This is a genomic window from Ruminococcus sp. YRD2003 (assembly GCA_900109435.1).
Classification (GTDB): Bacteria; Bacillota; Clostridia; order Oscillospirales; family Ruminococcaceae; genus Ruminococcus; species Ruminococcus flavefaciens_G.
The window spans coordinates 1-46,718 of the sequence record FNZT01000019.1 but is presented as its reverse complement, the minus strand read 5'-3'; the positions used below and the strand labels follow the sequence as shown (position 1 = coordinate 46,718).

49 protein-coding genes are annotated in these 46,718 nt (G+C 38.6%); 7 read left to right on the top strand and 42 right to left on the bottom strand.

Annotation, left to right across the window (positions count from 1 at the left end):
• The 27 genes from tnpA to BMX22_RS14225 form a co-directional block, all read right to left on the bottom strand.
• Nucleotides 1-264: IS200/IS605 family transposase (gene tnpA / locus BMX22_RS14345; protein ID WP_143055544.1), on the bottom strand; the 264-nt coding region annotated here is incomplete at its 3' end.
• Between the two features lie 270 nt (nt 265-534).
• Nucleotides 535-1,056, bottom strand: a complete 522-nt coding sequence (locus BMX22_RS14340; RefSeq protein ID WP_074743177.1) for a hypothetical protein — start codon at nt 1,054-1,056, stop codon at nt 535-537.
• A gap of 215 nt (nt 1,057-1,271) precedes the next feature.
• A complete protein-coding gene (locus tag BMX22_RS14335) occupies nt 1,272-2,447 on the bottom strand; it encodes a hypothetical protein (RefSeq protein ID WP_074743176.1) in 1,176 nt (391 codons plus the stop codon).
• Between the two features lie 115 nt (nt 2,448-2,562).
• On the bottom strand, nt 2,563-2,787 hold the full coding sequence (locus BMX22_RS14330; RefSeq protein WP_074743175.1) for a hypothetical protein: 225 nt from the start codon (nt 2,785-2,787) through the stop codon (nt 2,563-2,565).
• A gap of 15 nt (nt 2,788-2,802) precedes the next feature.
• Nucleotides 2,803-2,973: a hypothetical protein gene (locus tag BMX22_RS16600; RefSeq protein WP_173463809.1), complete on the bottom strand. Its 171-nt coding sequence runs from the start codon at nt 2,971-2,973 to the stop codon at nt 2,803-2,805.
• Nucleotides 2,970-3,407, bottom strand: coding sequence for a YaiI/YqxD family protein (locus BMX22_RS14325; protein WP_074743173.1), 438 nt, complete (start codon nt 3,405-3,407; stop codon nt 2,970-2,972). The genes BMX22_RS16600 and BMX22_RS14325 overlap by 4 nt, the downstream gene beginning before the upstream one ends.
• Nucleotides 3,408-3,422: 15 nt before the next feature.
• A complete protein-coding gene (gene crcB, locus BMX22_RS14320; protein ID WP_074743171.1) occupies nt 3,423-3,797 on the bottom strand; it encodes a fluoride efflux transporter CrcB in 375 nt (124 codons plus the stop codon).
• Nucleotides 3,798-4,267: 470 nt separating this feature from the next.
• Nucleotides 4,268-4,771, bottom strand: a complete 504-nt coding sequence (locus tag BMX22_RS14315; protein ID WP_074743169.1) for a hypothetical protein — start codon at nt 4,769-4,771, stop codon at nt 4,268-4,270.
• Nucleotides 4,768-5,361 (bottom strand): hypothetical protein, encoded by a 594-nt coding sequence (locus BMX22_RS14310; RefSeq protein WP_074743167.1) that lies wholly within the window; start codon nt 5,359-5,361, stop codon nt 4,768-4,770. The genes BMX22_RS14315 and BMX22_RS14310 overlap by 4 nt, the downstream gene beginning before the upstream one ends.
• Before the next feature lie 19 nt (nt 5,362-5,380).
• The gene (locus BMX22_RS16980) at nt 5,381-5,863 is read right to left on the bottom strand and encodes a hypothetical protein (protein WP_318259777.1); all 483 of its coding nucleotides are present in this window, start codon (nt 5,861-5,863) and stop codon (nt 5,381-5,383) included.
• Nucleotides 5,864-5,975: 112 nt separating this feature from the next.
• On the bottom strand, nt 5,976-6,257 hold the full coding sequence (locus tag BMX22_RS16975) for a hypothetical protein (protein WP_318259776.1): 282 nt from the start codon (nt 6,255-6,257) through the stop codon (nt 5,976-5,978).
• A 4-nt stretch (nt 6,258-6,261) separates the two neighbouring features.
• The gene (locus tag BMX22_RS14300; RefSeq protein ID WP_074743165.1) at nt 6,262-6,807 is read right to left on the bottom strand and encodes a prolyl-tRNA synthetase associated domain-containing protein; all 546 of its coding nucleotides are present in this window, start codon (nt 6,805-6,807) and stop codon (nt 6,262-6,264) included.
• 657 nt (nt 6,808-7,464) lie between these two features.
• On the bottom strand, nt 7,465-8,007 hold the full coding sequence (locus tag BMX22_RS14295) for a hypothetical protein (RefSeq protein ID WP_074743164.1): 543 nt from the start codon (nt 8,005-8,007) through the stop codon (nt 7,465-7,467).
• Between the two features lie 5 nt (nt 8,008-8,012).
• On the bottom strand, nt 8,013-8,558 hold the full coding sequence (locus BMX22_RS14290; protein ID WP_074743162.1) for a hypothetical protein: 546 nt from the start codon (nt 8,556-8,558) through the stop codon (nt 8,013-8,015).
• A complete protein-coding gene (locus BMX22_RS14285) occupies nt 8,548-9,000 on the bottom strand; it encodes a hypothetical protein (RefSeq protein WP_074743160.1) in 453 nt (150 codons plus the stop codon). The genes BMX22_RS14290 and BMX22_RS14285 overlap by 11 nt, the downstream gene beginning before the upstream one ends.
• A complete protein-coding gene (locus BMX22_RS14280; RefSeq protein WP_074743158.1) occupies nt 9,000-9,452 on the bottom strand; it encodes a LytTR family DNA-binding domain-containing protein in 453 nt (150 codons plus the stop codon). Before BMX22_RS14280 ends, BMX22_RS14285 begins: the two co-directional genes overlap by 1 nt.
• A 163-nt stretch (nt 9,453-9,615) precedes the next feature.
• Nucleotides 9,616-10,914 carry a hypothetical protein gene (locus tag BMX22_RS14275; protein WP_074743156.1) on the bottom strand — a complete coding sequence of 433 codons (1,299 nt, stop codon included), beginning with the start codon at nt 10,912-10,914 and terminating at the stop codon, nt 9,616-9,618.
• A complete protein-coding gene (locus BMX22_RS16595; RefSeq protein ID WP_081349235.1) occupies nt 10,898-13,183 on the bottom strand; it encodes an RNA 2'-phosphotransferase in 2,286 nt (761 codons plus the stop codon). The genes BMX22_RS14275 and BMX22_RS16595 overlap by 17 nt, the downstream gene beginning before the upstream one ends.
• Nucleotides 13,184-13,415: 232 nt before the next feature.
• Complete coding sequence (locus tag BMX22_RS16970) at nt 13,416-13,550, bottom strand: hypothetical protein (RefSeq protein WP_318259773.1); 135 nt, start codon at nt 13,548-13,550, stop codon at nt 13,416-13,418.
• A gap of 117 nt (nt 13,551-13,667) precedes the next feature.
• On the bottom strand, nt 13,668-14,507 hold the full coding sequence (locus BMX22_RS14260; protein ID WP_074743154.1) for a DUF6551 family protein: 840 nt from the start codon (nt 14,505-14,507) through the stop codon (nt 13,668-13,670).
• Nucleotides 14,507-15,439 carry a hypothetical protein gene (locus BMX22_RS14255; RefSeq protein ID WP_074743153.1) on the bottom strand — a complete coding sequence of 311 codons (933 nt, stop codon included), beginning with the start codon at nt 15,437-15,439 and terminating at the stop codon, nt 14,507-14,509. The genes BMX22_RS14260 and BMX22_RS14255 overlap by 1 nt, the downstream gene beginning before the upstream one ends.
• A gap of 1 nt (nt 15,440) precedes the next feature.
• Entirely contained in the window at nt 15,441-15,821 is a 381-nt protein-coding gene (locus BMX22_RS14250; RefSeq protein ID WP_143055543.1) for a hypothetical protein, read from the bottom strand.
• Entirely contained in the window at nt 15,814-16,530 is a 717-nt protein-coding gene (locus BMX22_RS14245; RefSeq protein ID WP_074743151.1) for a hypothetical protein, read from the bottom strand. The genes BMX22_RS14250 and BMX22_RS14245 overlap by 8 nt, the downstream gene beginning before the upstream one ends.
• Nucleotides 16,517-18,373: a recombinase family protein gene (locus BMX22_RS14240; RefSeq protein WP_081349234.1), complete on the bottom strand. Its 1,857-nt coding sequence runs from the start codon at nt 18,371-18,373 to the stop codon at nt 16,517-16,519. The genes BMX22_RS14245 and BMX22_RS14240 overlap by 14 nt, the downstream gene beginning before the upstream one ends.
• Nucleotides 18,366-19,073: a DNA recombinase gene (locus BMX22_RS14235; protein WP_143055542.1), complete on the bottom strand. Its 708-nt coding sequence runs from the start codon at nt 19,071-19,073 to the stop codon at nt 18,366-18,368. Before BMX22_RS14235 ends, BMX22_RS14240 begins: the two co-directional genes overlap by 8 nt.
• Before the next feature lie 31 nt (nt 19,074-19,104).
• Nucleotides 19,105-20,049: an AAA family ATPase gene (locus tag BMX22_RS14230; protein ID WP_074743148.1), complete on the bottom strand. Its 945-nt coding sequence runs from the start codon at nt 20,047-20,049 to the stop codon at nt 19,105-19,107.
• Between the two features lie 264 nt (nt 20,050-20,313).
• Nucleotides 20,314-21,417 carry a tyrosine-type recombinase/integrase gene (locus BMX22_RS14225; protein WP_074743146.1) on the bottom strand — a complete coding sequence of 368 codons (1,104 nt, stop codon included), beginning with the start codon at nt 21,415-21,417 and terminating at the stop codon, nt 20,314-20,316.
• Between the two features lie 451 nt (nt 21,418-21,868).
• Between BMX22_RS14225 and BMX22_RS14220 the strand changes: the two genes are divergently transcribed.
• Nucleotides 21,869-22,111, top strand: a complete 243-nt coding sequence (locus BMX22_RS14220) for a helix-turn-helix domain-containing protein (protein WP_074743144.1) — start codon at nt 21,869-21,871, stop codon at nt 22,109-22,111.
• Nucleotides 22,112-22,210: 99 nt separating this feature from the next.
• Here BMX22_RS14220 and BMX22_RS14215 read toward each other — a convergent pair whose 3' ends face one another.
• The 13 genes from BMX22_RS14215 to BMX22_RS15955 form a co-directional block, all read right to left on the bottom strand.
• Nucleotides 22,211-23,818 (bottom strand): recombinase family protein, encoded by a 1,608-nt coding sequence (locus BMX22_RS14215; protein ID WP_318259772.1) that lies wholly within the window; start codon nt 23,816-23,818, stop codon nt 22,211-22,213.
• Nucleotides 23,790-24,686 carry a recombinase family protein gene (locus BMX22_RS14210; protein WP_074743142.1) on the bottom strand — a complete coding sequence of 299 codons (897 nt, stop codon included), beginning with the start codon at nt 24,684-24,686 and terminating at the stop codon, nt 23,790-23,792. Before BMX22_RS14210 ends, BMX22_RS14215 begins: the two co-directional genes overlap by 29 nt.
• A gap of 105 nt (nt 24,687-24,791) precedes the next feature.
• Complete coding sequence (locus BMX22_RS14205; protein ID WP_074743140.1) at nt 24,792-26,333, bottom strand: recombinase family protein; 1,542 nt, start codon at nt 26,331-26,333, stop codon at nt 24,792-24,794.
• A gap of 106 nt (nt 26,334-26,439) precedes the next feature.
• Nucleotides 26,440-26,511, bottom strand: a complete 72-nt coding sequence (locus BMX22_RS14200; RefSeq protein WP_318259778.1) for a DUF3789 domain-containing protein — start codon at nt 26,509-26,511, stop codon at nt 26,440-26,442.
• A 20-nt stretch (nt 26,512-26,531) separates the two neighbouring features.
• Complete coding sequence (locus tag BMX22_RS14195; protein WP_074743136.1) at nt 26,532-26,711, bottom strand: hypothetical protein; 180 nt, start codon at nt 26,709-26,711, stop codon at nt 26,532-26,534.
• The gene (locus BMX22_RS14190) at nt 26,704-28,605 is read right to left on the bottom strand and encodes an ATP-dependent DNA helicase (protein ID WP_074743135.1); all 1,902 of its coding nucleotides are present in this window, start codon (nt 28,603-28,605) and stop codon (nt 26,704-26,706) included. The genes BMX22_RS14195 and BMX22_RS14190 overlap by 8 nt, the downstream gene beginning before the upstream one ends.
• On the bottom strand, nt 28,605-28,964 hold the full coding sequence (locus BMX22_RS14185) for a type II toxin-antitoxin system PemK/MazF family toxin (RefSeq protein ID WP_074743134.1): 360 nt from the start codon (nt 28,962-28,964) through the stop codon (nt 28,605-28,607). Before BMX22_RS14185 ends, BMX22_RS14190 begins: the two co-directional genes overlap by 1 nt.
• A 478-nt stretch (nt 28,965-29,442) precedes the next feature.
• A complete protein-coding gene (locus BMX22_RS14180; RefSeq protein WP_074743133.1) occupies nt 29,443-30,042 on the bottom strand; it encodes a sigma-70 family RNA polymerase sigma factor in 600 nt (199 codons plus the stop codon).
• A gap of 463 nt (nt 30,043-30,505) precedes the next feature.
• Complete coding sequence (locus tag BMX22_RS14175; protein WP_074743132.1) at nt 30,506-31,621, bottom strand: ADP-ribosylglycohydrolase family protein; 1,116 nt, start codon at nt 31,619-31,621, stop codon at nt 30,506-30,508.
• A 40-nt stretch (nt 31,622-31,661) separates the two neighbouring features.
• Complete coding sequence (locus tag BMX22_RS14170) at nt 31,662-32,054, bottom strand: HIRAN domain-containing protein (RefSeq protein WP_074743130.1); 393 nt, start codon at nt 32,052-32,054, stop codon at nt 31,662-31,664.
• 11 nt (nt 32,055-32,065) lie between these two features.
• Nucleotides 32,066-32,815, bottom strand: coding sequence for a hypothetical protein (locus BMX22_RS14165; protein ID WP_074743128.1), 750 nt, complete (start codon nt 32,813-32,815; stop codon nt 32,066-32,068).
• Nucleotides 32,815-33,711: a tetratricopeptide repeat protein gene (locus tag BMX22_RS14160; protein ID WP_074743126.1), complete on the bottom strand. Its 897-nt coding sequence runs from the start codon at nt 33,709-33,711 to the stop codon at nt 32,815-32,817. Before BMX22_RS14160 ends, BMX22_RS14165 begins: the two co-directional genes overlap by 1 nt.
• A gap of 377 nt (nt 33,712-34,088) precedes the next feature.
• Nucleotides 34,089-36,725, bottom strand: a complete 2,637-nt coding sequence (locus BMX22_RS15955; protein ID WP_081349232.1) for a TIR domain-containing protein — start codon at nt 36,723-36,725, stop codon at nt 34,089-34,091.
• Nucleotides 36,726-37,085: 360 nt separating this feature from the next.
• On the opposite strand from BMX22_RS15955, the gene BMX22_RS14145 reads away from it, so the two are divergent.
• The 6 genes from BMX22_RS14145 (at nt 37,086) to BMX22_RS14125 (ending at nt 42,907) form a co-directional block, all read left to right on the top strand.
• Nucleotides 37,086-38,372 carry a tyrosine/phenylalanine carboxypeptidase domain-containing protein gene (locus tag BMX22_RS14145; protein ID WP_074743124.1) on the top strand — a complete coding sequence of 429 codons (1,287 nt, stop codon included), beginning with the start codon at nt 37,086-37,088 and terminating at the stop codon, nt 38,370-38,372.
• A 535-nt stretch (nt 38,373-38,907) separates the two neighbouring features.
• Entirely contained in the window at nt 38,908-40,422 is a 1,515-nt protein-coding gene (locus BMX22_RS14140; RefSeq protein ID WP_074743122.1) for a DUF4878 domain-containing protein, read from the top strand.
• A gap of 151 nt (nt 40,423-40,573) precedes the next feature.
• Nucleotides 40,574-40,741 (top strand): hypothetical protein, encoded by a 168-nt coding sequence (locus BMX22_RS16590; protein WP_177173039.1) that lies wholly within the window; start codon nt 40,574-40,576, stop codon nt 40,739-40,741.
• A gap of 17 nt (nt 40,742-40,758) precedes the next feature.
• Nucleotides 40,759-41,292 (top strand): hypothetical protein, encoded by a 534-nt coding sequence (locus BMX22_RS14135; protein WP_074743120.1) that lies wholly within the window; start codon nt 40,759-40,761, stop codon nt 41,290-41,292.
• A 195-nt stretch (nt 41,293-41,487) separates the two neighbouring features.
• The gene (locus tag BMX22_RS14130; RefSeq protein ID WP_074743118.1) at nt 41,488-41,841 is read left to right on the top strand and encodes a hypothetical protein; all 354 of its coding nucleotides are present in this window, start codon (nt 41,488-41,490) and stop codon (nt 41,839-41,841) included.
• Nucleotides 41,842-41,857: 16 nt separating this feature from the next.
• Nucleotides 41,858-42,907, top strand: a complete 1,050-nt coding sequence (locus tag BMX22_RS14125) for a nuclease-related domain-containing protein (RefSeq protein WP_074743116.1) — start codon at nt 41,858-41,860, stop codon at nt 42,905-42,907.
• Nucleotides 42,908-42,976: 69 nt separating this feature from the next.
• On the opposite strand, the gene BMX22_RS14120 is transcribed toward BMX22_RS14125, so the two are convergent.
• On the bottom strand, nt 42,977-45,349 hold the full coding sequence (locus tag BMX22_RS14120) for a hypothetical protein (RefSeq protein ID WP_074743114.1): 2,373 nt from the start codon (nt 45,347-45,349) through the stop codon (nt 42,977-42,979).
• Between the two features lie 70 nt (nt 45,350-45,419).
• Nucleotides 45,420-46,460, bottom strand: coding sequence for an AAA domain-containing protein (locus BMX22_RS14115; RefSeq protein ID WP_081349236.1), 1,041 nt, complete (start codon nt 46,458-46,460; stop codon nt 45,420-45,422).
• Between the last annotated feature and the right edge of the window lie 258 nt (nt 46,461-46,718).

Below are 46,718 nucleotides of genomic sequence, written 5' to 3'. Positions count from 1 at the left end.
CATTATGCTGCTTTTTCCCTTCAAGTATCCCATAAATGATGATACAGCATGCTTCGGTGGAATCTCCACCAGTATATGAATATGATCCGGACATGCTTCTGCCTCAAGCAGATTTACTCCGTACCAGTTGCAGAGTTGCCTCAGCATCTGTCCTATCTCACACCTCTTTTCCCCGTAGAATACTTTCCTTCGATATTTCGGGGCAAACACTATATGATACTTGCAATTCCACTTTGAATGTGATAAACTATGTATGTCATTCACTTTGTGATGACCTCCTTTTGATTATTCTTTTGCAGTTGGTAGCCGCAAATATATTGTAATCAAAAGGAGTTTTTCTTTCAAGTCTTATAGCTATAAGCTCTTTTGAACCCCCGGCCTAGCCGGGGGTTTTCATAATACAAAAAATTCGCGGCTCAGAAAAACTGAACCGCGAATTTGCGCGCGCCCGCTTGGCGCTGGCAATAGTCTACAGAATAGATGACATATAATATGTGTATTCAGATCAAGCTTTTTCGGGTGATCTGCCAGTGCTTATTTTATAGTCTTACGCTCACCCAGTTCAGTATTTTTAACCGTTGTACGCTCGGTTTCTTTCTTGGCATTTTCCTCAGTCTTTACCGTGGAAGTGGTTTTCTGGTAGTTACCAAAAAGGTTCTGTCCTTTGTCGGCTGTTGCCTGCGATGCAAGAACACTTGGCTCTGTACGGTCAAGCATTGCCTTGAAACTCGGGTCCTTAAAGGTGCCTGCTTCATCTATCTTGTTGAACTGTTCCTCGGTAATGTGGTTGAACGTTCCCTTATTCTGAAGCATCTGTATCTTAGTGCAGGTTATTATCTTTGAAAGAGGCTTTGCCATATTCTCAACAGTCGCCTTGTCGCCGAGTGCGCTTATCTCATCCTGAGCCTTCTTGAGCTGTCCCTGAATGGTGAAGGGTTCTTCCTTCTTTTCCTCGGGAACGGGTTGCTCCTGCTTCGGAGCATCAATGTCAGCATACATATTCTTGTAGATTTTGTTGAAACTCTGCGGATCATTTACGGTCTTCGCAATAAACAATACCCCTGTTAAAGGGAAATAGGTGCATGATTTATAAATACCTCACAGTATTTTTTTGTCTTCCACTGTAAAAACCACTAAATAAATACCGATATGGAAATCTTCCTATATTTCTATTATACGATTATTCGCTCAAAAAGTCATTATTCAATGAAAAACCTACCCGAACGTGCATATTCGGGTAGGTTTGTTTGTATCATCAGGAAAAGCTTCTTCTATTCATAGGAAATACATTCATTGCTGCCGTCATATTTCCACTTATCACAAGCGAATGAAGCTAATGGTTTGCCGCTGCTGTCGGTAAGCTCATAGAACCGATAACCGATATTATGGCTGTTCTTGATGCTGCCATCGGAGTCTGTGCGGTATGTGCCGTTGGAGAGCTCGAGAAGCCATGAGCCGTCGCTTTCCTCAGTTGCATTGACTACTGTGTATTCCGCTATAGACCAATCATTCACTCCAAGTCCGAATTTGTTCTGAACATAGCTGTCGGTGATGGAAGATTTGCCATCAGTAACCGACGAATTAACAGGCTCTATGTGCTGAGTCGCGCCGTACCATATAAGCGCCAGTCCCACAATAACGAAAACCAAGGGAAAGAGAATGCCAATTATTGTCGGAGCCTTTCTTCTGTTCTCGTTCTGCTCAAATATCGCATAGGGATCCTTCGGGTCAACGTTAATGATCCTGTGCTCGCCTACTGCTATGGGCGGCGTGCCGATGTAGTTCTCATTTCCGATCGCCTGAAGGCGCTGACCTTCATAGTAATATTCGTAAACAGGAGATGTCACCAGTGTAGTGTGGTGATTTTTATTAGTGGTGTGGAAGCAGCGCACATAGCCTATACATTCGCCCTCAGTTTCATCTCCGAAACCCTTTGATGACTTGACCAGCCCCGCTATTTCAGAAATCACGAAAAAGCCTCCCGCAAGAGCAAAGCAGCCTCCTACCAATAAAACGATAATATTTCCTGTACTCAGCGAGGAATCATTTCTGCTGACGTAAAAGATGAGCAGCGGAGCTGACATTATCAGTACACCAAACAGCAGGACAAACAAAGCATTCTGCTTTGGTCTTAGGTTGTTCCTGTCGGCAGTGTATGTATCCTGCGTACCGGAAATCAGCATAACCACTCCCCCGATGAAGAACATCAGTCCGAAGATGAATGCAGCGATCAAGACATGACCTGTCGAGACTGCTGCAATGATTGCAACAAGGAAGACTGTGAAAAAAGCAGCGGCTGTAATGCTCTTCATCAGCGATGATCTATCACCGGCGATAGGCTTGAATGCGTTTGCCAGCAGCTGCTGCCGAAGCTGCGACTTCTCTTCCGCGGTAATTTCCTGCTCGGTGCTGAAAACATAATTCATTGCATTAGGGTCAAATTTCATATAATCCTCCGTTATTCAGCGGTATCCGCCCTTATTTCAGGAATATTATAACACAAGTACAGAAAAACAAATAATATCCTCCAAGGTGAAGCCGCTCCTCTTGTTGATCATAATGTCAAGCTCTGCGGTGTTCCTTCACATAATCTCGTATGCGTACGATCATCATCTGTAGTAATCTGAGCCAGATCAGCCCGTAAAAAAGCGTGAGAACAAGGAGACCCAGACGCCCAAACACTCCTTGACTAAAACTCCAAGCAAATTGTCCCCATATCATAAAACCAATTAGGGCCCCATTGGTGATCTCAATGAGTCCGAACATAAGAATTGCGATCAGTTTCATAGCTTTTCTCCATTGTCAATCATTTATATGGAGCGCAGCGTTATAGCTGTGGCTTCGTCTCTGGTTACGCTGCATCCATGTTTTTTCTTCTATTATCGGAAGCAAAACATCAGTATTCTTCTTTATGTTTGTTAATTCTCCATAACAAGCTTGAATATTAAAGCCATAGTAATTCAATATCTTCATATACCCGCCTCCATCAGCTTAATCAGAGCCTTTTCAAAGTCCTTATCCTGCTGAGCAGTACGTTTAGGCATTCCTTTTGTTCGTCCGCCACTTCTGCGTATTCTTGCAGATACTGCACGGAATTTGAGCAGGCCCGAAATATTTCCCTCGATGTATTGCTTGCCGTCCTGATTGAGAACTACTGCACGCTTGCTAAGACACATAGCCGCAAGTCCGTTATCCTGAGTAATGACGATATCTCCTGAACTTACAAGATTGACAAGCCGAAAATCTGCACTGTCCGCTCCTTTATCAACGATTATTGTTTCAGCACCGTCACGCTGAACAGAATGTGCTGAATCGCATATTATTGTACTTTCAAGTCCATATCGCTTTGCTGTACTAACTGCTATTTCAACTACGTGACAGCCATCTGCATCTATTAATATTTTCAATTCTTTCACCTGCACTCAGAACGCTTTTTCAACTATGTTCTGCGCTGCGAACAAAGCTGATATTCCAACTGCGATACTCAAAATGATATACGAGGCAGCAGTAATATATGAGCCTTTTTCCATCAGCCCGCTTGTTTCAAGAGCAAAGGACGAAAACGTTGTAAAGCCTCCGCAGATGCCGACTTTAAGGAAAAGCACGAGCTTAGGAGACGCTGAAAACTGTTTCAATGCGAGTGCAGCCACAAGACCAATCAGGAAACAGCCAAATACATTCACTATAAACGTTTTCATCGGAAATCCGTCACTGCTGCCTATAGGGAGCTTACCTATCAAGAATCGGCATACAGCGCCTATCGCTCCACCTGCTGCAACTATCAGACAATCCGTCATACCAACACCTACTCATCAAATCTGATGTTATCATTATACCACATTACAAAAGCATTTACAACACCTCTGAAAAATGTTATAATACCGCGAATGGAAGGATGGCTCCGGACTTTCTTATAGTGAAAACCTCAAAAAATAACATATATCATCAAACGGCACTGCGCTGAAATGGCGTAGTGCCGTTCTTTTTTACCCTTGCACCCAAGCTGGTAACACTTTCACCCAGCTTGGGTGCATTTTCGTGTATCCGTTAAATTGTATCAAAATAAACTACAGCGAAAAACACATTAATGTGCTTTTCTATGTAAAAACCAAACAGCTCTTGTCAGTTAAGACAGGAGCTGTTTATTTGCTCAATGTTCAGTTATGATTGTATCAAAGTGAGCAATAACTTCAATGCTTTACACATTCTTGGAATAGACTCAAACGAACTACTCTACCTTTTTGTTTTATTTTGATACTTATCTATACTAAGTGGTTGATATTATATTAATCAGCTTGCTAGAGTTGCCTTGAAATACAAAGTTGCCTTGAAATACAAAGATATAGTCTCCATAGTCTTCAAATAAATACTGACCACCAGGCTGTATTTCATCAGCACTTTCTTTTTTTATTATTTTCCAGTCATCAACAGAATATGAAATGTATTCGCCATCATAAAACGTAATAGCTTTGTCAGTATCGACATATAGAATCCGTTCCTGTTTACGCATTGCATAATCCTGTTCTATTGTCATAGAATTCGAATCAATAAACGCCAATGTATCAGAGATGTGATTTTTTAAGTTATTACGTTCCAACTCATCATCATGTGGATCATGTCTGGAATTAGATAAGATTCCAATTAGTTTATTATTATCCCATGAAAAGTCAACAAGTGACGCTTTGTACCCTCTTAAGTTTAGTTCTTCAATCTTATCATATTCTCTGAAGGAATACTTATCCAGATATGCGCCTTCCTGGGTAATTATCACAAAATCCTCATTAAAAAATGCAATTGAATGTGCATACATATTTCGGCAGTTGAATATGCACTTCCGTTTTCAAATACAAATTCACCGTATGAATTATCATGCTTTATTATGCTTTCAATAATATACATATCATCGATTTTTTTAAAAGAAAGACTTCCGTCGTCCAGAATTCTACAATCAGTAGGAATATCATATTCAATCATACTGCTCATATTATAAATATGGAGCTTTTTGCCCGTATCAAAAGTAATTATCTTATTATTTTCAACCGAAAAATTTATTAGATCGCCAACAGATTTATACTCTTGAATCTTTTTTAATTCTATGTCATAAGCAGTTATTGATTCATTTGAATACACATAAAGAATATCTTTATTAGCATAAATAATAGGTTCTTTTATCTTCTGCACAACATCTTTGTTTCCATACCTATAAACACCGTCAGGCATTGTGTAATAAAAGTCATTTCCAACTCGGCATATATGTTTTTGATTATAGTTTTTTGTAACACTTAAATAAGTATTGTCCCATTTATGTGCATTTTCATATTCTGGCGGACAGAGAGGGATTCGAACCTTCATCACGTTCATGATTTCTCATATACAATTACTATTTCTTTTTATGTTCGTTCTCATAAGACTTGATACCTGCCACTGTATCAGGTTTGAGGATAAAGTGCTTGAACAGCCAGTTGCCGCGTAAAATATCCTCACCATAGAATTGTATCTCTTTATACATTTTCTTAGGCTGAATATCGACCTCTGCATCGATAGCATCGGTGATATCCGTATTTATCGGTACAGATTCTGGAGCATATATCCTGCTCATGCCATTCATTCTGAAACCATATTTTTTCATCATTGCGCCCATTTTGCCAGGCATATATTCAAGCTCACCTATACTGTTCACATAGACAACAGGGACTCCGAATGCCTCAATATAAGCCATACAGCGCTTGTCATTTTCATTGCGTTCTTTATTTGGTTTATTCGGATCTGCAGGTGAACCATGCGGAAATAGTATCAGTGAAAGTTCGTCATTCCTGATGTTATCATAGAAGTGCTTGCGGCGTGAATCGTAGCATATACCCACACCAACATTTCCAATGGAGTATGAATAATACTGCCGAAGTCCCCGCGCTTGAAAACTGCTGATTCGCCCTCAGACTTGGTAACAACACCACATACACCGTCAGGACCTGCGATCATATAGCGGTTATAGTAGTCGCCGTTCTCCTTGTCGAGATAGCCTGCTCCGATATAGGTATTGTATTTTTTGCTATGCTTATAGTCCACTGGCTTGCGTCACGACCGCAGTCATCTGCAAGTTTCCATATCTTCTGACTTGCCATATAACTGCATATGGCAAGCTCGGGCAGAACTACGATATCAGGCTTCGGAAGTTTCTCAATAAGCCCCTCGATATATGCTTTTCTGCGTTCTATACCTTTGATGTCGTTATCAAGCTCCAATGCAAATATACGCATAATATCACTCCGTTGGAAGGTCAATGAATGTTGGTTCATGCTTAGCCGCACGGACATATTTGAGCATATCCTCTCGTAGGAGGCGGACTGTCGAAGTATTGATACCCGGATGTCCGCAAATGTATTCATCGCTCATAAGGTCGTTATCTATGACGAGCTGTATGTTGTTATCCGTGTCGAATATAAGCTCCAGTGCTGATACTGAGCCAGGGATAGTATGCAGATACTCCTGCATCTTATCAGCCTCCGCAAAGGATAGACGGGCACAGTTCAGCTGCGATGTCAGGAACTTGGTCTTGAATGGCTTATCACCTGGCATAAGGAGCATATAGAAGCTGGTCTTCTGGCGGTTGCAGAGAAACAGGTTCTTGCATATCTTAGCACCAAGTACCTTTTCGATAGCAAGACAATCCTCCATAGTATCTGCGTGGTCGTGGTCAGCACGCTTGTAATCTATACCAAGAGAATCAAGTATATCGTATATGGCCATTTCAACATCTGAACGCCGCTTGGCAGGTTTGCCAGTATAAAGTGTGTTATCAATATTCATTGTATCAACTCCTAAAGAAATATTTGCGCAAAAGATTTAACATTTTTCAAAAAATTATTTCCTTGCGCATAATAAAAAACAAGTATGATACCACCTTGGATTCGTGTGATTTTGTTGGAATTTCGTGTGACAAAATGCAGTTAAATCGTCACACGCGCAGTTGAAACTGCAAAAGAGATAAAAAACAAATGCCTGTATTTCGGCATTTCAGCGAAAAACAGGCATTTGAAATATGTAAGTTCATGACTAAAAAGATGACATACGACAAATGACTAATTTTCGGACTTTGTCAAAACAATCATATCACAAAAAATATGTAACTGTTTTTTTGCTTTGTAAATTCAGCTCCATGTGTGAATGGCACATGGAGTTATATTTTAGAAGCTAAAAGTCATATCAGGTGTTTTTATATTTGAGATTAAATTCACGTGCAGTTTCCTTGAGAGAGATGTCAATACGACTGTCGCAGAAACGTCTTATTTCTTCGGGAATATCCTTATAATATCCCCGCAAATGCGGGGACGATCTTTTAGCACACTTTCTTTGCTGATGAGCCTCAGCAGTTGTTAACAGTATATCACATATTTGTTGAAAAATCAAGGAAGACAGCCGAAAGATTATCTATTCCCTACACTAAAAAGGAGAGCAGTTAATTGACTACTCTCCTTCTGTACGTTCTGCGGTAACTGCTCTTATCACAGCTAGGAAAATGCCTTTCTTCACAAATAATACCGTCACGGCCATAATCAGCACAAGTGCCGCAAAGCTCACAAGTACAGGGCTTCCGTACCATGAGAAAACATTCAGGAACTTTGTTGCATCATCTGCCGCAGGTGCCTTGCTGTGAATGTACAATACAGGTATGAAAACCCATGCCAGTAATGATCCAATGGGAATCAGACACATATAAAGGCTTATCATGTGATACACTCTGCCAGCTTTCCTGCTGTTATAGAACAGCATACAGATGAAAGATACGAGCAGCGGAAACAGCGTACCGTTAGCATCACGCCACATGGCCATATAGTCCGTATAACATCCGCCTTCATATGAAACATGAGCCTGCATGATACTGAATTCTGTTATCCTTGAACCGGCCAGAAGCATAACCATTGCATGACCGCTTTCGTGTAGGATAATATACAATATGACCGCTGCCGGAAACAGACATAACACCATAAGGAGTTTCTTTCTTTTCATAACCATCACCTCAGTGTTATGATCCTGATCTCAAAGGTCTGACTTGTATCACAGTCTGCACCGGTAAATACAAAGCCGTCAAAGGTATTGCCGTTATCTATCTGAATCTTCTCGGCTGACTTGTCCATCTGCCATACCGCATCCTGAAACGCATAGGCGTCAGTATAGTATTCACTGCTTATGGTATAGATGCCTGTCTCCTTGAGATCAAATACCAGTTCCTGATCGGCCTTGTCACCTGTCACATAAGCAGCAACTCCTCCGTCCGGTTCAGTGATCTTTACAAGTGTCAGAAAGCTGTATTCCTCGCTTTCATCTCCCCATCTGATATTCATTCTGCATTTTGTTGCGCTCTCGTTCCTGAAGGTGACTCCGGAGCCCGTGGCCTCGGTTTTACCGTCGGAAATACGTATCCTGTCCGTATATCCAAGTGATATTCGATCACATATCTTCTCACCTGTGAAGGCGAGATAGCCGAACAATACTACAAATCCCACAAAAGCCGCAGTTCCCGCGGCAAACAATGCCTTCCTGATCTTCTTATTCATCATCGATGATCTCCTTTTTCAGTCTTAAAAGAGCATCATTCATCGCATCTGTTTCCTTTTTCTCAGAATAGTAATTCACCATTGAAGCAATGATGTACATTACTGCAAAAAGAATACCGGTCAGAACGGCAAAGAACTTCAATCTGCCGCTTACATCTAATATCCGCGGCAGGGCGGTCACGACTACTGCAATAAACAGCGGCATACTGATCAGACGTCTTATCCAGTACGGAAGGCTAGCCCATTTACGGCAGTCCTCAAGTGCCCTGATCACTGTCGCTATGATATGGATACTCATGAACATCCAGGCCAACCCGAAGACATCAGTCGGTGACAATTCGTTGCCTGTAATATACCTGTCAAATGCAAGAATGATGATGCTGACTGAGAACGCCGGAAAAGCTACGGAAGAAACCTTGCGAAAAGAATCGATTATTCTGTTCATCACTTTGCCTCCTTCATTCCGAGTGCTTTCTTGAGACAGCCGACATAATTCTTTGAAACTATAAGAAATTCGCCGCTGTCCAGTTCTAACCGCACTCGTCTTCCCTCTTCCGGACGCATATTCATGATCGTTCTCAGATTTACAACTACTGACTTGGAGATCCTTACAAAATGCCTGCCCGCATATGTTTCTTCCACTTCATACAAAGTATTCTTTACTCTTATGACGTCATTCCTGAGATATGCAAAGACCTTTCCTTCAACCGCTTCAAAGTACATTATCCCTGCAAGCGGTACCTGACAGAATTCGCCCTTATCTCTCTCCCCGATTACATTCGTACCCGTATTACTGATTTCATTTATCAGTTCATTAACTTCACTGTCGCGGACTCTGCATCGGATCTCGACCTCGGTCTCACTGACATCACATTTTTCCCGAACAAACAGTTTCATATTGATCTCCTTAAAAACATTATATCGACAGGTACTTTCATCGTCAAGCAAAACAAGATAAGACGGACAATTCTGCTGATAAAAGGGACAAGTGCATTTATTCCTCTGAATGTAGTCATATAAGTATTATCGTAAATTCATTGCATTTGCTATTAATTTCATTTCATTTAGAACTATGGAAAATGTCATATGTCATTTTAGATAAAGGTTCATCGAAATTATCGTCATTCCAGTCATATCCAAGCAAAAATTTTTCGAGCGATATGCTTGGGATATCAGATTTCTCTAAGAAATCATCAACATATTTCTTATAAGCACCTTCAAGATAAATACGTTTTTTTAGCACTACTTCTACAGCTTTTCCTTTATGGCAGTCGTAAACTTCATCAAGCCTGAACAGTTTTTTGCTGCCATCAACTTTAAGTGAAAAGTCATCTCTATCTGATTCTGGAACATGTGTAAGTGATAATTTCAGTTTATCAGACGAGGCGTTGACAGCTCCAAGCCATTTTTTTAGCTGAAGTTCTTCATTAGGTGTTTGGCCTTCAAGCTCAAGCTGAAATTGAATATTTCTTCCGAACTCTTCTTCATAGGGATAAAGGGTATTTCTCACCTTTCCACCCTTAAATCTTGAATTGCATATCTGACATGAGGGGATAAAATTAAACAGTGACAGCGCAAATAATGGATAATCAGATTTGATATAGAAATGATCTAGGTCAGCTGTTGAATGATCCTCCTCATCATCTGCCTCTTCATCATGCCACATTGTTATATACTGTCTATTACAATACGGACACACGCTTATTCCAAGTGATGACAACAGTTTATTGCGCATTTCAGCGTTTATCTTATCGTAATGAATTATGTACGGCTGTGACGCATATTTAGAAGCAGCATCAAATTTTTCGTCTTTTTCGCACAGACATTCAGAAAGAGATTCGTCAATGTAATCTAATAAGGCATCAAAATCATTTTTAGTTTTATAATAGTTACTAAAGCTATTTATCAGCTCTTCATAAATATCTCTATCATAATTTTTAATCTGTTCTATTACATACTCTCTCAAATTCTTAAACTCTTCTCTGTTACTGGTTTCGGGATCAATAGTAATATCTTTGCCTCTTAAGTGAATAATGCATTTTCCTTCTTCCCTTTTTACTGTTGTATCCCACATATATAGATATTCTATAAAATCTATCTTTGTTTTCCCTTTATATTTTTTCAGTCTGCAAAGATACATATAAAGATCAAGACCTTTATATTTAGTACGAAGTTCATTCAATTTTGAAGTAAGAAGCTCTTCCACATTTATACAGTACATATCAGTATTACCGAAATTGATATATTTGATATTATCAGAACCATATTTAACATTGGTCTTTTTTATTACTTCTTTTACAACCTCATCTTTATAGCAATTAATAATGTCTTCATCAAACCATTTATTGATCTTTATCATCTTTCTTCTCCCCAGCATCAAGAAGTCTTAGCTGCTCTTCAAGATAAGTGCGCCATTCTTTGTCGTATTTCGTTGAATTTGTCATTCCCAGATACTTATGATATTCAAGTTCAAAGTTTCGTTTAAGATAAGGATCACCTATAATGCATATGTGATTTTTTATCCTGTCTATTTCTTTTTGGGAAGTATCTTTACCTATTTTGTGAATATCTTCAAGAAGCTTCACCATCTTTTTTTCAGCGAACGAACCTATACCTGTTTTTTCGAGGAAAAACGTATCCTGAAACAGCCTGAATATATTCGCACCAAATGTTTCATGCCTGTTCTCTCTTGGCACGATCTTAGTTTTAGAACCCTTATTTTCTTTTTTCAGATAGATAACGTTCTGCCTTGGGATATCAGATAACATTATGGGCGAATGTGACGCAAGGAATATCTGCACACTGTCCATATCACAGAATATCTGTTCAGCGACCTTGCTGATCTCCTGTATATAATCTTTCTGCCATTGAGGGTGAAAAAGCATATCTGCTTCATCTATAAGCAAAACAAGATTATTTATATTACTGGAATTTTTATATATTTTATGGAATTTGCAATATAAGTCGAGCATAGCCTCCTCACCTGATGAAAGTCCCCATTCAAAATCAAGAAGCATAGTGGTATATGAAACTTTCTTATACGAATCATAGAATTCATATATATCACATTTCCAGCCACAGTATATATCGTTACATATTTCCTTATTAATAGGTATAAGCAGATATCTGTCGTTATCTGATTGGCCTCTCCATGAAACATCTTCTAGACCATATTCTTCGACAAGTTTATTCAGAAATTTTCTGTAGCGTTCGGAAATATCCACTAATTCCCAAAATAAAGGCTTATCAAGTTTTCTATTCATTTCAAAATCTATGGTATTCAGAAATGTGTACAGAAGTGTACAGCTATCAGTTTCATTCTCTTCGTCATCATATTTATTATTATTCGCCTGTAAATTCACACATTGCTCTATCAAATCAAACAAACTTGTGTCACTGCTATTCTTATTTTTAAATTCAAGTTTTTTATAAAAATCATAAATATCTTTTATATCTATCAAATACGAAGCCAAAAGTGCTTCCGCAAAGACCGAACTAGGCTCATCTCTATTGATATTTAAGCCTTCTTCGATTTTACGAATAATAAATTGGGTGTTTTTTCTTGCTTGTTTTTCATCATCAAAATATTTATCATGTTCGCTTTTTGTCATTAATCCCTCAATAGCGCCCCTCAAGTCATAATCAAATTTAATTTTCACATAATCGTTCACGCTAAAAGGAAGCTCTATCTTTTGACTATCTTCGGCATAGCAATACTTATTTACGAAATCGATCTGATCAAGTATTATATTATTGAAATACTTAACAAATTCTCTCTTTATTGGAGAGTCAACGGAAGAATTAGCCTTTATCAATCCAGCTGTAGAAAGATTAGTCTCATCAGACATTGTCATACTATACATTTCTTTGTCAAGCACCTGCGTTATATACACGCTCTTAAGGTTCAATAACATTTCAAAATCGAGGTTAAAAACTTCTGTTAGTTCGTCTTCTAAAAATTTGTCAAACAAATCGAGACTGTTTGCCTCTCCTGAGAGATCTATTATCAGGTCTTCTTCAAGGTTTCCAGCTATTTCAGTTTGATAGCATTTATTGTTTTCCCCTGCTGAAACGACCTTCAGCCGTGAATTGTCCCATGTTACTTCTTCAAATACAACAATATATTTGTTATCGCTATCTCCCCACCAAGAAATGGTTTTTGAACGTAAAAAAGAATAAATCCTCTTTAAAAGCGAAGATTTTCCAGAACCATTGTTGCCGACAATAGCATTTATCTCTAAATTCCCCCCATAAAAGTCCTCAATATATCTCTCGTCACCACAAGATATCGTTAATATATTATTACTGAAACTTATTTTGTATTTCGATGAGAAATTAAACTCATTATCTTTAAATCCTCTTATATTCTGCGAATAAAAGTATATTAGCTTTAGCTTTTTATTTACTATTCGGATCTTGTCATTCTCTTCATCAAACTCGTAACGCTTCTTATTATCTTCAGCAACAATCTGTTTAAGTAATTCACGCTTGAGCTCGTAGCCACTATGCTTATTTACTACGTTTATAAGCTGTTCTACTGATACCCAGCCATGCTCGTCCATGTCAAGCTCTGCTTTTTTGGGATTATGTCGAAGAAGCAAACATAAATATTTAGACAATTCGTTCATTTTATTACCACTCCACTTGTTATTTCATTTATTATGTACTAAGTATAACACAATATAGCCCTAAAATCAATAGAAATCTCATATTATGAAGTGTTATACTGAAAGAGCAGTCGACAAACACCCAAAAAACTGGTAGAATATAAATAATAAAACCAGAAAGGGAAAACGACCATGAAGTACAGTATGCAGATAAGATCGACTGCTTTCACAATCGGTCTCATCATATACTCTTTTATTGCACTATTTTTCGTTTACACAGAATTTGGGATTGACTCTCCTTAGCCGACTTGATGTCGTATTCCTCAAGCAGCATTCCTATGATGTTCTTCTTGCCCTCGCTCATTGGTTCTCTTTTTCTTCTTGCCATAAAAAATCAGCCTCCTGTGATATTAATTCTATTTTATCACAGTTGACTGATTTTTTGCAGACTTTTTTTCAGAGGCTCTATCTATCGAGTTTCTTATTCAATGTTTCGCTTCCTTAATTAATCTCCATAGTCATTTGGATCGTTTACAACGAATTTACCGCCATGAAGAGCTCGCAACGCCAATTTTTGCTTATTTTTATTATTATACGCCAATACAATTGCTTCGGCATATCCTAAAGCTCCTGGGCTTCTTTCCTTTGCTGTTCTTACTATGGACTTCACTGATACACTTCCAACATGATCAACAAAAATATCTTCTTTCAGTTCATCGCCATAGGATACTATTATTTTGGCTATTCCCATAAGTATTGAACCAGATAATGAATTAGTTTCACCTTCCCAAGCACCAACAGCTAATCTTAATACAGTATCAAGAACGTTTATACCATATTTGTCATATATTCTTTCTAACGTACCGATTGCACATATCGTGTTAGGAAGTCTTTTGCCTGCTACTTTTAATCCATACGACTTGACTGTAGTGTCTATTATCATTTGCTTATCATCACCAGCCTCTAAATGAGCCGAAAATGTTTCGAATGGCAGCAAAGTTCTAACATGCTTCTGTTGATCTGCAAATATGTGAGCTTCTTCCTTATACTTAAGGTCGTCATATATCATGCACCATACGGGAGTATCACGGCTTCCGGATGCTGCAGCAACGATTTCGATAGTATGCTGACCATCAAATACATAGTTTACACCATCACGCCTACTTACCTTCACCGGATTAAGCTGATAAACATCAAACTCTTCCAACGCGTCTCTGATGTGTTTTTCTGAGAGAGCGCGCTGATAGTCTTGGTTTGATACAAGATTTCGTATAGGTATAAGCTCAAATGATACTTCAGGAATGCATTTTTTCTGCTGTTCCGATAATATACCTCCATCAATCATTACAATACCTCCAATACATCTTGTATCTTATCATCGAGCCTTATCAACATTTCACCAAGCTGAAGCTTTGCATCTTCTGTTGCAATACTCATATCTGTTTGCTGTTGTGCTCTTTCCATGGCTGAGATCCACATTGGGATCGTTAAAGTTAATCCTCTCAATGACATATCAGGATCGAATTTCGGCATCTGTTTTATTCCCATAGTAAGAGTAATCTCATTGTTGCCTTCTTCATTCGAATTAACCACTTTATTCCTGTGTTTTCTATTCCCATAAGCTCTCATCTTTACATCTTTACGATCAACAAATTCATGCCTTAACATGCTTATGGTTTTGTTATCATATCTCATCATACGGATTATTTCATTTTGACTAAATTCAACGTCACCGCTTAAAATGGCTTGAAACAGCTTCGGTTCTATCATATCAATTCTATCCATAGACTCAGATAATCTACGATATTTTTCAATTGTTGAGCGATTCATCCCTAACTCTTTTCCCATACTAATAGACGTATGACCGTAATGATAATAGGTTTCATCTGTCTTTTTAACATATTCCCGAGAAAATGAAATATATCCGCTTCGCTTTCTCTTTTCATAATTCACTAATTTCTGAATAGCATACCACTTTCCAATAAGATATTGATATGGTGTCGACTTCCTACTGTATTGACTGATACGATGTGAACAGATCCATATGGTAGCTTCATTGATATCCTCAAATTTCATATCGTTTATTTCAAAATCAATGTTTTCCTCAACACATATTCTGTATCTTTTATGTCCGTCCAGTATGACTCCGTTCCATATGACTATTGGCTCAAGACAGCCGTTTTCAATAAGATTTGATTCAAGTTTTTTCATTTCTTCCTGAGAAATAGGTATAGATAAACGTATCAACTCAGGATCAGTATGTAAAAGCCTTTTCATTTCAATTACCTCTATTAGTAGACTCAAGCACTCTTTCAGCATTGTCAAGAGAGAAATAGGCTGCTGATAGCTGTCTATTCATCTCTCCCTTCAACAAATATGTACCCTCTTTATTAATAGTCTTGCTTACGCTCATCAATCCCGTCATAAAGCTTCTACTGTGAATATAGCAGAAGCTATTATGCTTAAGCACAACCCTTATAGTATTCTGCGCCGGTTTGTGTGTACCAAAGAGCATTAATCTTCTTTGGCTTGCATTGTATCCCAATTGAATAAAAGAAGGAAGTCCCAAAGCGATCAAAGTGCTTTTATGTACTGTTATCCTCGAATACTTTGTGTTTACAAGTATTGTTAATGTATTTCCATTATCTGAATCATTCAAGCACATTTTCTTGTCCCTCTGTCATCTGTGGAGACGCTGTTTCATTGGAAGAGGCAGCACTTGTTTCAGCAGTATTCTCTTTCCCTTTGAGCGAGAAAACAGTATATCCGTCAAAAGTATTAACCTGAAGTGTACGATTTGATTCGCCATACTTAGGACCGAACGTTCCATTCCATCCTGGTGGGAATACAGGTCTTTTACTGATTTTTCCGTCTTCAGAGATCTCTTTTTCAAAGCATTTAAATGATGTTAGGTCGAATACAAGGATTTCCTCTCCGTCACCTTTGGCTCTATTCTTCTTTCCGCTTATCTTATATCGGAACTGTGGATTCCAATTCATAAGCATACATAGACTCTGAACAAATGGTTCTCCAGTTCTATGGGAAGGATATCGCTTGCCCTCTTTTTCTTTTGCCCAATTATAGCCTTGAATATCCATATCGCTGCACGGTTTGATTACCAGTTTTTTCTCATCTCGGTTTATCATAAACTTAACATGATCTACTTTAGGCAATAATCGTACTGCAGCAGTATTTACATATACCTTATTAACATTGATAGTAAAGGCTGGCTCTTTGATTTGTGCAAAGAATTCACCGCTCACCATTTCATAGTTATACAGATCAGTCTCTTCATCATTAGTTGAGAAGCCAAGCTGAATCTGACCGTCAGCAATAACTGCCTTCTGAATATCTTCAACTGCATTCATTTACATCTTCCTCCTCGAATAATTCTCCTAATTCTTGTTTTATAAAACCTCTTAGTTCCTCGTATGGCGTAACATTGAGCTTCTCGCCTGCGGAACACATCTGACCTTCGATTCTTGTCTGCCATTGTTCTTTTGTTAATTCAAATAATTCTCTTCGAGTTTTTTCTATATAGTATTCCTGCCCGAAGTTGTTGGCGAAGTTACCTGATACAGCCCTTACGCATTTCCCAGTAACTCCAAGCAGCTTTTCTGAAGTTGCCATAACATTATTTGAGAGGTATTCTTCCTTGTTAATAAGGATACTGGAATCCATGTTACTAAAGATACCGGCACAATCCTTCTCATCATGGTAAATACATCCGTAGAGCTTATATCTGTACTCTATATTCCACCCCATGATCTCAAACAGAGTATCGATAAAAGCTTTACAAGCTATCCCTCTTGTTTCACCGTTCTTCTTGCTCCCTTTCGACCATTGTACTGCATACCGGTTATTATAAGTTGTCGGGCGTATAGCCAGTTCTTTTTTCAGCGGATGTATCAATAATTCCACATAATTACCCGAAGACATATTACTAATACAGGTCTGATTGAACCTTATTTCTTTCTGTCCCAATGTGACCGCAGGTATATTCTGATCGTCGAACAACTTAAAATCAGCGATTTCATACCCCCTAAGGTCGAACGTATCGGCTTCTCCGGCTGCCTCAGTTACGTTGGGATAGTTGTCTGTATCAACGCCTTTACAAGCATTGATGTAATCTTCCTTTGTAAAGCTGCCCCACTTAGGATGAACTATCACAAAGCCCTTGAGTAATCCTTCAGGAATAACTCTGAGCTCAGGTAATAACGAAGTCCCTCCGAATCTTGCGTTATTCATAATACGCTGAACAGCTATAAAATCATCATGTGAGATTATCCGCTGATGATCGTCTTTATAATAACTCTGAGGTTTTTCCCCGGTATTCTTGAATGTTTTCTGTTTGTCAACATCCGGTGCGAATTCCTTAAACCGTTTTCTTGTCAGTACATCGCCGCAGTATCGCTCGTTTCTAAGCGTCCGCGCTACTCCGGAAGCTGTCCACTTTATGTTGCCAAGATAACTTCTCTTTGATAGCTTAATAAGGATATCCGCTATCTGCTGGGTAGAATAGCCGTAGAGGTACATAAAGAACATAAGCTTTGGAATATTCCTCGTATCCTGATTAACGACCAATTTCCCGTCTTCGTTCTTAACAAAACCTAAGAGTTCGGGCGTTAGCGGTAGCCCATGATCCAGTCTCATTCTCAGTGATGTTTCCATACTTCGGCTTCTCAAGCGGCTTTCATGCTCAGCAAGGTTAGCAGAAGTTGAAAGAGCTATATGGCTGTCACTATTCAAAGAATATATGCCTTCGGATTCGAAGTATACTCCGACTTTTTTAGCTCTCAACTTTCTTAGAGTACTGAGACATTCAACTGTGTTTCGGGCAAATCTGGATATATTCTTAACTATTATCAAATGAAGCTTTTCATGTACGGCGTCATCTATCATCTCTTGGAATCCCGGCCGTTGCTGTATAGTAGTTCCTGATTTTCCTTCATCAGAATAGATTTTGACAAGTTTCCAGTTGGGATTTCTGCTTACCATATCTTCATAGTATTTCTGTTGAAGCTCGAAGGAAGATGTCTGAGCTGGATTATCCGTAGATACTCTTGCATATATCCCTACAAGCTGAAACGCATCTGTTTTCACATATTGATTGTTTTCTTTTTCGGGATAATATGTATGATTGGAAGTATCAGCAGAACCGACTCTTCTTTTAACGCGCTCTCTTTGCTGTTGCTTAGTCATTTCAGGCATTATGTCCACCACCAACCTGTATTAATACGTTTTGAATATTCTGCTCGTTTTTGAGTCCATCTGAAAACAATAATGTATCCAGCTCATCATCTGGAAGAGGCTCAATACCTGCAGGTATCATTGACCTATCGCTGAGATCATCTCTATAATATGAAGCTAATGTGAATATATCCTCGGAAATAAAATACATACCAACCGGATGCTTCTGAGTTGCAAGTATCCGAGCGAGAAATGATATTTCATCAGGATCGCTACACACATTTCCAAGCTTCTGTGTTACAATAAGGTCAACTTTTCCCGAAAAACAATCATTTACAAGCCGACACCATTCTTTTGCATTCTCCATTCTTGGAGCTTTGGCACCGTTATCAATATAGAAGTCCACAAGCGTCCACTTAGGAGACAAAGAAATATCATCTGTAAACTGTTGTATATGCTTCTCCAGGTAATCATCATATTTGGTCTGGTTATAATATCGTATGTATACACCGATTTTATACGGTATATATGGCATAGGATACTCGTGCTGGATGCTTTCTAGCCATAACCGGTGCTTTACAAGCTGCTTCCTTCGCGGATCGTCAATAATATGCCGGCGAAAAATATTCTGATTATTATCATCAAGCTGAATTATACCGTCATTATCATATTCAGCTTTATCTTCTATTTCTCCTACGATCATCATTTCATCATTATTCATTGTATTACCCCTTAAAATGATTACTAATGGCTTAATTGCTCTCATCTGCAATAGGGAGCTGCCAATACCAGACTCCTTTTCTACGGAACGATTTGATTCCAAGTTCCTTTTTGAGAGTGTATAGTGTTCGTTCTGAGACTCCAAGATCTTGGATCTTCTGAATTATAACGCCGCTGGTGAGCTCGCCATATTCAAGCATATTGGTTAGGATTTCTGCAACATCGCTCTTTTTAAGATGCTTTTTATGATTTTTATTCTTGTTCTTCAGCCATTGAAATCCGATTGCTCTATTCATCCTGAAAGCAACTTCAGAACCTTCGGGAGCAAGGCTTGATTTGATCGGTATCATATATCGGATTTCAGGATCGTCGTCATCACGAGTTACCATTAATACGCTTCTGGCAATAGCTGCTATATCAATACTTCCGAGTCCACGATATAAGCTTTTTCCTGTTGCAGACTTATTCATGTGACCTATCAGCACCACTGCACAACGGTATCTTGATGCTATAACAGCCAAATTACCAAGAGTAGTTCTCATTCTGCCAACGCTGTGCAGATCTCCGTCCTGAATCAAAAAAGATTGAAAAGGATCAAGAATTAGGAGTCTTGCATGAGTTTCCTCTAATACCTGCGTTATTCGCTGATCGTTTAGCGTGAGGCTGCTGTTATCGTCTATTATATATGCTACCTTAGAACAGTCAGCACCAGCAGACTTGAGCCTAGGTTTTATAGTATCAGCTACATCATCTTCGTTGCATTGATAAATAACATATTCTGGATTCTCAACCTTGAATCCGTCAGGCATATCCTGACCTCTGGTAATAAGAGCCGCAATATGAAGCATAAAGGTCGATTTTCCCTCGCCTGGATCTCCTTCAAGCAGCGTCAGCTTTCCGTAAGGGATATATGGATACCAAAGCCATTCAACTTCTTGTTCTTTTACAGAGTCGTAGAATTCAAAAACGTTTTCCATAATTACCGCCTTGATTTTTTCACCTGATATGTGATATAATACAGGTGGAAGGTCATCTTAGTGAGATATGCTGCAATATACCGCGTTTTTGCAGCCTTACTTTTGCAGTCTTAAAAACTGTTTTTTTCGATTTTTTCTTACAAAATGTGCGTTATTATTGTATAGCTTGTATGTCTATAGGAGAGTAGATAATGCTTCATTTGTTAGTTTTACACAAATGGTACTCCCATAGTTGCAGCCTTAATGATCTCGCTCTTTTCATCGTTAAACACAGTCTTTTGCGAAAGTAGTGTTTTTCACGGAAAACTTTATCCTATCCATGTATTCACGTTTCTGGTCAAATGAACTGTGAACATATCTATTCAGCGTTATTTCGACGTTTGAATGTCCCAGCAGTTCGGACAGAGACTTAATATCGAATCCAAGTCTTACGCAATCCGAAGCAAAGTAATGACGAAGTGAATGGAAATGTACTGACGGCAGATTTACGTTATTGAGTATACGTGCAAATCTGTTCTGCATCGTTCTAGGTTCAATCGGCTTATCTGTCCCAGAAAGAATGAATTCATCATCTTTAACCTTGAATTCTTCTAAATACGAGATCAATTCTTCAGGTATTGGAATAACTCTTTTTGAAGAATCACTCTTCGGCTCAGAAATGAGAAGCTTAGTTTTCCTCTCACCATTCTTTATCTGAATTCTCTGGATCGTATTATTGACGGTCAAAATACGTTTTTCATAGTCTATGTCCCTCCCACGGAAGGCACAGAGCTCACCGATTCTTGAACCTGTTCCCATAGCTATAGCTACTCCTAGATTAGTTCTGCTATGATTCTTCATTACATATTCAGCTAATCTACCATACTCTTTTCTATCAAGTATCCGAACTTCTGCCTGCTTACGCTTGAATAGACGTATATCACTCAATGGATTGTTCACCTGATACTTCCTTGAGGCGTACTTACAGACTGATCTCATCAATGAAATGATGTCCGAAATATATCTATCTGATAGTCCAATCCTTTTTCTTGAATCAATAAAGCTATGTATATCTGTTTCACAGATCTTGGATATATCTAATTCCCCGAATATAGGGATAAGATGCTTATCAGCTTTCATCGTATAGTTTGCTGCGGTCGATTCCTTTATATGGTACTTAACTCCGTTGAACCATTCCTGATATATCTGATTGAATCGCAACGAAATATCTTTACTCTTTTCTCGAAAGAATTCATCGATCATTAGCCTTACAGCTTCTTTTGACGGCCCAAAAAAGCTTTTGTATTTTCTCTTTCCGTTCTCTGATGGTTTAGGGATACGTCCTTCCCACCGACCGTCTTTTCTGAGGTAGATATTATAGTCCTTCATTTTTTCCTCCCATATGCAATTATTTTTTATAAAAATGCTTGACATCACCGGATTAGGGTGATATAATAAAAACAACTTATTTGGAAGGTTTCGCAAAAGACTGTGTTTTACGAAAAACGGTCTGATGCGATTTTTTTATTTTTCATGCTTTTTGCCTGAGAAATGATTCAAAACCTTATCCAATTACTATTTATCCTAAAACGTAATCCGACCGTCAAAACTGACACGGTACAAGTGAATAGTATTTATCGATTAGAGTACGACCGTATATGTCAAACTCGATTATTTTTTGAATAGGCGTTAGCTTAATATAACAAATTTGTTTCCTCCATAGTCTATATATAGCCTACATCATTATAACACACCATTTTACAAAAGTCTATATATAGACTACATTTTTTTCTTAAATATCCTATACTGATAAAAAGGACTATATATAGACGGAGGGCGTATGATCACAAGAGAAGCTGTTGCAGCTCGAATTTTAGAGCTTTGCAAAGAAAAGGATATTACTATGAATGGTATTGCAAACCTGTCTGCCATACCACCCTCAACTATCAAGAATATCATCTACGGCGTAAGTAAGAATCCAGGTATTGTTACGATCAAAATGATTTGTGATGGTTTTAATATCTCACTTCCTGAATTCTTTGATTCTGAATTATTCTACAATCTTGAGCAAGAGATCAAATAAAAACATACCCTGCAATTTGATTTTAATAATCATTTTGCAGGGATTTTTACTTTAAAAATCAAGATAGGCGTTCTTATCGACAGTTAAGCATATATTGCTCTATTTCTCTACTTCAGCTGTTACTTCATATCCACCCTTAAAGATTATCGTTATTTCAGTCTTACTGTTTACCTTTACGCATTCTATCAGCTTTCTGATAAGCATATCTTTATATTCTGTAAGCTCACAAGAGTTGTTATCGATTATCTGAAGGGCTTGAGATATCCTAGACTTTTGATCATCATTGATATCATTGTTTTCTTCAAGATATTTCAGTCTTGAATTAAGTTCCTGTTCCTCAGTATAGAGCTTTTGGAACTGTTCGTCCAGAGCTTCTTCATCCATAGTTCCGGCTGCTATAAGGGAGATGTAATCATTTCGGGCATCATCGATCTCCCGAAGCCTTTTTTGGATCTCCTTTGTTTCTTTCAAGCTTACCCCTGCCAGTGCTTGTTCCACATTGCTTTTAAGCAGTTCCTTTATATTATCCTTGCAGTCATAGTACTCATTAATGGCTGACAGTATTGCTCTGTGCAACTTATCTTCATGAATTGAAGGTGATTGCTTGCAGTAGCGGTTACCATTATCAAGTCTGCTTATGCATCGCCATACCGGGCACTTCTTTCCATGAATGTTCCATATCTGCCTTTTATATGCCGATCCACACTCAGCGCAGACCATTATCTCGCTTAGCGCATATTTACCTGAATATCGTCCTTGCTGTGACAATGTTTTTTCACTCTTTTTACGCATTGATGATCTTCGAGCCAGTTCCTGTTGTACAAGGTTATATGTATCTCTGTCAATTATCGCATCATGTGCATCTGTAACAAGATATTTTGCACGTTCTCCTTTGTTCTTGGCCTTCTTATGCGTGATGCAGTCAACTGTATACGTCTTATGCAGTAAAGCATCTCCGGCATATTTTTCATTTGATAATATTGAATGTATTCCATTTATGTTCCACTCAGTATATTCACGTTTAGGTATATTCAAGGCATTCAGATGCTGAGCTATCTGACGAAGCGTTGATCCGTCAAGATACAGCTTATATATTATCCTTACCACCTCAGCTTCTTCAGGTATTATTTCCGGTTTACCGTCTGCTCCTTTGCGGTAGCCATAGAGATTGTTATAGCTATACCTGACCTTTCCGTCACGGAAGGCTTTCTCTACTCCCCATGATACATTCTTGCTTATCGACTCCGACTCAGCCTGAGCGAAACTGCCATACAGGGCTATCATGAACTCTGAGGTCATGGTCAGTGTGTTTATATTCTCTTTTTCGAATATAACACCGATGCCAAGGTCCTTGAGCTGTCGAACATATTCAAGGGTATCAACTGTATTTCGTGCGAATCGGCTTATGGACTTACAGAGTACCAGGTCGATTTTCCGCTTCTTGCAGAGCCTTATCATCTTATTGAACTCAGTACGCTTCTTGGTCTGAGTTCCCGATATGCCTTCGTCAGCGAATATGCCTGCTAGCTCCCATTCCTTATTCTTATTGATAAGGTCAGTGTAGTAATCTATCTGGACCTGGTAGCTGTTCTGCTGTTCCTCTTGCTCAGTACTGACTCGGCAGTAGGCTGCGACTCTGAGCTGGTGGTACTTATCTGTGGTGTCAGCACTTATCATTTTAGTCGCCGGTATCATCGTAACTTCCAATTTCTCTGCTCCTCTCCGTTATATTATTCAGCTTTACACCGTTTATAAGCTCGAGTCCTATTGTAGCATTATGGCTGACAGTTATGTATTCAGCACAGTTCTTCAAGAGCTCAATGTCAAGGGTGTTTTGCTGTTTTTTATCTGAAAGCTGCTTTTTCAGCAACTCTGTTTTCTGCGGAATGTCATTATATGTACAGCAATTAAACTTCAGTTGTGCCAGCTGCAGTATTGCTTTTTTCACTCGATCATAGTCTATTTCAGGGCTATCCATGAGCCTTGATATTTCATTGTTCTGCTTTAGTATTTCTCCGTCGGGGGTATATATGCTCATCTCAGAGTCTGTATCCAGTAGACTCGGATTTGCTATCGCTGAGTTAAGCATATTCATTACTGCCGATAATATCATCTGATCTGTTGCTTTGAATTCAAATGCTCCGCAATGATATGACTTGCAGGTCCATGTACCGTTCTGATTCCTAAACAGCCTTTTTCTGCATTCGGCACATATTGTCATGTTTCGTATTTCTTTCAGTTCATCGGGGACTATGCATATGTTAGTCGCTTTCTTCAGCTTTTTATTATTTGCTCTGTGAAAGATATCAGGGGATATGATCTGAGGGAATACCTCAGTACCAAGATACTTCTCGTTTTCCAGAATACGCTTTATCATATTCTTGTTCCATGTGCTGTCCTCACAAGGATGATATGGTATACCTTCTGCTTGCAGATCTTTTGATATGTCAAGCATACTTCTTCCTTTGAGATATTCAGCGAATATCTTTGAAACTGCGTATACTTCTCTCGGATGAGTCGTTATCTCTCCGTTAATCATCTGATAACCGAACGGTATCCTTCGATTCTTAGCCATTTCTGCACCTCCTTTCTTCACAAGGATACCACAAATCCGCTGTCTTATCTATCACCAAACCTAACAAAAAAGGTGCTTTGTTTTTGTTCACAAAGCACTGTATCTTTATATATTCTCTTTGAGTGATAAGCCCGATATAAGTATGAATTCAAGGCTTTTGTCTCTGACTATTATCCGCTCAACTATGATCCCGAATAGTTCTTCATCGAACTCCGTAGTGATATTATCTTGTTTTTCTATGCTGTCTATAAGGATATCAAGCTGCTCGAGAGTGTCATCCTCGTTATCCGCCTTAGCTGTCTTTTTCAGCTCTCGTTCTTGCCTTGCAAGCTGACTTTCCAGTTCAGTGAGCTTTTCGTTGTACTTCTTCTCATCCATGAAGCCTTTTTTCCTGAGTCTGGATAGGACATGACGCTGTTCCTTGATATCGGCGATATTCTTATGTATATCTATTATTTTAGTATTACCGCTGAAACGGCGCATATTAAGTTCTTGTAAGCTTCGACGTAAGGGGAGAAGTATTTCTCGATAGTGCTGTATCAGCTTATTGCACATTGAAACGAAGGCTTGCTTTATCGTTTCTTCAGGTATTGGTTTTGATTTACAGTTATCAGCATGATTATCATGATTTGTACAGGACCAATAATATATGCCATTGTTACGTTTCCTCTTATATATTGTTCCACAGATACTGCATTTAATTACTGAACGGAAGGCTGCTTTATTACAATTTTTGTTATAGTATTTATTCTCTCTTTCTGATAATAATTTCTGAACCTTATTAAAATCGTCTTTTGTAATTATTGCTTCATGAGAATCTATTATCAGGTATTTGTCTCTTTCACCGTTATTTTTTATTTTCTTATAAGGCACAGTGTCTGTATAATAAGTTTTCTGCAATAATGAATTGCCAATATATTTCTCATTTTTTAGAATATATTCTATATTAAATATGTACCATTTTTTCGCTTGTCTTATTGGAGGTATACCATTTTCATTTAACTCAATAGCAATTTGGCTAAGTCCGATTCCGCTAAGATACCATTCGTATATCTTTTTTACTATTTTCGATTTTGATGGATCAACTACAAGTTTACCATTCTTTTTGATATATCCATATGGAGCAACTGATGATTCGTATGTACCATTCTCCATACGCTTTCTTACGCTCCACCGCATATTCTGCGAGATGGAAGTTGATTCTTCCTGAGCAAGTCCACCCATAACTGTTATCATCAGTTCATCGCTGGTCTTGGCTGTATCGATGTTTTCCTTTTCAAAGTATATCGATATTCCAAGCTCTCTCAGGAGTCTGACGGTATTAAGACAGTCTTTAGTATTTCTGGCGAAACGGCTAAGTGACTTTGCATATATCCGGTCTATCTTTCCTCGTTTGCAGTCACGGATCAGTCTTTGGAATTCTGTTCGCTTTGCTGTGCCTGTTCCGGAGATACCTTCATCTGCGTATATATCCACAAGCTCCTCGGTTTCAGAGCCTATGAACTTCTCACTATAGAACTTGACCTGCGCTGCATAGGAGTGAAGCTGGTCTTCGCTACTTGAAGATACTCGGCAGTATGCCGCACAACGTATTTTATGTATCGTACTCTCGGCTTTTACCGGAGCTATATATGTAACATTAGCCATACTGAGCCTCCTTTCAACACACAAGGATACCACACTCTGCTCGGAATTGGTATCATCAAAGGGAACAAATGCGGCGGTTTACATTTGTGAAAACCGCCGTATACGTTTATTCCTCATCAGCCCTTCCGGCTGCTATGCAAAGGCACATTGCCAGAACGCCTACGGTCCCGCCAAACATTGCCCCTGCGATGAAGTGCATCATGCGTTTACCTCCCATTCTCTTATCGTCATATACCTTTCTGTGACCGTAACCTCGTTAATCTCACGAATTCTGACCTTTTCTGTTTCTGATACAGACTTCTCTACTGCAGCAGTGCCAAGTATCTGGTTCATTACTGCAAGCATGTAGTCTGCCATTCCCGGTTTAGTATTATTCATGTTTGCCTTCCTCTTTGATCCTGTTCCATAACTCTTCGAGCTCTGTTATGTCTTCGGTTATATTCTTCTCGGGTAATGATGCAAGCGTATCCTCCCTATACGCTGTATTCTGGCTTTTGCTTACTCTTGGATCGAGAATCGATACGATTCCTTTGTCTTCGGAGCTCCTTATGAGCCTTCCCACTCCTTGTTTAAGTTTTATTATCATCTCAGGGACGGCAACATCCATGAGAGGACACTCTGTTTTACGCATTTTATACTCCACTATCGGATCTGGTACAGGGAAAGGCAGCTTGAAGATGATAACCTGTGATAAGCTTTCACCCTTTATATTTATTCCTTCCCAATAGGTTCCTGTGCCAAGCAGAACTGAGTTCACGTTATTCTGGAACTTTTCGAGCCTGCGTTCCTGCGTCGTACTTCCGTCCTGAACCATTATCTTATATGGAAGTCCCATATTTGACAGCTTTTTAAAGACGTACTGCATATCGTCCTTGGCTGTAAAGAGGATAAGTGCCTTTCCCTCTGTAATGTTCAGAAGCTTCACTATCTCTTTAATGGCTGCGTTGCGATATGCGGTCCTGTTACGCTTAATTGGAATAGGCAGTTTATCTGATACATACATCATTGAGTGCTTATCATAGTTATACGGAGACTTCTTAGGTTCTGAAACGCATACGTTATCAGGACAGCCAAGATTGTTCAGGAAATACCTGTACTTCTCACTGAGTGTACCGGAATTCTGTGAGGTTATCGTTGCCGATGTAAGTATAGTTCTTCTGGATTCTGTGAACAGAAGTCTGCCTATTTCCCTGCGGATATCCTTTTTGCAGATATTAACTCTAACGCCTTTCTCGGTGGTCAGCCACACAAGGCAACCTTTGTTCTCAAGGTTTCTGAACATCTGCAGGCAGTTAAGTCTGCGATTGGTCCGCATTTCTATCTCAAGCATAGCGGAGCGTATCCTGAGTACGAGCTTTCTGACCTCTCTGATAGGTCTGTAATAGTACGTTCTCATATCGTCGATAGATTTGCTCTGCTGCTGATGAATATCATATTTCAGATACTTGAAGAAGTCATCCACCATCTGAATGATCTCGACTATCCTGCTTGAAAGTATGTTTTTTCTGCTTTCGGTTGCCTTCAGGACCTCGGTGCTTATCTCTTTCTGGCTGTATGCTGTCGTGAAAGCATCACGGAAGTTGTTTTCGAGGTTATGTGCCTCATCGACAACCAGTGTGCTGAAATCCGGCTTGAATATGCCTTCGCCTGATTCTTCCTTTATGAAATGTGATACAAGCATATTCTGATTGCAGATCACTATCTCATCCTTATTTCTTATCCTTTCACGCATAAGAGAGTATTCACATTTATGACGGAATGAGCACTCAGAGCATTTATCGCCGAAGGAGTTTATGCATATCTTGTCCCACACCTCATCCGGTACATATACATCTTGTCTGAGCTGTAAGCCATATTTGGCTCGGTCAAACTGCCGTGTGTAGTCCTTATGCTCTCTTGTGAATCTGTGGAAACGCTCGAGGCAGACGTAATTCTTCATTCCTTTTGCAATCTCCACATCAGCACGGACTCCTAAGAGTTCAAGCACATTGAGTATATCGCTCTCAAGCTGGTCTTGAAGTGCGATTGTCGAAGTAGCGATTATCATCTGCTTGCGCTCACGGAAATACTGAAGGACCAGCGGAACCAGATATGCTATTGACTTTCCGATTCCCACCTCAGCCTCAACAGCGAGCGACTTATTATCAACTATTGCCTGAGCTATCTCCTGAGACATAGCTATCTGACCTTGGCGCCTCTGGAGCCCGTTCTTCTCGTCGTTCTTAAAGAAACTATCCACCGCTGAATTTAGCGTTAATTCTTTTATTTTCATTACTTCACCTCATGTTTATGAACTTCAAGGCTTATCTTCAAAGCCTTATCTATTTTTCTGACATCCTTTTCATTGAGTGTGCCTAAATACTTCTTTAGCCTGTATATAGAGATCGTCCTGACCTGCTCAGTCAGCACACAGCCTATATACTTCTTCAGGATACCGTAATGTATGATGACATGATTGGGGATATCATTTTTCATTCTGGATGTAATGGGTACAATGATAGTTGTATCTGCGTAGGCATTGCCTTTATTGTTCTGTACTATCACAACAGGTCGTTCATTTGCCTGCTCAGAGCCCACACCTTGCCCCAGATCTGCAACATAGATATCCCCACGTTTAGGTAATAAGGTCATATAATTCTCCTTTATATGTATACGGAGCCGCTGTTAAGCAGCTCCGATTTATCGTTGTCAGCATATATCGTTTCATATACTGACGCACCCCTGCTCGGGGTACTTTACCGTCACTATGCGCGACGGCATTTTCCTTAATCAAAGGCCTCGGATATTCTCTTACCATTACTGGCACCCTCCCAGGTGGGGAGCACACAAGCCGAACTGAGTCCTCGCAGTTCACGTAGCTCTTTGTCTCTCTGCCCTTACGGGATCAGAGCCGCTTGTACGGACGGGCGCGCAAGTCGGCTGTCATTGCCATAATAGGAGTGGCTATACTCCTACCGCCATGCTCATATTTATCGCTCGCTCGTTTCCGAGGTCGTGGCGTATGGATGCCCGCGGCTCGTGGATTGTATCCACACCGATCTTGCTGCACACTTGTGTGCTGCTATTCAATTTTCAAGTTTCTAAAAGGCTTTTTTATTTGCCCCTCTACTCATAAAGAACTGAGAGAGGTAATTTTGCAACCTTTTTCCAAAAATTTTTTCATCTTTTTTTCTGCTGTTCTTATCGACTTTGATATTGCCCAGTGGCTAACGCCGTATTTTTCGCCAATCTGGGCATATGTCCAATCATTGAAATAGTAAAGAGTAATTCTGTCTTTTTGAATGGGAGTAAGTGCATCTAAAGCTTTTAATATAGTCTCCCTTCTCTCTTTTTCTTCAACCGATTCCTCAACAGGATGCAAATCAACATCAGGAAGATTACTGTGTGCTTCACCATTCTCAGCTTCAATACACTCCTCTGAGTATCCTTCCTCTTCATAACTTCGTTCTATTCTTCTAAGGTGTTTAACATCGTTTGCGTAATAACGATTATATTCTTCAGCCATCGAAGAAAATTTACTCTCTGAAACAATTATCATGCCTTTTGTCTTCGGATATTTTACTGTGATGTCCGGATCGTCAGATACTATAATATACCTTGGTCCGACAAAGTCAGGGTACAGCACTTTAGTACAGATAAAGTAGAAGCCCTTCTGGCTTATGATCTTCTTGACCTTCTCCATGTCAATCTTGCAATAGATTTTTTCCATTTTAGTGTCCTTTCTGCGGACACAAAAAATGGAGCCTGCATATATATGTACGCAGACTCCAAGTTCACCTGATTATGGCATGACAAGGTATGGGTACAAAATATATGCTTTTCATAGTTAAAAACCATATTTGTATCCGCGGCCCTTAATGCATATCAGGCTTTGAATATTATATTCAGCCTCGGGTATCTCTCCCTTGACTGTGTCTATATAATATCATAGAACACTATGTGAAAACAGACATAAAAAATAGGAGTTGTTTTTCGTACAACTCCTTGAGAAATGCGTTATTCAATTCGAATTAACAGGTTGTTTTCAACAATTTTACGAGTTTTTATGTGATGATATGGTGACAATCAGGTGAAATATGTCGATTTTACTCCTATTTTTTATATGAGTTTCCCTATAATATTTTTCGATAAAGTAAAAGGAGGCCCGAAAGCCTCCTCAATGATTATTCTCTTTAGTCTGTTGTTGCTCGAAAATACTCTGCCTTATAATACTTCTTATCCCATACCTCATCTTGGTCTAGAGTATATTCACTGATTTTACAATCATTATATAGATCATCAGCTATTTCGAGCGTAAGATCATGCAATTCAAGATTATTCTTATATTTAGCAGGTATAGCATCATATCCGATATAGGCACCAAGGATATTGCCTGTGACTGCTCCCGTTGAATCACTGTCGCCGTTATGATTAACAGATGTTCTAATAGCCTTATCAAAATCATCTTGATACTTTAAAGAACAATATACAGCAATTGCAAGAGTTTCTTCAGCGACCCAGCCCTCTCCTAATTGGTGGATAGCAGCAAGATCACTTTTCTCAGTTGAAGCCAGCATTACCGCTTTCTGCATAATCTCCGTAAAATCAGCTATATGTGCTGCCTTAGGGAATAATGTCTGCATAGTAAGAATAGCATCATCTACGGCTTCTTTGATTGTTGTTCCTTTTTCAACAATACTTCTTATGATATGTACCAATGCAGCGGCAGGAATAAATCCGAGATCATGACCATGTGTAAGTGCAGCAGCTTCTGCACCTATCATATCTGTTCTTTCAAAACTAATACCTTTATCGCAGAAATATAAACCGATTGGAGCAACACGCATCACTCCGCCGCACCCTTTACTGTTGTTGATCGGTTCGCTTGTGGAGCCTTTTGCTCCATGTTCGATGGCGGCTAAACACGTCATTCCTGGTGCTCTTCTGCTGAAAAGCTCTGGAACATTTAAAAGCCATGAATACAGATAGTCCTCATTTATTGGATATGATTCTGTTTGCGTTTTGTACCAACATTGGTACATTATCTGTATATAGCTTTCATAGCTGCCCATGATTCCTCTTATCATTCCTCTGGTTGTACCAAAAAGCAAACCATTTGCAGTAAATAGTGTCATTTGTGTATCATCGGATATTTGAGCTACACCATTTTTCAATGAATACTCAGCGATACCTTTATCACCATATTTGCTGAATATCTGCTCCTCTCTGAGGAACTCAACAGCATATCCTAATGCATCTCCAGCTGCTCCACCTATAAGGCAGCCGCGAAACTTATCAATATCTCGCATAATATCACTCCTAATTATACTACTGCTTTAATGGACCTCATCAGAAATCCACAAGGAATATACCAATGCTTATCTTACGGAAAGATCCCTTGATGTCGATGTTTTTGATCTGAGCAGAGAGCATTTTACCTGCATCCATGAGACGTGCGAAAATAAGGTTGTCCTTTTCTGGAACATATCCAACCTTGCGGCCGTCAGGCGCAAGGATTAGTATGGCATTGCTGTCAAATTTATTGTCTTCACGCTGGAGTGTCAGCTTGTCACCAATCGTTATCGCATCAAGCACGGTCTGGTCTTTCAGATGTGTAGTTCCTGCGATATACGAATCGAAGAGGTGTATCTCGCGGATAAGCGGCTTGAGTAATTCACCTATCTGACCGTTTTCGGATGCGACTGCCAGTTCGTTCTTTTTTATCTCTGCAAGTTCGTTCATTGTAGACCTCCTTACTGTGTGAGTAAATCCAGCTGCTGTTGAAGTTGTTTTTCGTATTCGGTGTATTGCAGCAATTCGGTTTCATAAGCAGTTCTTCTATCTGCCATTTCGTCCTTATCATCGAGGATCAACTTGTATGAATATGGCTCGGTTGTAATTATTTTTTGTATTTCCTGTTCAAGTGCAGCTATCTTCTCGGCAATATCCGGAACAACAATCGGAGCTTCACTGACTCCTAGCTGCGAAAGTGCCTGCTGAACAAGGAAATCAGTCTCTCTCAGCGTTTTTAGATCATTGCACTTGTAAGCTATTGAAGCCTGTTCCCATAACTCTGCAAGTTCTGGATGCTCCTGAATCACTGGACTCATATCAGGGTGGAGTTGACGTGCTATCTTACGGTAAATAGCTTTTATTTCTTTTGCATCAATTGGAGAAATTGTTGAATCGTTTTGGGTACTGTTAAACTCTTTGACCATATCGCTGAGCTGATTGCGATACTCTGTCATCTCTTGAGCAACATACTCGTTCATTGCTTTAATATCAGGCTTTCTGCCTTGATTCTTTGCAAGCTGACAAAACGATATCGATTTTTTAAGTGCTATACAAGCTATCTTCTTCTCGAACACTTGATTTATCAGCTCACCGAACTCTCTGATATAAGCACGGCGATACTGTAACGCTTCTTTTTTCAACTGATCACGCTGTAATAGTAACGATTCGTATTTCGGATAATCTCCAGCCGCTATATGTACTATCTCCATTATTCTATCACCTCGAAATCTTTCATTTTCCAAGCGTCAAGTGTTACATAATTCCCATCATCACCTTGAGTTGCCATTAATGCATCAGTTAATGTATGATACCATTTCCCGTCAAAACAAATTGATATTGTGCCGTCATCCTCAAGAACCGATTCTACTATGTATTCTCTTTCATTATAACTGAATCTTATTTTAGCAGGTTCTTTCATCAGGTAATACAGGTCATATAAATCAAAATTAGTTCTATCAAATTCAGTTAATCGATACAGATCACTGACCATATTTTCCATAATTGCAAAATTGCCAAAGAAGTGATCAAATCCGATTCTTGAACTAAGCATACTTTTTCCTTCAAGCAATAACGAAACAGCCTCTTGAGTCTTGCCTTCCTTTTCGCGTACAGCTGCAAGGCGAATGCATATTTCAGGAAGCGGGTCGTCAACCATATCTGTCCAGTGGTAGTAGTTGTATAGCGATTCAATTATCTCTTTAAATTTTTCAAAATCCTGATTGACATATTGTCCGTACCGATACATATCTGCGACTTTATATCTTGAAATATCGCAACCGGCTTTTGCCGCACTGGAATAATACTCAAATGCTTTCTTATAATCAACAGTTCCAGTACGTCCATAATACCAAATATATCCAAGTCCGCCCAATGCAGCGGTATTATCCTTATCATATTCAACAGTCATTTCATAGTACTTGAGAGCAAGCTCATACTCTTTTTCGTAGTAATATGCACCTCCGAGTTCAAACATATACTCAGGATCCGTAGTTTCATCAATAAGGTATTTTAATGCTTCAGTATATACAAAGAAATCATCTTCATCATAATTACCATTGCTCTTTCTGAATTTATCACATATTTCCAAGGCTTCACGAATCGTCACAAACACACCTCCTACACATTTTAGTATATTATATCATATTTTTTGTCGAATTTCAATATTTTTTGTTGCGAAGTGATACAAACAACAATTCTATCAATTAACTAACAAAGCCTTTGCTTAAAGGCACTGTTTTAAGAAATACTAGCTAAAGAGTACTTAAGCGAAGCGTACCTTTGTCTTTATATTGCTCTAGCACGACAAAAGAACAACCACCTTTAGTGGTTGAATATTTAATAAACAGTACAGGAAGTATATTAGTTATGCAATAGTTAATTTTTACATAAAATGTAAAAGTGGCACCTCGGAAAGGTGCCACTTTACGATTGGCGTTAACACATGCCATTTTTACTTGAAGACTATAAAGCGTGAATACTTCTCTATTTCTTTGTCTTAATACCAGTTAATGTCTGTAGTTTTTCAAGTTCTAAGGATGAATCCCTATCGTTACCAACTGCAACAATCGAGCCATTTGATTTTAATCCGATGATGTGATTTTCTCCTAATACTACCTCTTTTATGTTTGTCCAGTCGGAGATATCGAATTTTCTTTGATCATTCTTGCCTTTCACTTCTACAGTTCCGTCTGCTTTTAACCCGATTGTTGTATTGCCTCCTGCGGATATTGAAATAATACCCTTCCAATCTGATGTATTGCACTGATAATCATCATTCTTGCCGGCAGCAACAACTGTACCCTTAGATTCCAACCCAACTGAATGATTATTTCCCGCTGATATTGCAATAATGTTTGTCCAATCTGATACATTGCATTGCTTGTCATCATTCTTTCCAATGGCAACTGCAGTTCCATCAGACTTTAGTCCTATTGTATGGTTTTGTCCAGCAGAAACTGCAATGATATTATTCCAGTCTGATACGTTACATTCTCCATTGTCATTGCATCCTACTGCGACCACTGTACCATCTGACATTAGTCCAACTGTATGCTTCTGGCCAGCAGAAACTGCTATGACATTTTTCCAGTCTGATACGTTGCATTCTCCATCGTCATTGCAGCCTACTGCGACCACAGTACCATCTGACATTAATCCAACTGTATGCTTCTGGCCAGCAGAAACTGCAATAATATCTTTCCAGTCTGATACATCGCATTGTCCATCATCATTATTTCCAAATGCAACAACAGTACCATCTGATTGTAATGCAACTACATGTTTTTCACCATCCGCAACTGAGTTTTTCGGTAATTCTTCCCGTACTTTCGCAATACATTCGATTAGCAAGCTTTCGCTGTCTTTATAACTCGAAATACTTGCGAATTCAGTGATTGCTTCATTGTAATTGCCCGCTTTATAATATTTTTTTGCATCATCATACGACTGTTTTTCAATTATTAGTCCAAATACACAACAGCCCAAACATGAAAAAACCGTAAGGATTATCAGTGATACAAATGTAATCGTGAGTATCTTAGAAGTGCTTTTTCGATTTTCTTTTTGTTTAACTTTTATGGTATTTATTCTATCCTGGCATATTTTTATTAGTTTGTCAGAATCCTTCCAGCCAGGAATAGCGCTGAATGTTTTGATAGCCGTTTCATAGCCTGCGATACTGTTTTCTTTCATTCTAAATACGGCGTGTTCATAAATACCATTCTTGCGGCATGTTTCAGCCTTTTCCAGGCACTGCTTTGCAAGTACATCCGAATCTTTGAATCCTGGTATGCTTTTGAAAATCTCTGCAGCGGCTCTATATTTGACTGGGTCCTTGGCTTCTTTCATAGATGTGATAGCCTTCTTATATATAGCCATCTGCCTATTATATTCGTTACGTTCGTTAATATGTTTAATATATCCGTGCAGCTCGGATACTATTGCCTCGTCACCAAAACGGATTGCTTTAAGATAATAATTATTATCATCAAATGGCTTTTCACAATCAGCAAGATCTGTTTTTTTACGGATCTGCATCTCTACCATCATTTTTCCTAAATATGCGTATGCGTTTTCAGGATCTTGATCAAGCACCTTCTCACAATAGGTGTCAGCTTCATTCCAGCTCCCATCTTCAAGGAACAGAAAAGCTCGTCTGATAAGTGCGGAGACATTAACACTTGCCCCTGAAATTGCCTCCCTTGGAGTCGGTTTCGGTTCATCAGCTTTAACTATTTTTCTGATACCTCTAATCAAATCCTGCATGAAGCCAAGTTTAGACATATCCTGCGCCTGGAGATGCGAGAATTCTTCAGGGAGATTATATGGATCCATATCACGATAAGCTGGTATAAGGATTTTCTTTCCATTGCTTTGTCTTACAATAGATAAATAACGACTCCATTCATTCTTAACCCAAACGGCATTGAAGTATTCAGGTCGCGTGCCAAGGACCACCATAACTTTAGCTGAATTCAATGCTGCGAATATGTAGGGTTCATAAGCTGTTCCGAGTTTGTCTTCCAGAGTTATTCGTGCGAAGAATACCTTGAACCCTTCCTGTGTAAGCTGATGGTACAAGTCATTTGCAAGCACAGAATCCTGTGTTCGTCTGCCATTGCTATCCGTTTCCTTATAGCAGATAAACACATCAAATGGTTTTTCTTTCTGTGAAATAGCGAGAATACCCTTTTGGATCTCATTTATGGCATTTGCTTCAGCTTCATATAGTTTTCGCTGATCCAAGTCTGCATACTTTAGCGCGGATTTATAGTTATCATCATCAAATATTGAAGTAAACTGAGCGCGATTTACTGTAGGTACACGTTTCCCTGCTACTGGATCGTCAACATATTCTATTCCATAACGACAAAGAACAAGAGACCAGTATGCTTCTGAATCAGTTGTATCACCATTTAGAATCTTCTCATATATTTCCGTTGCTTTATCGAATTCGTTATTACGGCGAAAATGGTTTGCACGTTCATACAGATTTGCCCGGTGATCATCAATATAGTGCGGCAAAGTTTGTTCGGTACCGCAATAATCACATTTACAAATAGTTTTTCCTTCGGAGATTTTTAGTGAAGCGCCACACATTTTACATGTATATGCTGTCATAGTATCTCTCCCTTTATCATTATTTATTTTACCTTTATGGTAACTATATTATATGTTAAATTTTACCACAATATCATTCTGATTTCAATACAATATAATAAAAATCAACAAATAAAGGACTTAAATCAGCAGAATACACAACGAATATCATTGGGTTTTGTATGTATCAACAACAATTAAACAATGATGTGCGGGTGATATTATGTTTAGTACCTCCGCTAGCAGCCTAAAACATTAATCAATAATTGTATTGCTTTTTTTTAGTTAATGAGTTATAATAATTACATAGGTTGCGATTATTATTCTGAGCCTCATAGATTCAATAACCTATTAATTATCAAGTCAAGGAGAAGAGTAGTAATGGTTTCAGAGCTGATTAACAATGCAGAAATCGACGTAATTGATATGCTAGAAAACACTTCTCCCCATGCCAAAGACGCTTTTTTGAAGTCTTCTGACATGACAAAGCCTCCATTTCAATATGGTAAACTCGATATTTTGAAGGTTAATGACAATTTATCATCTTTGAACGAAATTCGAGGATTAAATGAATATCAGAGTTTAAGCTCATACAATAAACTAACTGCTGACGTTCTATTAGACTATTATCAAAAACAAAACGAATTTGTTGCGGCTTGTTACAAATATAATCATTCTGATACTAATAAAAGGGTTTATGTTGCTGAAGAACAAAGGAGGGCTAATATCAGCCTTTTTGGCGAGCCTGACAAACACGTTTTGCTCTGTCTCATTCACGAAAAACTCGAAGAAATACGCTCGAAAGAACTCTCATCAGAAGAAAAGGAAGAATTCAAAATACTTGAAGAGTTATTATCCGATTTGCCTCTTCATGTTAACGAAAAGATTGCGTTCTATCCATCTGAAGAAATACTTAAAAGATTTTCGGAAATGGTTAATCTATTCTATGATCCCTTTCTTAAGCACATTCCTTCGCAAGATGAGTATACAACCGAAGAGTGTGCAAATATAATAAATACAATATTAGCAGAAGAACTTCATGACTATATGGGCGATTGGAAAGCTATTACCGAAACAAACAGACTAAACGCTGCTGTTAATCACGATGAATGTAGAATAAGATTTCCCGCCGACAAGACTTATACTCCTGAAAAGCTTAAAACAATAATAGTTCATGAGCTTGGTGTCCATGTTCTAAGAGCTATGCCCTTCAAAGATACTGGGCTGAAAGCTTTCTCCTTTGGCTTCCCAGGATATGAAGAAACTGAGGAAGGGATAGCCAAAATAATGGAACAAGGTATTTCTGGTAAATTTCAAAAATCCGGAGTTATCCATTATATAAGTATAGGTCTGGCTCATCTAATGAAATATGATTTCAGGACAGTATTTGAAATACAAAAACGCTTACAGGGATTGAGCTCAGGGACATCCGAAGAAACATGTTACAACTCCGTTCAACGTGCCTTCAGAGGAACCGGCGAGCTTTCAAACAATAAAGACCTTGTATACTTTAATGGCTCATTACGTGTCTGGAGATATATTTCTGAAAATATAGATCACCCCAGCCTGTTTGATGATTTGCTGCTTTCAGCCAAAACTGACTTCTTTGATTCTTTTCAACGAGAGCTCGTTTATGAGATCAAGAACGGAAGGAAAATTGTTTTTTAATTTTACTTTTAACAAATCAACATACTATAAAACAATACAGAATAATTATTATTTCTCTACTAATGGAATACTTCTCTCAAACCGAGAGAAGTATTCTTTTTTTATTATGAACTATAAAAACAATACTAGTTGTCTTTTTATTTTTACCCGATTGAGCTAACGTTTCTCTCAAAGAATTAGATTCTTACTTACGTTTATCCCTTTCTCTCAAAAAAACGCCCCAAACGCCTATTTTAAGGCATTTCCTTCTTGCCAATTTGATTTTTTTGAGTTATCATATAGTCAAGGAAAAGGAAGCAGCCGGCAAGTGATACAAATGTATCAGCTTTCACTCCTTATACCTAATTAGGTAAATATATGTTCAATATTGTCCACTTATGCAACTAATAGGGTAATATGAGCGGTTATGTTCGCATCATTACAGTGTCGAACTGCTTAATGCTCTGAATAAGTTATTCTTTTAAGTTGCAAAACCAAACGGTTATCTCTTGACAGTACAAAACCATCTCAAATTCATTAATATGGAGGTATTATTATGAAAAAAGATGTTAAAAAAGGATTTATGGCCAAATTAAAGGAAAAGTTCGACAATCTAACGCTCTTTGGAAAAAATGGCGCCATTACAGCAATAGCAGGTGTAATGACTCTTGGCACAGGAATCTATGGTTATAATGCTCTTACCGCTTCAACCCCCGAAAAGACTGTTGAATCGTACTTTCAGTCTATTCAGTCAGGTGACGTTTCCGGAGCAATTGGATGCTGTACTCCAGATATTCAAGCTCAGTATAAAATGGGAATGGAATTTTCCGATTTGTTCGGCTTTATGGGAATCTCATCCAATACAATCACCAGCATCCTCTCTGATTCTAATGTCAAAGCATATCGTAATTACTCTTTCGATGTGAAAGACACGGTCTATAACGACGATAAGAACTTTGCAAAGGTATCTGTTGATGTCTTAGTTAATGATATCGTTACTGAAACCACCGTAATTCCTTGTGAAGAAATAAACGATTCATGGTATATCACTAATAAAAGCGATTCTTATGTTAAAGTTGATAAATGTAAGATGTCTCGCGCCGAAGAAGAACAGTATGCCAAACTTGATATAGTAGAATGGGCGCAACAACAGGGATATTCTGTACATCACATTCAAAGTTTTTCTAACAACAACCTGTCGTTCGTCCTCAATAATAGATCAATAGTTATTAATGACAGCAATTCAACGATCAGTTTATACCCTGGAGAAATAAAATCAATTGACTTCAGTGTCCCCTTTGGCATGATTCGATTCTACGATGATAAAAGTGCCGCATGTACTGTCAAAGGCAAATGGATATTGACAGCAGTGCAGAATAAGCAGATGTGTGAACTCCTCAGTGGATACAAGGAGAGAGGAGTTGCTGGCTTTTGCGGAAATGATCCCGCTGATAAATACATGTCAGATGACTATGTGCAGCTGATGAATACTTACGGCTTAAAGGCTGAGTGCTACAAGGCAGATACCGGTTATTTGTTCTATATATACAACGGAACCGACCGCCTTGCCCGAATAGCCGCACTGGATCACAAATCCTCTAACAAGGCTGAGCTCCTAGGCACATGGAACGATAGCACCGGTGAAGTATCGACTGGACCATTATTAGGCCGTGAAAGTTTTGCATACGATTATGTTTCATCAGGTGGTAAGCTTATAAGCACCCCCGAGCGTATGGAACAGCTTGAATCCTTTTTCGCAGGCAGCAACACAGTCTCAGACAGCATAACCTTTTCAGGCAATGAACCCACAGCTTCTACTAATGCTTCTCCTGTATCTGTCAACATCAAAGGTCAGATAAACTGTCATGGCGGTACAGTAGCAGGATATACCGGTGCTTACATCACAGAGAATGGTCCTGTAGGATGCGTAAGGACGAGCTTAGGCAACACATGGCACGTTACCGCTGTAAAGCAATTCAACAACTACGGCATAACATGGTATGAGCTATACGACAGCGATGACGGTGATTATTATGGCTGGGTTGACGGGAACTACATAGATTTCTATTGATACCAGCGACAAAACAATCGCTTCATAAGGCAATACACTAAGCTGACAATCGAGACTCACAAATTGGAGGAGCTCGTACACGGGCTCCTCCAATAACAGAAGCAAGTTATAATTAAAGATACTTACTCGAAAGGAGTATAAGAATATGGATATGAGTATTATTATCTTTGTGGCAATTGTTGTTGCTATCTATGTTATCCTCTCTCGTCTTGGAAGTGCTCTTAATAAGAAGATGACTGATGAGGCAATGGATGCGTTTGATAGCATTTCCGACCACATAAACAAAATGAAACATGAGAAGAATAATAAGGGCAGATAAACAGGAGGGTAAAAATCATGAAAAAAACAATTACTTTTATAACGATAATCACAATGGCACTTGTATGCTTTGTAAGCTGCGGAACAAACAACTTTAACGGTCAGTGGGAGTGTGTTGAAGCAACAGTACCGACCTATGGATGCTTCGGCAGCATCGATATGAATCAGAACTACAAGAACTTAGCTGATTCAGGCTGTTTAGGTCTGCTTTGTGAGATCAAAATAGACGGTGATAAGGTGTCGTATGAAGAGAATATGTGCAGCTATACCGTCTCTAATGTCAAGCGTAATGCCGATTCGATGTCATTTACTGTAGAAGACGGCAGGAAAATCAGCAGCCATGTCTCATTAAGACTTGCTGACAATGGAAACTCCATCATAGCAACACGGAATATGAACACCTATACGCTCGAACGTTCTGATTTAATACATAAGATAATACTAAGAATACCAATTTGGATGTACCTTTTGTTGGGCTTGTTGCTTGCATTCATTTATGTAGGTAAAACAGTTAAAAGAAGGGATAGTTCAGCATTCAAAGGAATAAGATGAGATAGCAAATAAATTTATCTGAAATACTATAGTTCAAATTGTTACTTGTGCCTTCATCGACTAAACAGTCGAATCAAGCTGCATTTAACTAATGATACTACTAAAGCTTTCAGTTACCATGCTATCCAAAAGCGAGCAAATCAAGAGCAATCCAAGGATTCATAATAACATAAAAGCATGGTATAGGAGAATCATATGTTAATTGAAAAGCTATGTATATTCGAATCATTTAAAGGCGTCGAAGCCCTTAAAGAGACAATCAATAAGACTGTTACTGAGATTGAAGGCACAGTAATCCCTATGGATATGACAGCATTTGTTGAGAAAACAGAGTCATATCCTCCTGAATACGGAATAGAGGTTACTGGAAAAACTACAACGGAGGAAGGTTACAAATGCGGAACAATGTGGCGGATACAAATTGTCATCGACAATACCGGCCTCAGAAGAAATGTGTTTGTAAACGCCATAGGAACGGAATCGATACCTGTGAGAGCAGGAATAATAAGACGTGATCAAGTCATAAGAAGGCTATTTGACGATGAATAAGCAGGGAGGAATAACAATGAACAAACAAGCAATTATGGATAAATACAAGGATAAAGGTATTACTCCAGGAAGGAAATATGCGAGAAGTGATATTACTGAAAAACTAAGGGATATCGCAAATATACTCATTCGCGAAGCTTACGGAAAAGAATATACAGATAAGATCTGTTTAAGTGATCTTCGGAAGATGATAATTCAAAAATCCGAGAAGAAGGCTCTCTATGATTCACAGGTCATAGAAACGGTAAGCGAGGATTTAAAAAAACTTGAAAGCCGCATTAAACGGTATGAAGCTGGTGACACCGGGGAAGAAAAGGCTAGAAAGGCACTGCAGATGTTCCATTTCGAACACTGTAAACTTCACAGTGTTTTTCTCTCAAACAAAAATGGTTCAGCTGAATATGATGACCTTGTCATCACTCCGAGGGGGATCTTTATAATCGAAGTTAAAAACATTTGCACTGATATATTAATCAAGAAAAATGGTTATTTATACAGAAAGAACGAACATAAGGAACCAGAATATCTTGGAAATCTAGGAGAAGCAATGGAAAGAAAAAGATTCGTACTATGGGGAGCCTTATCCGATGATATTAAAGAGAATATTTGCGTTGATGACATACACCTTGTACTCCTCTACGTTGGACGAGGCGTAGTTGATAACGATTTGGATTGGGTAGATGTATGCTACAGTTCAAACATATGTCGTTATATTGAAGGATACAACAACGAGGGTCGACGTATACTCTTGGAAGTAATGGAAAAAATATATCGGCGCATCAATAGCGTAAATGAGCCTAATGTCTGGGAACTTGGTGTTGATATCGATAAGTACGCCGAGCACTTTTCAAATGCGTTGAATGTTGTCGGCTGTGAGGAGTCAAAGTCCATTCCTGTAAAAGTTAGGAGAAAGCATCTACACATCAGTCATACAAAGACTCCTTCTCATTCAGTTCGAAGAAACATACTTCCCCAAAGGAATACTTCTAATCACAAAAACGAATTATTCATGTTAATGACATTTTTCATAGCAGCAAGAACGTATATGGAGTACAATTTCGATTAAAAGTCTTTCTGAGCAAATGTGTATATAAACAAAGTCCCCGTTCTACAACTGAACGGGGATTTTAAAGTGTTATAAAGCGGTATTAACCAAATATGTTTCAAACAGAAATCTATCTGTGTATTCGAAAACTTCGTTAACGGTCATCGGATCGATGCATTTTTCCATATAATATTTAGCAACATCCTTTATAGGCTTAAAAGCTTTCATATTATCGTATTTGTATTTTTCGGTTTCGATATCTGGCACACATAGCTTTTCTCCGAGTTCATATGCGGTTTCAAATTCTTTTTTTGCATCATCATTCTTCCTGCAATCAAGCAAAAAGCGACCATGTTCAATGAGGTATATAGCTTCGAGATCGGAAATGCTGTAGCTTTCAGGATCATGAGAAACATCGTTTTCCTTTAGAATATCTATGTACTCTTTGGCCTCGTTAAAGTACACAGCAGCTTTGGTTTCATATCCATCCTCTTTTCCCATATAGCAACAGAAAGCAGCGGCTATTTTGGCTTTAGCTGCTTCATTATAGATATCGAAATAGAACCCCTGCTTTTTCCATTCTTCATTATAGCTTTTCTTAATAGTCTCAAAGCATTTCTCACACATTATTTCTGCTTTTGAATAGTCTATACAGTTATTGGAGCTCTCCAGAAGGGTAATGTAAAAACTCAAACTGAATACTGCAGCTTGTTTTGTATATAGGTTATCGTCCTTGGCATGGTTTTCTTTGTCGTTAATCATTTGTTGGATGTCTTTTACCTGTTCATTAATACTATCAAGCTTTTGTTTATATTCCATATTATTATCGCCGTAAGAAAGAGCTGCGTCAAAAAGATCGACTATTGCAAGGTAAAGCTTATTGTTCAAAAGCAAAGACAACCACAATCTATCTTTTTTATCTAGATCTTCCCTTATCTTACCCGAAACAAGCAAATCTGCACGAGCTTTATCCAGTTCCCATATTCTTCTATATGCAATAGAACGTCCGACATATCCAGTAGCTATCATACCCTCATTGTTCGAACCATTGCGATAATCAAATGAATAATCATAGTACTGATGCATAAGTCCATATTGTCTTCTCCGCCTAAAAATAGAAGCAGAGTTATTTATTAAGCGAGCCTTTTCTTCTTTTACAGATGAGTATTTGTCGTCTTGAGTCCATAGAATATGTAGTTCGTTGCTATATAATTCCATAGCTTTACTTATAATACCTATTCTGCTATAATAGAGAGCCTTCTTTTTCAGATAATAGATTGATGGATCTATATGCTCGAAATACTGCTTCTCAAGTTCAATAGTTATTTCCTCCTTGGTAAGAGGAGAAAATTCCTTTAAAAACGGGATACTTTTGTATAGTTTATCTGCCTTTTCGAGCTGTTCAGTATGTTCCTTTATCTTCTTTTGTCTCCATAAAGCATCCATAAGGGTATTATGCAGGCGCATTATAAAAAGAATGTTTTTAACACTGATATTGATATATTCCGAGTAAGCTAACCCTATCCCGGCTTTCGCCGATTTTTCCGCTTCATCCATGATTTTTTTTTCGTTAAACATATACTCAGAATACAATACAGTGTACTCAAGAAGATCATTTTTATCTAATTTATCTTTAGCAAAGATATCAGACAGTTCTGAACCCTCTTTTTGACAAAACTCATGAAATTCGTAATCAAAAAGTGAGCTATTGATACCAAGGGAAACAATAATGCTGTTTTCCTTCTGGATATACATTGGCACTGTGTCTTGAAGTCTAAGTTTCACTATTCTGCTAAATAGGCTGGCATTCTCTAAAGCAGTGCTATCTTTTTTTCTTTTTTTACTCTTCTTTTCATTTTCTATCTGTTCTGTTGTCCTATTATCAAAAAAACCGATAATAATGATCCAGGTTAGTTTTTCGTAATAATCCAACTCATTCTCATTGCTCAGAAATTCCAGCAATTCTCTTCCAGCGTCAATATTAGCCCGAAACACATCATTAAAAAAGCAATCTAAAACATCGGTCTTAATATTTTCTATGATAATGTTTTCATCATAGTCGACTTGAACGCCTTTATTCTTATCAGTTCGCTTCTTTTGTTTTATATATTCGTTAGCTACTGTCGAGAATACCTCATCATAATACCCTGCTATATTTCCCTTAAGCTTTTTCACATTATTGCAATCAATTGAGGAATGATCCTTATCAAGTAAATAACCAACCAAGGCTTTTCTCAACTCAACACTTGCGCTACTCGTTCTATTACTAAACTGTTTTATCAATGATTCTTTGGAATTTGAATATTTAGAATCGTTGATGTTGACAACTCCTTCTAATATTCTCTCTATCCACTCTTCTTTAGAAATCGGTTCATTCTTTATGTATTCCTTATATTTTTCTTTTAAGCAATTGTTAAACAATGAATAGATATTAGTTAAAGAAAAAATATTGGTTGACAACATTATCATTCCTCCTAATATTCGAATTCTGATTTATATTGATTATATCCAATTAAATTTCATCTTCGTCAACTTATCTTCTTCTATTTCCAAAGAAGTCAATAAGAACGTTCTTTATAAAGTTATATCTACGAGCATAAGAGTTTTCAACGCGAATGAGCTCGAAACCATGATCGCGACAAATCTGATTCTTCTTACGGTCGCGTTCGCGGACTATCTCGTCTTCAATGTGTTCTTTGCCGTCGAGCTCTATCGCAAGAACAGGCATTTTTCTCCTACTATAATCACGTTGGTAAATAACGAAGTCAAAACGTCCAGTATAGAACAAATCGAGAGAGGAAATGTTATCAGAAAAGACCTGAGATATTGCTACTTCGTGTTCGACGCTGCAGCTTCCTTCATTAAGAAGAATATTATCAAGCGCATGATTCAAATTCTGTAGAAACGCTTCCTCTGTCTCTGTGCTATATGGTTTTATTCCAAGAGCGCGAGAAGAGATGTCTTTTGGAGTAACTTCAGTCTTACCGTTACTGGCAACGTAATTCACAAGTTCATATATATCATCTGGAGAATCTGGCTCGTGAAGTCTTTCAAGTTCCTTACGGCTCGATAAAACTATCAGCTGCTCCTTCGCTCTAGAAACGGCAACATTAACCAGTTCACGATTATTTTTCAACCAGTCATAAGTCTTGGGATTGGTTTTATCAGTAAGAGCCAATGAAAACAGTATAATATCCTTTTCGTCTCCCTGAAAAGCATGGACAGTTCCGCATGTCACATGATCGAGATGTGCTTCATGTAGCGCTTTTTGTATGCAGTCGCGCTGATTAGTAAATGGTGTAATAATACCCACGGATTTATCTTTGTTCATCTTTATAAACTGAACAATCTTATCCGCCTCGGCAGGAGCAGTGTTTTTATAATCCGTCGTGTTGTCTTGAATATCGCTGAATATCAGCGGGGTTTCAGATTTATCGCCAGATTTCACTTTCAATCTGCCATTATAATACTTCTTGTTGTTGAACTCGATAATCTTCCTCGTATAATAGATTTTAGGGTGGTTTAAAGAGCACCCCAATGAACCTCTGCCACGCTCGGTTGAGTAAAGCAGCATTGAAATCGGAATGAGCGTAGCGAATGGAGATTTCAATGCTGCGGCGGAGTTCCGCCGGGTTTAATCAAACAATCAACAGGCATTCACATACCCATGATATAATAGCTGTAATCAGCAGGAACAAGTTCTGATCTTCCTTAGTCGAACCTCAAGGTTGCTTCCTTAGAGAGTCTGTTCCCCAGAGCTGTGAGTTAGCTGCTTACACGTAGGCTGTTTATCCGGGATGCACTCCATCCGGTTTTACAGGCAGTACGGATC

Excerpts from the sequence above, each read along its gene's own strand:
- BMX22_RS14185 (WP_074743134.1), bottom strand. The coding sequence starts at position 28,964 with ATGACCTTATTACCTAAACGTGGGGATATCTATGTTGCAGATCTGGGG.
- BMX22_RS14195 (WP_074743136.1), bottom strand. The coding sequence starts at position 26,711 with ATGAATAATACTAAACCGGGAATGGCAGACTACATGCTTGCAGTAATG.
- BMX22_RS14170 (WP_074743130.1), bottom strand. The coding sequence starts at position 32,054 with ATGAACGAACTTGCAGAGATAAAAAAGAACGAACTGGCAGTCGCATCC.
- BMX22_RS14130 (WP_074743118.1), top strand. The coding sequence starts at position 41,488 with ATGTTAATTGAAAAGCTATGTATATTCGAATCATTTAAAGGCGTCGAA.
- BMX22_RS16590 (WP_177173039.1), top strand. The coding sequence starts at position 40,574 with ATGAGTATTATTATCTTTGTGGCAATTGTTGTTGCTATCTATGTTATC.
- BMX22_RS14205 (WP_074743140.1), bottom strand. The coding sequence starts at position 26,333 with ATGGCTAATGTTACATATATAGCTCCGGTAAAAGCCGAGAGTACGATA.
- BMX22_RS16970 (WP_318259773.1), bottom strand. The coding sequence starts at position 13,550 with ATGGCAAGAAGAAAAAGAGAACCAATGAGCGAGGGCAAGAAGAACATC.
- BMX22_RS15955 (WP_081349232.1), bottom strand. The coding sequence starts at position 36,725 with ATGACAGCATATACATGTAAAATGTGTGGCGCTTCACTAAAAATCTCC.
- BMX22_RS16595 (WP_081349235.1), bottom strand. The coding sequence starts at position 13,183 with ATGAACGAATTGTCTAAATATTTATGTTTGCTTCTTCGACATAATCCC.
- BMX22_RS14280 (WP_074743158.1), bottom strand. The coding sequence starts at position 9,452 with ATGAAACTGTTTGTTCGGGAAAAATGTGATGTCAGTGAGACCGAGGTC.
- BMX22_RS14165 (WP_074743128.1), bottom strand. The coding sequence starts at position 32,815 with ATGGAGATAGTACATATAGCGGCTGGAGATTATCCGAAATACGAATCG.
- BMX22_RS14310 (WP_074743167.1), bottom strand. The coding sequence starts at position 5,361 with ATGAACGTGATGAAGGTTCGAATCCCTCTCTGTCCGCCAGAATATGAA.
- BMX22_RS16600 (WP_173463809.1), bottom strand. The coding sequence starts at position 2,973 with ATGAAGATATTGAATTACTATGGCTTTAATATTCAAGCTTGTTATGGA.
- BMX22_RS14125 (WP_074743116.1), top strand. The coding sequence starts at position 41,858 with ATGAACAAACAAGCAATTATGGATAAATACAAGGATAAAGGTATTACT.
- BMX22_RS14175 (WP_074743132.1), bottom strand. The coding sequence starts at position 31,621 with ATGCGAGATATTGATAAGTTTCGCGGCTGCCTTATAGGTGGAGCAGCT.
- BMX22_RS14135 (WP_074743120.1), top strand. The coding sequence starts at position 40,759 with ATGAAAAAAACAATTACTTTTATAACGATAATCACAATGGCACTTGTA.
- BMX22_RS14295 (WP_074743164.1), bottom strand. The coding sequence starts at position 8,007 with ATGAAAAGAAAGAAACTCCTTATGGTGTTATGTCTGTTTCCGGCAGCG.
- BMX22_RS14190 (WP_074743135.1), bottom strand. The coding sequence starts at position 28,605 with ATGAAAATAAAAGAATTAACGCTAAATTCAGCGGTGGATAGTTTCTTT.
- BMX22_RS14255 (WP_074743153.1), bottom strand. The coding sequence starts at position 15,439 with ATGAAAAGGCTTTTACATACTGATCCTGAGTTGATACGTTTATCTATA.
- BMX22_RS14290 (WP_074743162.1), bottom strand. The coding sequence starts at position 8,558 with ATGATGAATAAGAAGATCAGGAAGGCATTGTTTGCCGCGGGAACTGCG.
- BMX22_RS14120 (WP_074743114.1), bottom strand. The coding sequence starts at position 45,349 with ATGTTGTCAACCAATATTTTTTCTTTAACTAATATCTATTCATTGTTT.
- BMX22_RS14275 (WP_074743156.1), bottom strand. The coding sequence starts at position 10,914 with ATGATAAAGATCAATAAATGGTTTGATGAAGACATTATTAATTGCTAT.
- BMX22_RS14115 (WP_081349236.1), bottom strand. The coding sequence starts at position 46,460 with ATGCTGCTTTACTCAACCGAGCGTGGCAGAGGTTCATTGGGGTGCTCT.
- BMX22_RS14300 (WP_074743165.1), bottom strand. The coding sequence starts at position 6,807 with ATGAATATTGATAACACACTTTATACTGGCAAACCTGCCAAGCGGCGT.
- BMX22_RS14145 (WP_074743124.1), top strand. The coding sequence starts at position 37,086 with ATGGTTTCAGAGCTGATTAACAATGCAGAAATCGACGTAATTGATATG.
- BMX22_RS14210 (WP_074743142.1), bottom strand. The coding sequence starts at position 24,686 with ATGGCTAAGAATCGAAGGATACCGTTCGGTTATCAGATGATTAACGGA.
- BMX22_RS14235 (WP_143055542.1), bottom strand. The coding sequence starts at position 19,073 with ATGAATAATGATGAAATGATGATCGTAGGAGAAATAGAAGATAAAGCT.
- BMX22_RS14330 (WP_074743175.1), bottom strand. The coding sequence starts at position 2,787 with ATGAAACTGATCGCAATTCTTATGTTCGGACTCATTGAGATCACCAAT.
- BMX22_RS14285 (WP_074743160.1), bottom strand. The coding sequence starts at position 9,000 with ATGAACAGAATAATCGATTCTTTTCGCAAGGTTTCTTCCGTAGCTTTT.
- BMX22_RS14335 (WP_074743176.1), bottom strand. The coding sequence starts at position 2,447 with ATGAAATTTGACCCTAATGCAATGAATTATGTTTTCAGCACCGAGCAG.
- BMX22_RS16975 (WP_318259776.1), bottom strand. The coding sequence starts at position 6,257 with ATGCGTATATTTGCATTGGAGCTTGATAACGACATCAAAGGTATAGAA.
- BMX22_RS14225 (WP_074743146.1), bottom strand. The coding sequence starts at position 21,417 with ATGAAGGACTATAATATCTACCTCAGAAAAGACGGTCGGTGGGAAGGA.
- BMX22_RS14245 (WP_074743151.1), bottom strand. The coding sequence starts at position 16,530 with ATGAATGCAGTTGAAGATATTCAGAAGGCAGTTATTGCTGACGGTCAG.
- BMX22_RS14140 (WP_074743122.1), top strand. The coding sequence starts at position 38,908 with ATGAAAAAAGATGTTAAAAAAGGATTTATGGCCAAATTAAAGGAAAAG.
- BMX22_RS14220 (WP_074743144.1), top strand. The coding sequence starts at position 21,869 with ATGATCACAAGAGAAGCTGTTGCAGCTCGAATTTTAGAGCTTTGCAAA.
- BMX22_RS14240 (WP_081349234.1), bottom strand. The coding sequence starts at position 18,373 with ATGCCTGAAATGACTAAGCAACAGCAAAGAGAGCGCGTTAAAAGAAGA.
- BMX22_RS14230 (WP_074743148.1), bottom strand. The coding sequence starts at position 20,049 with ATGGAAAACGTTTTTGAATTCTACGACTCTGTAAAAGAACAAGAAGTT.
- crcB (WP_074743171.1), bottom strand. The coding sequence starts at position 3,797 with ATGACGGATTGTCTGATAGTTGCAGCAGGTGGAGCGATAGGCGCTGTA.
- BMX22_RS14260 (WP_074743154.1), bottom strand. The coding sequence starts at position 14,507 with ATGATTGATGGAGGTATATTATCGGAACAGCAGAAAAAATGCATTCCT.
- BMX22_RS14180 (WP_074743133.1), bottom strand. The coding sequence starts at position 30,042 with ATGGAAAAAATCTATTGCAAGATTGACATGGAGAAGGTCAAGAAGATC.